Below are 56,387 nucleotides of genomic sequence, written 5' to 3'. Positions count from 1 at the left end.
TTGGACTGTGCCGGGATGGCTTTGAGTTCCCCACGACCTTGGCTGGCCAACGGCTTGGCTGCCGGCACCATGGCCTGGGCAGCGATCCGAGTGGACGCGATGAGGGCTTGTTCGCGGCTGACGTCCTGCCCCTGGGGAGCGGCGACGGCGGCGCTGGCGAAGCAAGCGAAGAGCGCAGTACCTACCAAGTGCTTGCGAAGGGTCTGGCTGATCATCGGGTCTCTCCTGCAATCCGTTGGCCCTAAGGCCGGCTTGCCAAGGAGATTGCAGACTGCGTGCCAGCTTTTCGAAAAGATATTTTTTATTATAAAACAATGACTTATGATTTCAGGTGAGGGCTATCGGACATGCACCTTGCAAGGTGCAACGCCCGACGCATTGCGTTTTGCATGATGGCCAATGGGGCTGGCGCCGTCTCTACGGACGGTCTCTGGTCAGCGCAGCGGCCGAAAACCCCTCGTCGCCCCCTCCTGCCCGGGCAAAAGCCACCTTTACCGGCGATTTCAGCGAGCGGATTGCGAACTGCACGATGCCGCCCCCCCCCCTTACCACCTCCCCCATCGATCCTGCGGATTGCAACTTGCACGATGTATGATGGACTAACTGCCAGCTCGGTCTTTTAGCGCGTTTCGGCCTTTCGGCCTGGAGTCTCTCCGTCATGGAACAAACCAGCGGTCGCATCCTGCTCGTGGACGACGAAGCCGCCATCCTGCGTACCTTTCGTTTCTGCCTGGAGGACGCCGGCTACAGCGTCGCCACGGCCAACAGTGCGGCCCAGGCCGAAGCCCTGCTGCTGCGGCAGGTCTACGACCTCTGCTTCCTGGATCTGCGCCTGGGCGCGGACAATGGCCTGGACGTGCTGCAGCAGATGCGCATCCAGGCGCCCTGGATGCGCGTGGTGATCGTTACCGCCCATTCGGCCATCGACACCGCGGTGGATGCCATGCAGGCCGGCGCCGCCGACTACCTGGTGAAACCCTGCAGTCCGGACCAGTTGCGCATGGCCGCCGCCAAGCAGCTGGAATTCCGCCAGCTCTCCGCGCGGCTGGAAGCCCTCGAAGGCGAGGTGCGCAAGTCCAGCGCCGGCCTCGATTCGCGCAGCCCGGCGATGATGGGCATCCTGGAAACCGCCCGGCAGGTCGCCACCACCGATGCCAACGTGCTGATCCTCGGTGAATCGGGCTCGGGCAAGGGCGAACTGGCGCGCGCCATCCATGCCTGGAGCCGCCGCGCCAAGAAGACCTTCGTCACCATCAACTGTCCGTCGCTGTCCGCCGACCTGATGGAAAGCGAGATGTTCGGCCATACCCGCGGCGCCTTCACCGGGGCCAGCGAGAGCACCCTCGGCCGGGTCAGCCAAGCTGATGGCGGTACCCTCTTCCTCGACGAGATCGGCGATTTCCCCCTGGCGCTGCAGCCCAAGCTGCTGAGATTCATCCAGGACAAGGAATACGAGCGCGTCGGCGATCCGGTGACCCGCCGCGCCGACGTGCGCATCCTCGCCGCCACCAACCGCAACCTGGAACAGATGGTGGCGGAAAACGAATTCCGCGAAGACCTGCTCTATCGCCTCAACGTCATCGTGCTCAACCTGCCGCCGCTGCGTGAACGCAAGGAAGACATCGTCGACCTGGCCGAGCGCTTCCTCGCCCGCTTCGTCAAGGACTACAACCGACCCGCCCACGGCTTCAGCGAGGCGGCGCTGGACGCCCTGCGCAGCTACGACTGGCCGGGCAACGTTCGCGAGCTGCGCAACGTCATCGAGCGCGCCAGCATCATCTGCGGCCAGGACCTGGTGGACGTCAATCACCTGGGCCTGGGCGATGGCCCGGCCACCGCCAGCGCCGCCAGCGCGCCGCGGGTCGGTGAGGCGCTGAGTCTGGAAGCCCTGGAGCGGGCGCACATCGCCGCGGTGATGGCCACCAGCGAGACCCTCGACCAGGCGGCCAAGACCCTGGGTATCGACGCCTCCACGCTCTATCGAAAACGCAAGCAGTACGGGCTATGAAACTGCCGATCAAGCTGCACACCCGCCTCTTCCTCAGCATCTCCGCCCTGATCGCCGTGGCCCTCATCGGGCTGCTGGTGGGGCTGGTGAGCGTCCTCCACCTCGCTCGCGAGCAGAGCGTCCAGACGCGTAGCAACCTCGACTTCATCAACCTGACGCTGAACATGCGCCAGGAGCTGAGCAACAGCCTGTTCCAGATGCTCGACGGCGCCCCGGATGCGCAGTCCCTGGCAGCGGCCCAGGAACGCTTCGAGCAGTATCTGCAGCGGGTCCAGGGCGAGATGCGCAAGCCCGAGCAACTGGCGGTGCTGGAAGACGTCAAGCGCCGCTACGAGCGCTTCGCCGAATACCTGCAGTCACCCCCGGCAGGCTATGCCCAGCTGCGCGCCGATCCGGGCTTCCAGGAAACCCTCAACGAGCTGCGCAACCGCATCTACGACCTGCAGAAAAGCTATGTGGTGACCCTGGAGCGCATGCAGGACGAGGCCCACGACCGCGCGGTGATCATCGCCCTGCTGCTGGCCATGATCGGCGTGGCCATCCTGGTCACCGGCGTGGTCACCGCCAACGGCATCGCCAAGCGCTTCACCGGCCCCATCGACGGCCTGGCCAAGGCCGCCGAACGCATCAGCCAGGGCAACTTCGACGTCCAGCTGCCCACCTCGCAGATCGCCGAATTCACCCTGCTCAGCCGCCGCTTCGGCAACATGGCCCAGGCCCTGCACCGCCTCAGCCAGACCAATGTGGAGGCCCTGGTGGCCGGCCAGCGGCGCCTGCAGGCGGTGCTCGACAGCATCGACTACGGCCTGGTGATCCTCGACCCCCAGGGCAACATCGAGCACGCCAATCCGGTGGCCTGCCGCCAGCTCGGCTGGAACGAGAACCACCTGGGCGAGTCCCTGATCGCCGCGCTGGAGCGACCGGAGATCGAGGCCAGCGTGCAGCGGGTGCTGGCCGGCGGCGCCTTGGATGCGGCGCCCGAAGACCTGGAGATCCGCGTCGACGACGAGATCCGCCTGCTGGCCTGGAGCCTGACGCCGGTGAACCACGCCGACGGTCGCAGCGTGGGTGCGCTTATGGTGCTGCGCGATGTCACCGAGCAGCGCGCCTTCGACCGGGTGCGCAACGAATTCGTCCTGCGCGCCTCCCACGAACTGCGTACCCCGGTCACCGGCATGCACATGGCCTTCGGTCTGCTGCGCGAGCGCCTGAAGGTGGCACCGGAGTCCCGCGAGGCCTATCTGCTGCAGACGGTGGACGAGGAAACCCATCGCCTGGTGCAACTGATCAACGACCTGCTGGACTATTCCCGCCACCAGAGCGGCCTGCAGCGCCCGGAAAAACTGCCCAGCGAGATCGGCGACCTGCTGGAAGAGGCGCGGGCCCGCCATGCCGACGAGGCCCGCGAGCGCGATGTCGAATTGAGCGTGGAGTTGCTGCACACGCCGCTGCCGCGGGTCAGCCTGGACCCCAAGCAATTGGCGCGGGTGTTCGACAACCTGCTGAGCAATGCCCTGCGTCACACCCCGGCGGGCGGCCGCATCGTCATCCAGGCCCTGCGCCAGAACGACCAGCTGCTGATGGCGGTGCAGGACAACGGCGAAGGCATCGCCTATGCCCAGCAGGGCCGGGTGTTCGAACCCTTCGTGCAGATCGGCAGCCAGAAGGGCGGCGCCGGCCTGGGCCTGGCGCTGTGCAAGGAAATCATCCGCCAGCACGGTGGCCGCATCGGCGTGGTATCGCGCCCCGGCCAGGGCACCCAGATCTTCATGACGTTGCCGACCTGAGCCAGACGCCACAGGGCCGCCGTAGGTTGGGCTGAGCGCCGCGAAGCCCAACGGTGCCTCAGCGTTGGGCTTCGAGGATAGAGCCGTCTCAACCCAAGCTACGGTCTAGCCCCCTCTCCCTCGGGGAGAGGGTTGGGGTGAGGGCAGCGCCTCGTCACGATGCTCCAGTGGAAAAGGCTGCGCCGTTTTCCACGCTACGTGGCCCGTAGGTTGGGCAGAGCGCAGCGAAGCCCAACGGTGCCCGGCTCGAATCCGCATTGTTGGGCTTCGGCGATGGAGCCGTCTCAACCCAACCTACGGTCTAGCCTCCTCTGCCTCGGGGAGAGGGATGGGGTGAGGGCGCGCCTCACCACGGTATCCCAGTGGAAAAGGCTGCGCCGTTTTCCACGCTACGCTGGCCCGTAGGTTGGGCTGAGCGCAGCGAAGCCCAACGGTGCCCGGATCGAATGCGCATCGTTGGGCTTCGACGATAAAGCCGTCTCAACCCAACCTACGGTCTAGCCCCCTCTCCCTCGGGAGAGGGTTGGGGTGAGGGCAGCACCTCGTCGCGATGCCCCATTGGAAAAGGCTGCGCCGTTTTCCACGCTACGCTGGCCCGTAGGTTGGGCTGAGCGCAGCGAAGCCCAACGGTGCCCAGATCGAATCCGCGTTGTTGGGCTTCGACGATAAAGCCGTCTCAACCCGACCTAGGGTCTTTACCGCAGCGTCCGCGCCAGCGCCTGTTGCCAGCCGGCATACAACTCCGGCACGGCATTGGCACGAGGCTCATAGCGGCGCCGCGGGCGTTCCAGATCGGCCAGGGCCGCGGCGTCCTGCCACCAGCCCAGGGCATGGCCGGCCAGATGGGCCGCGCCCAGCGCCGAGACCTCCGGCGACAGGCTGCAGATCACCGGGCGCTGCAACAGATCGGCCTGGAATTGCAGCAGCCATTCGTTGCGCGTGGCGCCGCCGTCCACCCAGAGTTCGTCCAGGGGCGTCGGGCTGTCCTGCTGCATGGCGTCGAAGACGTCGCGAATCTGGTAGGCGATGGCCTCCAGCGCCGCCCGCATCAGGTGCGCTCGGCCGCACGTCTCGCTGAGACCGCAAAACAGCCCCCGCGCCTCGGCGCGCCAGTGCGGCGCACCGAGCCCCCCGAGCGCCGGGACGAAGTAGACGCCGCCATTGTCCGGCAGTGCCGCGGCTTCGGCGGCCAGGGCCGTAAGCTCGCCGGCGCCGCCCAGCAGGCGCGCCGTCCAGCTTACGGCGGCGCCGGTGTGGACGATATTGCCTTCCAGGGCGTAGGTCGGGGTCTCGCCCAGGCGCCAGGCCAGGGTGGTGGCCAGGCCATGGGCGGAGACCACCGGCGCGGCGATGGGCGTCATCAGCGAGGAACCGGTACCCAGGGTGGCCTTGACCTTGCCGGGGACGAATCCGCCCTGGCCGAACAGCGCCGCATGGGAGTCGCCGATCATGGCGAGGATCGGCAGGCCCGCCGGCAGCGGACCCTGGGCCCGGGTCTCGCCGAAGCAGCCGGCGCTGGGGCGGATCTCCGGCAGCGCCGCCCGGGGGATGCCGAACAGATTCAGCAGTTGCGGATCCCAGTCGCCACCACGCAGGTCGAGCAACTGGGTACGGGCGGCGTTGGCCGCGTCGATGAGAAAGCTGGCACCGCCACTGAGTTGCCAGAGCAGCCAGCTGTCCACGGTACCCAGGCAGATCTCGCCGGCGGCGGCGCGGGCCATGCCCTCGGGGACCTGGTCGAGCAGCCAGCGCCACTTGCCAGCGGAAAACATCGGATCCAGCGCCAGGCCGCTGCGCTGCCGGATCAGCTCGCCATGGCCGGCGGCCTGCAGGGCCTCGCACTGGGGTTGGGATCTCTTGCACTGCCAGCTCACCAGCGGACCGAGCAACTGGCCGCTGGCGCGCTCCCAAGCCAGCGCGGATTCGCGCTGGTTGCTGATGGCGATGGCCGCCAGGGGCGCATTCGTCTGGGCCAGGCAGTCACCGATGGCGCCCTGCAAGGCCTGCCAGATGGCCAGGGGATCCTGCTCGGCATGGCCGGGGTGCGGATGCTCGACGGTGAGTGGCCGGGAGCCGCGGGCCACGACGCGGCCGGCGCGATCCACCAGGATCGCCTTGGCATTGGTGGTGCCCTCGTCGAGGGCGAGGATCAGCGGCTCGGCGGCCATGGCAGCTCCTTGTTGTTGTTCCGCTACCGCCCGGCTCAGCGCAGGCGCTGGACCGCAGCGACGATACCAGCGGCATCGATGCCGTGCTTGGCGCGGGTCGGCCCGCGGGCTCCGGCGGAGGCGTATTCACCGTCGGCGATGCCCAGGCGGATCAGCGGAATCCCCAGGGCCGCCTCGGCCATCACCTCGGCCACCAGGCTGCCCACGCCACCGTTGGCATTGTGCTCTTCCACCGTGACCACGCCACCGCGGGCGGCGCAGAGGGCCTTCAGCAAGACCTCGCGCTGCAACGGGCGGATCGACGACAGGTTGATCACCTGGGCGCTCACGCCCTGCTCGGCCAGTTGCCGGGCGGCGTCCACCGCCTCGTGCACCACCGAGCCCAAGGCCACCAGGCTGACGTCATGGCCCTGGCGCAGCACATCGACCTGGCCGGGCACGAAGCGATAGTCGGGACCGTGCAGATCGGGCAGCGCCTTGCCGTCCAGGCGGATGTAGACCGGGCCGTCGTGGGCCAGGGCATGCTCGACGATCTGCCGGCACTCGCTGCCGTCGGCCGGGGCATAGATTTCCACATTGCCGAAGCCGCGCATCACGGCGATGTCGTCGAGGCTGTGGTGAGTGCTGGCCAGGGGTCCGTAGCTGGTCCCGGCATTGAGGCCGAACATCTTGACGTTGGACCTGTTGTAGCAGACGTCCACCTTGACCTGCTCGTTGGCGCGGGAGATCAGGAAGGGCGCGGCATTGCAGGTCACCGCCACCTTGCCGGCGAGGCCCAGGCCGGCGGCCACCCCGACCAGGGTCTGCTCGGCGATGCCGACGTTGACCAGACGCTCGGGGAAGCGTTTGACGAAGGGGCCGATCTTGGCCGTGGAGGTGGAATCGCTCACCACCGGTACCAGGTCGACGCCGGCGTCCACCGCGGCGATGAAGGCCTCGACCATGACGCTGGCGAGATGGGCTTCGCCCGGGGTCTGGGTATCAGTGGCCATGGTCGAGCTCCTTCAGTGCAGCGGCGATCTCGTCGCCCTTGGGCACCCGGTGGTGCCATTCGGGTTTGCCCTCGATGAAGGAAACCCCCTTGCCTTTCACGGTGTTGGCGATCAACACCTGGGGTTGGCCACGGTGCTCGCGCAGGGCCTCCAGATTCTCCACCAGCTGGGCGACATCATTGCCGTCGCACTCGACCACGTGGAAGCCGAAGGCGCGCCACTTCTCGGCCAGGGGCTCCAGCGGCAGGATCTCGGCAGTCGGGCCGGCCAGTTGCAGGCGGTTGTGGTCGACGATCACCGTCAGGTTGTCCAGCCGGTACTTGGCGGCGGTCAGCGCCGACTCCCAGTTGGAGCCCTCACCCAGTTCGCCGTCGCCGGTCAGCACATAGACGCGCCGCGGACTGCCTTCGCGCTGGGCGGCCAGGGCGATGCCGGTGGCCACCGGCAGGCCGTGGCCGAGGGCGCCGGTGTTGAGTTCGATGCCGGGGGTCTTCTGCCGCACGGGATGGCCCGGCAGGTGGGAATCGAAGTGCTGGTAGCTGTCGAGCCATTCCGGCGGGAAGTAGCCGGCTTCGGCCAGGCAGCAGTAGAGCCCGCCCACGCCATGGCCCTTGCTCTGGATGTAGATGTCGCGTTGGGGATCGGCAAGGCGTTCCGGGGCGACGTCGAGCAGGCGGAAGTAGAGGGTGGCGAGGATGTCGGTCTCCGACAGGTCCGCCCCGGTGTGGCCGCCCGCGGGAGAGGCGGCGTTGAGCTGGATGACGCGCCGGCGGATCAGCCGGGCCTTTTCGCGAATCTGCGCGACGTCGTACTGGAACGGATTCATCAGGCGACCCCCTCGGGTATCCGAAGCTGCGATGGAACAGACGCCTGCCGAGGTTTCAGTGGGCGTCTTATGAATATTTATTCGTCACTGAAAATATATTTATCATTTAGACCCCAATCCGGGAGGTCGTCAATAGGCGAAAATGGCGTCCAGGGCTTTGCCGCCAGACGTGGATACCGGTCTGGCTGAGGTTTGCTGAGCGATAGGCATTCGGCAGCGCGGCAATGAAAAGGCGCTTGACTTCCCCCTGGAACAGGCGGAGTCTGAATTAAAAATCAGGCAAGCATAAATATTCAGGCGGCCTTACACAAGAACAATAACCCCAGGAGAAGCTCGTGGAAGCCAAAGCCCCGACTGCCTCGCCACCCGCCAAGCCCCTTGCCCGCCTCGCGCTGCGTCTGCCACGCAACGTCGGCGGTCCGCTGATCGGCCTGGCGCTGTTGATCGCCGTGTTCTCCTTCGCCTCGGAGTATTTCTTCTCCGTGCGCAACGCCCTCAACATCCTCGACCAGGTGACGGTGCTCGGCATCCTGGCCATCGGCATGACCCTGGTCATCGTCATCGGCGGCATCGATCTCTCGGTGGGCTCGGTACTGGCCTTCGCCATGATGCTGCTGGGCTGGCTCTACCAGGACATCGGCTGGCCACTGGGCCTGGCGATTCCGGCCGCCATCCTCGGCGGCCTGGTCTGTGGCCTGGTCTCGGGGCTGCTCATCGCCCGGGCGCGGCTACCCGCCTTCATCGCCACCCTGACCATGATGTCGGTGGCCCGCGGCCTGGCCAACATCCTCACCGACGGTCGCCAGATCGTCGGCTTCCCGGACTGGTTCACCAGCCTGGCCACGGTGCGGCACTTCGGCTTCCTGTCGGTGACCGTCGGCCTCTTCCTGCTGATGCTGCTGGTGGCCTGGGTGTTCCTGCGCTTCCGCGCCGGCGGCCGCAATCTCTACGCCATGGGTGGCAGCGCCGAGGTGGCACGGCTGTCGGGCATCAAGGTGCGCGCCATCACGATCTGGATCTACGCCCTGAGCGGCGCCCTGGCAGGCCTCGCCGCGGTGGCCATGGCGGCGCGCCTGGATTCGTCCCAGCCCAGCGCCGGCCTGTCCCTGGAGCTGGACGCCATCGCCGCGGTGGTGATCGGCGGGGCCAGCCTCAGCGGCGGCGTCGGCAGCGTCGGCGGCACCCTGGTGGGCGTGCTCATCATCGGCGTGCTGCGCAATGGCCTGAACCTGCTGGGGGTCTCGCCCTTCGTGCAGCAGGTGATCATCGGCATCGTCATCGCCCTGGCCGTCACCCTGGATACCCTGCGCCGCCGTAGCGGGCAGCGTTGAGTCAGAACCGCATCGACATCGACACCGCAGTACAACAATAACAACGGAGTGCTTTCCATGCTGACCCCCAAGAAGCTGTTGCTCGGTACCCTGTTCGCCGCCATGACCTGTGCCGGCGCGCTCAATGCCCAGGCCAAGGAACTCACCGTGGGCCTGGCGGTGGCCAACCTCCAGGCCGACTTCTTCAACCAGATCAAGCAGGCCGTCGAGGCCGAGGGCAAGGCCAAGGGCATCAAGGTGATCACGGTGGACGCCCAGGGCAACTCGGCGACCCAGGTCAACCAGATCCAGGACCTGATCACCCGCCAGGTCGACGCCCTGATCTACATCCCGGCTGGCGCCACCGCCGCCGGTGTCCCGGTCAAGGCGGCCAAGGCCGCCGGCATCCCGGTGGTGGCGGTGGACCGCAACGCCCCCGATGCGCCCGGCGACACCTTCATCGCCAGCGACAGCGTCGCCGCCGCCCGCACCCTGGCCGAATACGTCGGCAAGGTCACCGCGGGCAAGGGCCGCGTCGCCATCCTCCAGGGCCAGATCGGCACCACCCCGGAAAACGACCGCGCCAAGGGCTTCGCCGAAGGCCTGGCCAAGTTTCCTGAGCTGAAGGTGGTCGCCCAGCAGCCCGCCGAGTGGGCCCAGGACAAGGGCTTCGCCGTGGCTCAGGACATGCTCCAGCGCGACCCCAACATCAGCGTCTTCTTCGGCCGCGCCGACGCCATGGCCCTGGGCGCCGCCCAGGCGGTCAAGGTGGCCAACCTCGATCATCCGGTGACCATCGTCGGCTTCGACGGCGACGTGGCCGGCCTCAAGGCCGTGGCCGCCGGCACCCTGTCCGCCACCATCACCCAGCAGACCCGCAAGATGGGGCGCCTGGCGCTGGAATCGGCGGTGGCGCTCAAGGAAGGCAAGCAACTGCCCAAGGAGCAGCTGCAGGAGGCGATCCTGACCACCAAGGACAATGTCGCCCCCTTCATCGAGAACCACCCGTAACGGTTCGTCCGGCCAGCGGCGGGTAAGGCCCGCCGCCTCCAGCCCATGCCCCAGCTGCCTCCCCTGGGAGGCACGGCTTCAGCTCCCCCTTTCGGAGGCCCCATGTCCGCCGTCATGCCCCTGGAACAGCCCGCGGCCCTCAGCCTGAGAAACATCGGCAAGAAATACGCCGGCATCGAGGTGCTGAGCGGCGTGGACGTCGACATCCAGCCCGGCGAGGTCCTGGCCCTGCTCGGTGAGAACGGTGCCGGCAAGTCCACCCTGTCGTCGATCATCGCCGGCCTGGTACCGCCCGAGGCGGGGGGCCGGATGACCTGGCTCGGCCAGGACTACACGCCCGACTCCCCCGGCGCGGCCCTGGCCGCCGGCATCGGCCTGATCCACCAGGAAATCCGCCTGCTGCCGGAGCTGACCATCGCCGAGAACATGTTCGTCGGCCGCCTGCCCATGCGCGGCGGCCGCATCGACCGCGCCTTCATGGAAACCGAGGCGCAGCGCCAGCTGGATCGCCTCGGTCTCAAGGTGCCGGCCACCCGCACCGTGGCCGGCCTCAGCGTGGCGGCCCAGCAGTTGGTGGAGATCGCCAAGGCGCTGACCCTCAAGGCGCGCCTGCTGATCCTCGACGAGCCCACCGCGGCCCTCGGTGGCGAAGAGACCGAATTGCTGTTCGCCCAGGTCGAGCGGCTCAAGGCCGAGGGCGTCTCTTTCATCTATATCAGCCATCGCCTGGAAGAGATCGCGCGGATCGCCGACCGGGTGCTGGTCTTGCGGGATGGCCGCCAGATCGCCCTGCATGCCACCGCCCAGGTGCCGGTGCGGCAACTGGTGGAAGAAATGGTCGGCCGCAGCGTGGAGCGCATCTTCCCGGCCCTGGCCGCGCCCGGCACCCGCGAGGTACTGCGGGTGAAAGGCCTCAGCTGCCGCGAGATGCCGCTCAAGCACATCGATTTCGCCGTGCGCGCCGGCGAGGTGTTCGGCGTGGCGGGCGTGGTCGGCGCCGGGCGTACCGAGCTGGTGCGCGCCATCGCCGGCGCTGCCGAGCAGGTCACCGGCGAATTGCTGCTTGAGGGCCAGGCCTGCCGTTTCGCCAGCCCCTGCGAGGCCATCCAGGCCGGCATCGTGCTGGTGCCCGAGGATCGCAAGCAGCAGGGTGTGGTGGTCGACCACGCCATCGAGGAAAACCTCATCTATGGCAACACCGACCTGCTCGCCGCCGGTGGCTGGGTCTCCCCTGGCGGCCTGCGCGCCTTCGCCCGCAAGGCGGTGGCCCGCCTCGGCGTCAAGGGCCAGCCGGAGCAGGCGATCGCCGCTCTGTCCGGCGGCAACCAGCAGAAGGTGATCATCGCCAAGTGGCTGGCGCGTAACCCCAAGGTCTTCATCCTCGACGAACCCACCCGCGGCATCGACGTCGGCGCCCGCGCCGCCATCTACCAGGTGATCGCCGAACTGGCCGCCACCGGCATGGCGGTGATCGTGGTCAGCTCGGATCTCGACGAGGTCCTCGGCCTGTCGCACCGGGTCATGGTGATGAGCCGTGGCCAGCAGATGGGCATTCTCGAACGTGAACAGGCCACTCCGGTGGCCGTGATGGAATTGGCTACTGCCTGACTAGGAGTTCTTTCATGCGTCTCTTCGATCTTGGCGGCCAGACCGCCTTCGTCACCGGTGCCGGCAGCGGCATCGGCCAGGCCATCGCCGTCGGACTGGCCGAGGCCGGGGCCAACGTGGCCTGCTTCGACCTGCCCGGCAGTCGCGACCTGGCCGGCACCGTCGAACGCATCCAGGCCCATGGCCGGCGCGCCCTGGCGCTGGAAGGCTCGGTGACCAGCGCCGCCGACCTGGCCACCGCCGTGGCGCGTGCCGAAGCCGAGCTGGGCCCGCTGAGCCTCGCCGTCAACAGCGCCGGCATCGCCAACGCCCAGCCGGCCGAGGAGCTGGAACTGGAGCGCTGGCAGCGCATGCTCGACATCAACCTCACCGGGGTGATGCTCAGCTGCCAGGCCCAGGCGCAGGTCATGCTGCCACGCGGGCACGGCGCCATCGTCAACATCGCCTCCATGTCCGGCAGCATCGTCAACCGTGGCCTCCTGCAGGCCCACTACAACACCTCCAAGGCCGGGGTCATCCACCTGACCAAGAGCCTGGCCATGGAATGGGCCGAGCGCGGCCTCCGGGTCAACTGCATCAGCCCCGGCTACACCGCCACCCCCATGAACACCCGCCCCGAGGTGGCCGACCAGGTCAAGATCTTCGAGCAGACCACCCCCCTGGGCCGCATGGCCGAGGTGGAGGAAATGGTCGGCCCGGCGATCTTCCTCTGCAGCCCGGCGGCGTCCTTCTGCACCGGGGTGGATCTCATCGTCGATGGCGGATTCGTCTGCTGGTAACGCCTTTCACGATCTGCTGCGCGTCGGCCAACCTGCGTTGAATACCGCCTGGATCGCCAGCCCGGTCGGACTGCTCATTTACCACTCGTAAACTTGAGCGCAAGCCCGGTCCGCGTCCTCAGGGGTATTCGCCTTGTTTGGCTCTAGCTCGCTAGATCGTGGCCTATAGCCCTAGGAGGTTTCACGTGGAACGTCGCTTCGCAGGTCAAACCGTAGTCATCACTGGCGGCTGCCGCGGCATCGGCGAGGGGATCGCCGAGCGCTTCGGTCGCGAGGGTGCCAACCTGGTGCTGGTGTCCAACGCCGAGCGGGTGCACGAGACCGCCGCGCGCCTGGCTGCCGCGACCGGGGCCGAGATCCTGCCGCTGGTGGTGGATATCACCGACGAAGCGGCGGTGGCCGAACTCTATGCCCAGGCCGAGGCGCGCTTCGGCCGCGTCGACGTCTCGGTGCAGAACGCCGGGGTCATCACCATCGACGCCTTCGACCAGATGCCGCGCGCCGATTTCGACCGCATCCTGCAGGTCAACACCACCGGCGTCTGGCTGTGCTGCCGCGAAGCGGCCAAGCGCATGGTCGCCGCCGGGCGTGGCGGACGGCTGATCAACACCAGTTCCGGCCAGGGCCGCCAGGGCTTCATCTACACACCGCACTATGCGGCGAGCAAGATGGGCGTCATCGGCATCACCCAGAGCCTGGCCCACGAGTTGGCGCGTCATGGCATCACGGTCAATGCCTTCTGCCCGGGCATCATCGAGAGCGAGATGTGGGACTACAACGACCGGGTCTGGGGCGAGATCCTCTCCACCCCGGAGAAGCGCTACGGCCAGGGCGAACTGATGGCCGAGTGGGTCGGCAACATCCCCATGAAGCGTGCCGGTACCCCGGCCGACGTCGCCGGGCTGGTGGCCTTCCTCGCCTCGGCGGACGCGGCCTATATCACCGGCCAGGCGATCAACGTGGATGGCGGCCTGATCATGTCCTGATCGGCATTGCCGGCGCCAAGGGCGCAAAAGCCTTGGCGCTGAGGGGAAGGCTGAGCAAAAATAGCGGGAAAATGCGCCTTTCTAACAGGTACGTGCGTGCTTTTCGGTGGTTCGTCGCGGTCAGGCCGGCCGGGCGACCCTGGGCCCCACGTCTCCGCTGGTACCGGGAATCTGGATGAGTAACCTCGAAGAACAACGTCTGCTGACCAAGATTGCCTCGCTCTATTACGAGGAAGGGCTCAAGCAGTCGCAGATCTCCGCCCAGCTCGACCTGTCCCAATCCTTCGTCAGCCGCGCCCTGAGCCGCGCGCTCAAGGACGGCATCGTGCGCATCTCGGTGCAGCGGCCGCGCAACTTCCACCTGGAGCTGGAGCGCCAGCTCCAGCAGCGCTATGGCATCCGCCAGGCCATCGTGGTGGAGCCCACCGGCGATGACGAGGAAGCCATCAAGCAGGCCATCGGTTCGGCCGCCGCCCACTACCTGGAAACCAGCGTCACCGAGCGCGACCACATCGGTATCTCCTCCTGGAGCTCCACCATCCGCGCCATGGTCGGCCACATGCACCGCGGCAGCAGTCGCCAGGGGGCGACGGAAGTGGTGCAGCTGCTGGGCGGAGTCGGCAACAAGGGGGCCTTCGAAGCCACCCTGCTGACCCAGCAACTGGCCAACCTGCTCGGCTGCCCCGCCTACCTGCTGCCCTCCCAGAGCATCGAGCAATCGCCCGAGAGCCGCCAGCGCATCCTGCAGCTGGACGAGGTGCGCGAGGTCACCGAGCGCTTCGCCCGACTCACCGTGGCGCTGGTCGGCATCGGCGAGCTGGAACCCTCGCAACTGTTGCGCAACAGCGGTAACTACCATGGCGAAGCCATGCTCGAGGTGCTGGCCGCCCGCGGCGCCGTGGGCGATATCTGCCTGAGGTACTTCGACGCCCAGGGCCGCCCGGTACTGGACGAGAGCGAAGAGACCGTGGTCTCGGTGGACCTGCCGCAACTGCTCGAGATCGATCGTGTGGTCGGTCTCGCCGGTGGCCTGCGCAAGGTTAACGCCATCCGCGGCGCGCTGCAGGGCGGTTATCTCGACGTCCTGGTCGTCGATCTGCGCACGGCCCTGGCGCTGGTACCCTGATTGACGCAAGAAAACACTGCTCCAGACCGGCAAACACGCGATTGCTGCCAAGCAGAGCGGTACAAATGGACATTTTTGGCAACATTCGGTCATGAACGAGTCGTAAGCTGTAGGACGACCGTTCTCTGGATAGCGTCCCATGACCTCCGCGCTCTCGGCTTCGACCCCCTCCTCTGCCCTGCCCGCCGCTCAGCGAGCCGCCACCCTCTCGGCGCGCCTCGACCGCCTGCCCGCCACCCGCAGCCTGTGGCGCCTGGTGGCCCTGCTGTCCATCGGCGGCTTCTTCGAACTCTACGATCTCTTCCAGACCGCCTACATCAGTCCCGGACTGCTGCGCGACGGGCTGTTCCAGACCGGCGCGGCCGGCGTCTTCGGGGTTTCCGACCAGGCGGCCTTCGCCGCGGCCACCTTTCTCGGGCTGTTCGTCGGCGCCAGTGTGCTGAGTCCCTTCGCCGACCGTTTCGGTCGCCGGGCGGTGTTCACCTGGGCCCTGATCGGCTACACCCTGGCGACCCTGGCCATGGGCCTGCAGACCACCGCCCTGGGGCTGATCGTCCTGAGGTTCGTGGTGGGCATCGGCCTGGGGCTGGAGCTGGTCACCATCGATGCCTATCTGTCGGAACTGGTCCCCAAGGCCATGCGCACCTCGGCCTTCGCCTTCGCCTTCTTCATCCAGTTCCTCTCGGTACCGGCGGTGGCCTTGATGTCCTGGTGGCTGGTGCCCCAGGCGCCCCTGGGTGTCTCCGGCTGGCGCTGGGTGGTGCTGTCCAGCGCCGCCTTCGCCCTGTTCATCTGGTGGCTGCGCCAGCGCCTGCCCGAGTCGCCGCGCTGGCTGGCGCAACAGGGCCGGCTGGACGAAGCCGAGCGCGGCGTGGAGCGTCTGGAGGCGGCCTGCCGCGCCGACAGTGGCCAGCCGCTGCCCGCGCCCCAGGAGGCACCGCTGGAGCGCCCGCTGGCCGCCGGCTTCGCCGCGCTCTGGCAACCGCCCTACCGGCGACGGGTGCTGATGCTGATCGTCTTCAACCTGTTCCAGGCCATCGGCTTCTTCGGCTTCGGCAACTGGCTGCCGGCGCTGCTCTCCGGCCAGGGCGTGAGTCTGACCCACAGCCTGGGCTACGCCTTCGTCATCACCCTCGCCTATCCGCTGGGCCCGCTGTTGTTCGTGCGCGTGGCCAGCAGATTCGAGAACAAGTGGCAGATCGTCGGTTCCGCCCTGGGAACCGTGGCCTTCGGCAGCCTGTTCGCCCTGCAGCAGGGCGCCGTGGGGCTGATCCTCTGCGGCGTCGGCATCACCTTCTGCAACGCCTGGCTGACCTTCGCCTTCCATTCCTATCAGGCCGAGCTGTTTCCCACCGCCATCCGTGCCCGGGCAGTGGGCTTCTGCTATTCCTTCAGCCGGCTGTCCACGGTGTTCAGCAGCCTGCTGATCGGCGCCCTGCTGGAGCGCCTGGGCACCCCGGGCGTGCTGGCCTTCATCGTCGCCAGCATGCTGATCGTGGTGCTGACCATCGGCCTGTTCGGCCCGCGCACCCGTAACCGGGCGCTGGAGGACATCGCCCGCTAGCCCGGCCCCGGGGTCACAGTCGGAACTGCTGCACCGCGCCGTTCAGGTCACCGGCGAGGCGCGCCAGGTCGTTGCTGGCGGCGGCGGTCTGCTCGGCGCCCGCGGCGTTCTGGGTGGACAGGTCGCGGATGCTGGTGAGGTTGCGGTCCACCTCGCGGGCCACCTGGGCCTGCTCCTCGGTGGCGGCGGAAATGCTCAGGTTGCGCTCGGTGATCTGCACGATGTTGCGGCCGATCTCGGCCAGGGCCTCACCGGCGGCGGCGGCGACCTCCAGGCAGGCACTGGCCTGCTGGTTGCTGGTGGCCATGGCGTTCACCGCCTTGCCCGCCCCGCCCTGGATGGCGCCAATCATGTCCTCGATCTCGCCGGTGGACTGCTGGGTGCGCGCGGCCAGGGCGCGTACCTCGTCGGCGACCACGGCGAAGCCGCGTCCCGCCTCGCCGGCGCGGGCGGCTTCGATGGCGGCGTTGAGCGCCAGCAGGTTGGTCTGCTCGGCGATGCCGCGGATGACGTCGAGCACCCCGCTGATGCGCTGGACCTGGCCGGCCAGGCCGTCGATCTCGGTGCCGCTGGTGGCTACCGCGGCGTGCAGGGCATGGATGGTCTGCAGGGTCTCCTCGACCCGGTGCTGGCCAAGGTCGGCGGAGGTCCGGGAATCCTGGGCGGCGGCGCTGGCGGCGGCGGCGTTGCGCGCCACCTCCTCTACCGCCGCGGTCATCTGGTTGACCGCGGTGGCGGCCTGGGCCAGCTCGTCGTTCTGCCGCTGGATGCCGCGCAGACCGCTGGCGGTCACCGTCGACAACTCCTCGGAGGTGGACGCCAGGGTGTTGGAAGACAGGTTCAGCCGCTCCAGGGTGCCGCGCAGGTTGTCCTGCATGCGCGCCATCGCCGCCAGCAGGCGGCCAGGCTCGTCGCGGCCATCCTGCTCGACCGGACGGCTGAGGTCGTTGCTGGCGATGCGCTCGGCCACCGCCAGCGCCTTGGCCAGCGGCCCGGTGAGGCTGCGGGTGAAGCGCCAGGCCAGCAACAGGGTGCCGGCCAGGGCCGCCAGCATGGCTGCCACGGTGATGGCGATGGCGGTGCGGTAGCTGTCGGTGGACGCCGCGGCGAGGCGAACCACCTTGCCGTCGACCAGGCCGGCGAGCTGGGTGACGGTGGCGCTCAGGGCGTCGCCACTGCGGGCCATCTCGCCATCCTGCCCGGTGAGCTTGAGCAGCTCGGCATCGTTCTGGTCGTCCAGCGCCTTGAGATAGCGGGTCTGGTTGTTCAGGTAGGTGGCCAGCTGGCCGGTCATCCGGGTGTAGACCTCGCGTCCCTTGTCGGTGAGCAGCAGGGCGTCGAACTGGCGGACGTGCCGCTCCAGGGTGGCCTTGGCCTCTTCGATACCCTTGTGCACCGCCTGGGTCTCGGCGTTGGAGGAGGCCAGCATCAAGCCCTGGTTGTGCATGCGCAGGCTCAGCAGGTCGGCACGGATCTCGCCGATGATCTGCACGCTCGGTATGACGTTGCCGATGATCTGCTCTTCGCTCTCCTTGATGATGCGATTCTGGCCGAGGGAAAACAGGCCGAGCCCTATGACCAGCAGGGCGAAGAAGCCAAAGGCGACCAGCGCGCGGGGGGCGATGTTGAGAGAGCGTAGCTTCACCGGAGGACACCTCGAAAAGATGGATAGCCCCCTCATGATCGGCAGGACCGCGCCAGGCTTTAGAGCTGTTCCGACGACAGTCCTGAGATCTGTTGCCTCAGCTAGACACCTCCTCCGCCAGTCGCTCCTGCGCCAGCCGCTTCGCACCCGCCACGTCGGCCTTGCCGGTGCCCAGTTTCGGCAAGGCGTCCACCGCCAGCCAGGCCGAGGGCAACAGCAATCCGCCCACCCCCTGGGCCAGCAAGGTCTTCTCCACCACCGCACTGTCCAGGGCGCCGGTGTGCAGCACCACGATGCGCTCGCCCTTCCTGGCATCCGGCAGGTTGACCGCCAGCCACTCGATCTCCGGATCGGCCACCGCCCGCGCCAGGGCCTGCTCCACGGCGCCCAGGCTGACCATCTCGCCGCCGATCTTGGCGAAGCGCGAGTAGCGGTCGACGATGGTGAGGAAGCCGTCCTCGTCCAGCCGGCCCTGGTCGCCGGTCACGTACCAGCGCTCGCCGTCGATCTCGCGGATGGCCTTGGCGGTGCGCCCGGGATCGTTCAGGTAGCCCTGCATCAGCTGCGGCCCGCCGATCAGCACCATGCCCGCCTCGCCGCTGGGCAGTTCGGCGAAGGTCTGCGGATCGACGATCTTGAAGCCGGTCCCCGGCAATGGCATGCCCACGGTACCCAGCTTGCCGCCGCGCTGCACCTGCAGGTAGTTGATGTCCAGGGCGTCCGGCAGGTTGACCGAGGCCACCGGCGCGGTCTCGGTGGCGCCATAGCCCTCGTAGATGTCCTGGTTGAACTTGAGCTTGAAGGCCTCGCGTACCGCCGGGTCGAGGCGCTCGGCGCCGGCCACCACGATGCGTAGGCTTTCCAGCATCAGCGGATGCACCTTGGCGTTGCGCACGAACAGCCGCAGGAAGGTCGAGGTGCCACAGAGCACCGTGGCGCGATGGGTGGCGACGGCCTTGGCGATCCCGGCCACGTCGGTGGGATCGGCCTGGCAGGCCACCGGCAGGCCCTCGATCAGCGGCAGGAACTGGGTGACGGTGAGGCCGAAGGCGTGGAACAGCGGCAGCGACGCCATGAAGACGTCGTCGTCCTGGGTGTTGAGCACGTCCGAGGTCTGCTTGAGGTTGGCCATGATGTTGCGATGGCTGAGCATCACCCCCTTGGGCGTGCCCTCGCTGCCACTGGAGAAGAGGATGGCGGCCGTCGCCTCGGGATCGTGGGCGCGACTCACCAGCACCTGCAGCATGGCGGTGGGCAACAGCCGTACCGCCAACCAGGTGGTGACCAGCTCGGCCTTGCCGATGCCGGCGCGGAGTTCCTCCAGATCCACCACCTCGCGCCCGGCGAGCAACTCGTCCACCGGCAGGCCGCGCTTGCGCAGGCGGTCGAGAAAGCGCTTCGAGGTGTAGACGGTGCGGATACCCGCCTGGTCCAGGCCCGAGCGCAGCGCCTCGGGCGTGGCCGTGTAGTTGAGGTTGACCAGCGTCTTGCCGGCCAGCAGCACCGCCATGTTGGCCAGCATGCCGCCGCTGCTGGTGGGCAGCAGCAGGCCGAGGTTGGCCTCGGGACGCTTGCGCATCCGCCGCGCCAGGCAGGCGGCGCCGGTGAGTGCCTGGGCGGCCTTGAGCGGCGCGCCGAGGTCGTCCACCAGGGCCAGGCCACCGGGCCGGCGCTTGACGCTGGCGACCCAGGCGTCGGCCAGGGACGGCAGGCTCTGCATGTAGCGCTGCCAGGAGCGGATCGACAACTCGAAGATCCGGCGCTTGAGCACATCTGCCGGGGTGTCCTTGGCCAACGGCTTGCCGAAGGCCACCACCACTTCGCGGTGCAGCGGACTGTCGCGCAGCTCCTTGAGCTTGCTCGAGGAGCGCGAGAACTGGCTGCCCCAGAGCCCGCGCAGGTAGAAGGGCACGATTTGCACCTCCGGGCCGACCTGCTCGCAGGCCTTTTCGTAGCCGCGGCGGAATTCGCCGAGCTGGCCGGTGCGGCTGATCGCCCCTTCCGGGAACAGGCAGACCACCTCGCCGGCGCGCAGCAAGGCGGCCACCTGCTCCAGCGCCGCGCCGGCGCCGCTGCCCTGGGCGATGGGCAGGCAGCCCATCGCCTTGAGGAAGGGCTTCAGGTACCAGCGTTCGTAGATCGAGCGGAGCATCACGAAGCGCACCGGCCGCGGGCTGGCGATCTGCACCATGGCCCAGTCGACCCAACTGATGTGATTGCCCAGCAGCAGCACCCCGCCCTGGGCCGGCAGGTTCTGCAGGCCCTGGACCTGGATGCGGTAATGGCGGGTGACCATCAGCCCGAGCAGGAAACGCACCAGGCTCTGCGGCAGCTTCCACACCGTGTAGGCGCCACCGACCAGCGCCACGGCGGCGATCAGCAGCAGCAGCCAGCGACTGTCCAGGCCGAGCAGGGCGATCACCGCGGTGAGCACCAGGAAGCTCAGCATGGCGACGTTCTGCACCCAGTTGTTGGCGGCCAGCACGGTCCCCAGCTGGTCCTCGCGGGCATTGAACTGGATCAGCGCATTGAGCGGCACGATGAACAGGCCGCCCATCAGGCCGATGAAGATGAAATTGAGCGCGTGCACCCAGGCCGCGCTGGGCGCCGGCAGCCACCAGAGCCCGAGGGCGATGCCCAGCGCGCCCACCGGGATCAGCCCGGTCTCGATGCGTCCACGCGAAGCCCGGCTGGCCAGCGCCGAGCCGAGGGCGATGCCGATCCCGGCGCAGGCCAGGATGCCCTGCAGCAGCAGGACGTTGTCGATGCCCAGGTGGTCCTTGGCATAGGCCGGAAAGCTCGCCAGCAGCACCTGGCCCACCGACCAGAACACCGCGAGGCCGATGATCGACAGCCGGATCACCGGATTGGCGCCGATCACCGCCAGGTTGTCCCGGGCGCTGCGCAGCCGCACATAGGCCTGCCAGTCGAAGGGGACCTGCGGCCTGGGCTCCTCGAGCAGCGGCAGCCGATAGAGCAGCGCCACCTCGGCCAGGCTGCAGAGCACCAGCAGCCAGCCCAGCGGCGCCATGTCCTGCAGGATGGCGTGCGGCGTGGCCTGGCCCGCGCCCAGGTGCAATTGGAAGAAGGCGGTGAAGACCACGGTGCCGGCGAGGATGGCGATGATGGAGTTGGCCTGCACCAGGCCATTGCCCTCGGCCAGGCGCTGCTTGCCGAACAGCGCCTTGATGTAGCCGTACTTGGCCGGCGAGTAGAAGGTCGCCTGGATGGCCAGCAGCAGCGTCATGGCGAAGGCCAGCTCGAACCAGCCGGCGTAGTAGGCCAGCGTGATGCCGAGGGTGATGGCCACCGCCGCCCAGCCACCGAGGCGCAGCACCCGCACCTTGGCGAAGCGATCGGCGACATGGCCGGAAGGACTGAACAGCAGGATGAAGGGCAGCAGCATCAGGCCGTTGACCAGCGCGGTCAGCACCACCTGGGTGGTGCCGTCGTAGACCTTGAACACGGTGTTCTGGATGACGATCTTGTGGCCGAGATCGACGAAGGCGTTGAGAAACACGGCGATCAGGTAGGGCCAGGCCCCCTTGATCCGGTGCAGCTTGTCCATGCGGAGTCTCTTTCGAGCAGGGGAATCCGTAGCCTGAGTGAGACGCCCTGGCAGCGCAAGCTGTGGCCGCCGATCAGCAAATATGCAAATCAGGGCTATACAAGCGCGCGAAAGCGCGTATGGTGTAGGCACTGCTACTGCAATAGTTACTCGATACCTGCTTGATGTTGCTTCATTTTCATCTCCTGGCTCGTCTCACTCTCGCATTACAGTCCCGTTCGCGAATGTCTCGCTGACGTGGTTGTTCCCCCTACATCCTGGAGATACTCATGTCCAATCGTGAAAATGGCACCGTCAAGTGGTTCAACGATGAGAAAGGCTACGGCTTCATCACCCCGGAAAGCGGCGCCGACCTGTTCGTGCACTACCGCTCCATCGAAAGCGCCGGCTTCAAGAGCCTGAGCGAAGGCCAGAAGGTCACTTTCGTGGCTGTCAAAGGCCAGAAGGGTATGCAAGCTGACCAGGTTCAAGTCGTCTAACGACTGATCCGGTTGCAGAAAGGCCCCGCTTCGGCGGGGCTTTTTCGTTTCTGGGATTCGGGTTTTGCGGTATGGCCCGTTGCTCCGCCACGGAGATAATGGCTGCCGACACCATTCAAAGCCTCAGGCGCGCCAAACGCCCCTTCCAGCAGGGCGAACGCAATCGTTGCGTAAGGGGTCGAGCGGCAGGGATGCCGCGAGAGCCGCGAGGGCCAGGGAGGGCCCTTCGCGGCGGGCCCCTGGAGCGACGATGGAGGGAGCGGACCCCGGCGCAGCCGGGGCCGGATGGCGGGGCAAGCGTTTTTGCTTACTTTTTTGGCGATTGAAAAAAGTGAGTCGCCCGGCGGGGCGAAACAGCAGTTTCCCCAAAAGCACGATAACGAGCTGAGCAATCGCTTTTACCGAAGGCCGGGCTTCACTCAACCCTTGTCATACGCCCGCTCCAACGCCTCATTGAGTGTCCGCAACACCTTCACCCGCGCGAATCTCTTGTCGTTGGCCTCCACCAGCGTCCAGGGCGCGATGGCGGTGCTGGTCTGCACCACCATGTCGTTCACCGCCCGGCTGTAGAGCTCCCACTTGTCGCGGTTGCGCCAGTCGTCCTCGGTGATCTTGAATCTCTTGAAGGGCGTTTCCTCGCGGGCCTTGAAGCGCTCCAGCTGGGTGTCCTGGTCGATGGCCAGCCAGAACTTGGCCAGCACGATGCCGGCGTCGCTGAGCTGCTCCTCGAATTCGTTGATCTCGCCGTAGGCGCGTTGCCAGTCGGCCACCGGCGTCAGTTCCTCCACCCGCTCCACCAGCACCCGGCCGTACCAGGAGCGGTCGAAGAGGGTGAAGTCGCCCTGCCGCGGGATATGCCGCCAGAAGCGCCAGAGATAGGGCTGGGCCAGCTCTTCGTCGCTCGGCGCGGCGACCGGGACGATGCGGTACTGCCGCGGGTCCAGGGCACCGGTGACGCGGCGGATGGCGCTGCCCTTGCCGGCGGCGTCATTGCCCTCGAAGGCCGCCACCAGGGCATGGCGGCGATACTTCTTGTCGCGCAGCAGGCGGGCCAGGCGCGCCTGTTCGCGGAGCAACTGGTCCTCGTAGTCGTCCTTGTCCAGGCGCTGGCCCAGGTCCAGGGCTTCCAGCACGCCCCGGCCATCCACCGGCGACGAGAGGACGGCGGCGGCCTTGCGCTGCTTGCGCGGCTTGCTGGCCAGGGCGCGTTGCAGCGCCTTGAGCAGCACGGTACCCACGGTCAGGCTGCGAAAGCGCTCGTCAAAGCCGGGTACCACGTGCCAGGGGGCATAGTCGTGATGGGTCCGCCGCAGCACCCGCTCGCCCTGCTTGACGAAGCGGTCGTAGACCTTGGCCTGGCGCCAGTCCAGCGGACTGAGTTGCCAACCCAGGCGCGGATCGTTCTTGAGGTGCTTCAGGCGCTGCTTGAGCTGGTCCTTGGACAGGTGGAACCAGAACTTGAGGATCAGCGCGCCCTCGTCGGCGAGCATGCGCTCGAAGCGCTCGGCCTGGTCGATGGCGACGTCCAGTTCGACCCGGGAGAGTTCCTTGTTGACCCTTGCGTGCAGCATCTGGCTGTACCAGTTGCCGAAGAAGACCCCGATCCGGCCCTTGCCCGGCAGGCGTTGCCAGTAGCGCCAGGCGGGCGGATGCAGACGTTCCTCGGCGGTGGGCTGCAGGAAGGTCTCGACGCGGATGAGGCGCGGGTCCATCCATTCGTTGAGCAGCTTCACCGTCTCGCCCTTGCCGGCACCCTCGATGCCATTGATCAGCACGATCACCGGGAAACGGCCCTGCGCCTTGAGTTCGTACTGGGCGGCCAGCAAGGCCTCGCGCAACCTGGGCAGCTTGGCGTCGTAGGTGGCCTCGTCGAGCAGGTGTTCGTTCTCGGCGGCTTCGAACATCCGAATCTCCTCATGCGGGGGGTCGGGCCACTATAGCCCTTCTGACCGGCCGAGCGGCAGGCGGTGCCTGGCGCGGATTTCCATGACGGCAATATGACGATTAAATGAAATTTGGCATCAACGGCTGTTGTAGCGGTCTTCCCACCGTTACGCTCCCGCGCAACGCGGGTCTGCAGTCCACCTATTGAGGAGAGTTCGATGGCCTTTCGTTTCGATGCGCGGCAACCGGCTGACGAAGAAGTCCGCCGAGTGGTGACGGATCGTCTGGTTCAGGCTGAAGCGTCCCTGGCGAGTGGTACCCCCAAGGGCGTGCACGAGACGCGCAAGCGCCTCAAGGAGTTGCGCGCCCTGCTGCGGCTGCTGCACGGTGCGCTCGGCAAGCGTGCCTTCGCCAGTCGCAACCGGCGCCTACGCGACCTCGGCCGCGAGCTGTCCTCGCTGCGCGACAGCGCCGCCCTGGTGGAGAGCTGGGACAAGCTGGGCGAATCCGACCGCAAGAGATTTGCCTCGCCGGCCATGAAGCGCGTGCGCCAGCGGCTGCAGGAGCGCGCCGATCAGCAGACCGCCGCGGCCAGTGGCCATCCCGAACTGCTCGAGGAGCTGGCCAGCCTGCGCGCGGACGCCGCCGGCTGGAAACTCGCCGGGCAGGGCTTCGCCCTCTTCGCCCGCGGCCTGGAAGACAACTACAAGGCCGGGCGCCAGGCGCTCAAGACCGCCCGCGACAAGCCCACCGACGATACCCTGCACGACTGGCGCAAGCGGGTGAAAGACCACTGGTATCACACCCAGCTGCTGGCCGCGGCCTGGCCGGCGGAATTCAAGCAGCGCCAGAAGAGCCTCAAGCGCCTGGCGGAATACCTGGGCGACGATCACGACCTGGCGGTGATGCAGCAGCTGCTGGCGGACGAGCCGGCGCTGTTCGGCGCCAGCAATACCCGCCTGGCCATCGGCGAAAGCCTGGCCCAGCAGCGTGAGCGCCTGCAGCTGAAGGCCTTCGCCCTGGGCCTGCGCCTCTACCTCGACAAGCCCACCGCCCTCGCCGAACGCTGGCGTGATCTCTGGCGCCTAGCCAGCCGACCCTATGTGCCGCGCAAGCCCAAGGCCAAGGGCAAGCCGGCGCCCGCCGGGCTGCTGCCCCACCTGGTCGAGGACACGCCGGCCTGACACCCGGACGATGCGGGATTTGTCGCGCGTGGTGGTGGTCCAACCCAGGACCCACCACCACGCCGAGGTCTCGCGATGAAAGCCACCCTGCTCGCTTCCCTGTTTGCCGGTTCCATCCTAGCCAGCACCGCCGCCCTGGCCGACCAGCCCGGCGCCGACTGGATGCCGATGAACGACGTCAAGACCAAGCTCATGGAGCAGGGCTATACCTCCATCAGCAAGATCGAAGCCGATGACGGCCAGTGGGAAGGCGAAGGCCTGAAGAAGGACGGCATGAAGTACGACTTCCATGCCGACGCCAAGACCGGCAAGATCACCAAAGAAAAGATGGACATGTGATCATCAGCCGACCACGCCGTCCCGGCGGGTCGCTGCGCTCATCCTCCCTCCCTGTCAGCCCCTCCGTCAGGTCGGCCCGCTCTGGGCCGACCTCGCCGTCATCTAGGAAGCCCCATGTACAGTACCGCCCTGGTCGAGCTGCTGCGTACCCACGAGCGGCCGTTGCTCGACGCCTGGATCGGCGCCCAGCGCGCCGCCGGCATGCGCATCGACCTGCTCGACGAAACCACCATCCTGGCCAATTCCGCCGAATTGCTGCGGCGGATCACCGTGGCCATCGCCCAGGGCCTGGGCGACCTGCACGAGCCGCACTGGCAGCCGGTGCGGGCGCTGCTGGAGCGCTTTTCCTTCGAGCAGAGCCGCGTGGGCCTGACGCCTTCGCAGACCGCGACCTTCGTCTTCTCGCTCAAGGAGCCGCTGTTCAACCTGATCCAGAACGAATGCGACGACCCCCTCGCCGAGATCTGGGCCGCGACCCGGCTGATCGACGGCCTGGGCCTGTACAGCATGGAAAGCTACATGAACGGCCGCGAGACGGTGATCCGCGAGCAGCAGGAAAGCATGCTGGAACTCTCCACCCCGGTAGTGGAGCTGTGGGACGGCATCCTCGCCATCCCGCTGATCGGCGCGCTGGACAGCAACCGCACCCAGGTGGTGATGGAGTCGCTGCTGGAGAAGATCGTCCAGACCGAGTCGGACATCGCCATCATCGACATCACCGGCGTGCCCACCGTGGACACCATGGTCGCCCAGCACCTGCTCAAGACGGTGACCGCCGCGCGGCTCATGGGGGCCCAGTGCATCATCAGCGGCATCCGTCCGCAGATCGCCGCCACCATCGTCCACCTGGGCGTGGAACTCGGCGACGTCATCACCAAGGCCTCCCTGGCCGACGCCTTCCGCCTGGCACTGCGCGAGCAGGGTGTGCGCCTGGCCGCTCCGGCCAAGCGCTGAGGAGGCCGCCATGATCGACCGGATTCCGATCCTCAAGCTGGGCCCCTTCCTGCTGCTGAGCATCCAGGTGGACATGCACGACCAGCTGGCGCTGGACCTGCAGGAAGACCTCACCGAGCAGATCGTCCGCCACAAGGCCAAGGGCGTGCTCATCGACATCTCGGCGCTGGAGATCGTCGACTCCTTCATCGGCCGGATGCTGTCCCACATCGCCCAGGTCTCGCGCATCCTCGATGCCAAGGTGATCGTGGTCGGCATGCAGCCGGCGGTGGCCATCACCCTGGTGGAGCTGGGGCTGTCACTGGAGGGCATCGCCACGGCGCTGAACATGGAAAAGGGCATGCGCCGGCTCGAAGCCATGGTCGCCGCCGACGAATCGCTGGAGGAGTCAGAGGGTGCCGAAGACACAGACGCTTCCCCTCCGCCAGGAGACTGACATCGTGCTGATCCGCCAGCAGGTGCGCAAGGTCGCCGAAGCCATTCGCCTGGGCCTGATCTCCCAGACCAAGATCGTCACCGCGGCCAGCGAGATCGCGCGCAACGGCCTGGTCTACGGCCTGGGCGGCGAATGCCTGATCGAGGAGACGCTACGCGCCGGCAAGCCGGCGATTCGCCTGGTGATCCGCGACAACGGCCCGGGGATCGCCGATCTCGAGCGCGCCATGGTCGACGGCTACACCTCGGGCAAGGGCCTGGGGCTGGGGCTGTCCGGCTCGCGGCGGCTGGTGGACGACTTCCACATCGACAGCCGGCCCGGCCAGGGCACCACCGTCGAGCTGTGGAAGTGGCGATGAGCGAGCAGCCGTGCAGCCTGGTGCTGCCGGTCACCAGCAGTGTCCATGTCGACGCCGCCCGGCGCGCCCTGGTCCGGCTGGCGGGCACCGTCAGCACCGATGAAACCCTGCTCGGGCGCCTGACCATCGTCGCCCAGGAGCTGGGCCATAATCTGGTCCGCCATGCCGGCCATGGCGAACTCCTGGCCACCCTGGGCAACGACGGCGTGCTCGATGTCCTGGCCGTGGATCGCGGTCCCGGGATGCACGACGTCGCCCGCTGCCTGACCGATCACTACAGCACCGCCGCCACCCTGGGCGCGGGCCTGGGGGCCATCCGCCGGCAATCCGATGTGTTCGACATCCATTCGCGCCCCGGCCAGGGCACCGTGGTCCTGGCGCGCTTTCACCTCGCCGGCGCGCCGACCACCCGGCTGCAGCATGGCGCCCTCTGCACCCCGCATCCCGAGGAGCAGGTCTGCGGCGACACCTGGGCGGTCAGCGGTCGGCGGCTGCTGGTGTGCGACGGCCTCGGCCACGGCCAGCAGGCCGCCGCCGCCAGTCGTCGCGCCCGCGAGTTGTTCCTGCACCTTGGGGCGCACCTGCCGCTGCAACGGCTGATGGAGAACCTGCACCAGGCGCTGATGGAAACCCGCGGCGCCGCCCTGGCCCTGGCCGAGCTGGACCCCGACCAAGGCCAGGTGAGCTTTTGCGGCATCGGCAACATCGCCGGTCGGTTGCTCGGCACCAGCGCGCGCAGCCTGGTGTCCAACAACGGCACCCTGGGCTATCGGATCGGCCGGATCCAGACCTTCACCTACCCCTGGACGCCAGGCTCTCTGCTGGTGCTGAACTCCGATGGCTTGACGTCCAAGGTCGGGCTGGGCGAGCACAGCGGGCTGGGCGCGCGCCACCCGGCGCTCATCGCAGCGCTGCTGCATCGTGATTTCCGGCGTCCCTCCGACGATGCCACCGTCCTGGTACTCAAGCATGTTTGACGTCTTGCCCCTGCTGACCCTCGCCCTGCGCAGCGAGCAGGACATCGTGCATTGCCGCCAGGCGGCCAAACGCCTGGCGGCGGCCCTGGAGTGGCCGGCACTGGAACAGATCCGCCTGGCCACCGCGGTATCGGAACTGGCGCGCAACATCCACCAGTACGCCGGCAGTGGCCACTTCGACTTCGCCCTGCTGACCGATCCCGATCGGCGGCTGCGCGGCCTGCAGGTCCGCGCCCTGGACCAGGGCCCGGGCATCGCCGAGCTGGATGCCATCCGCGGCGGCAGCTATCGCTCCAGCACCGGCATGGGCATCGGCCTGCGCGGCGCCCAGCGGCTGTTCGACGACTTCGATCTGCAGACTTCCCCGGCCGGTACCCGGATCACCGCCTGCAAGTACCAGGCGCCGCGGCCACTGCCCGCGCAGGACCAGCTGGCCCCGCTGATTGCCGAGCTGCAGGGCGGCGCCGCGCCCGATCCCTACCAGCAGATCCAGTTGCAGAGCGAGGAGCTGCTGCTGACCAACACCGAGCTGCAGCTGCGCCAATCGGAGCTGGAGGTCACCAACAAGGAACTGGAGAACACCAACCAGGGCGTGGTGGCGCTCTACTCGGAACTGGAAAAGGCCACCCAGGAACTCAAGGAGGCGAGCGAGGCGAAGACCCGCTTCTTCTCCAACATGACCCACGAGTTCCGCACCCCGATCAACATCATCGAGAACGTCGCCAAGCTGCTCGCCAGCGGGGTGGACGGCGCGCTCAATACCGAACAGCAGCGCCAGGTACGCTTCATCAGCGATGCGGCGCTGGAACTGGCCAACCTGGTCAGCGAGCTGCTGGCGCTGGCCGAGGTGCAGTCCGGCCGCCTGACCATCGTGCCCCAGCCGTTTCCGCTCGCGCCCTTCATCGAGCGCCTCAATCAATTCGCCACGGCCCTGGCGCCGCGCTATCCGCAGGTCACCTTCAGCGTCGCCCCGGGGCCCGGCGAGGTGCTGCTGGACACCGACGAGATCCGGCTATTCCAGGTGCTGCGCAACCTGATCGCCAATGCCTTCAAGTACACCCCCCAGGGCCATGTGCGCATCCAGGTGTTCCAGCCCGATGACGCGACCCTGGAATTCCTGGTGGAGGACAACGGCATCGGTATCGCCGCCGAGGACCAGCAGAAGATCTTCGAGGAATTCGAGCGTATCCGTTCGCCGCACCTGACCCACATCGAGGGCACCGGCCTGGGCCTGCCGCTGGCGCAGCGCCTGGCCGTGCTGCTCAGGGGCGAACTGACCCTCGACAGCGAAGTCGGCCGCGGCAGTCGCTTCACCCTGCGCCTGCCCCGCCACTACGCCAGCCAGGCGGACAGCGGGCAGGAACTCGACCTCAGCGGCCTCACCGTGCTGGTGATCGAGGACAACGAAGGCGATCGCTACCTGGTCCGGCGCACCCTCGAACGGCTCAACCCGGTCCTGCTGGAAGCCGACAGCGCCCGCAGCAGCCTGGATCGCCTCAACGCGGTGCGCCCGGACATCATCATCCTCGACCTCGACCTGCCCGACATCAATGGCGAGGACCTGCTCGCCAGCATGGACTGGAGCATGCATCGCCGGGTGCTGATCAACACCGCCCAGCCGCTCGACGCGACCAGCCAGCAGCGCCTGCAGGACTACTGCCACGCCATCCTGTTCAAGCACGCCCCCGACCACGCCGAGCGGCTGCTCGCCGCGGTCTGCACCCTGGCGCGGAGCCTGACCGATGACTGACGCCCTGCGCCGCATCGTCATCATCGACGACACCGAGGCCAATCGCTACGTCTTGCGCAAGATCCTGGCGACCCAGCCCCACTACCAGGTGCTCGAAGCGGCCAGCGGCGCCAGTGGCTTGCTGTTGATCGACGATGACGTCGAGCTGGTGATCATCGACGTCAACCTGCCGGACACCACCGGCTTCGAGCTGATCCAGGCCATCGAAGGCAAGCGTGGCTGGGGTCGGCTGCCGGCCATCATCAACATCTCGGCCACCTTCGTCTCGGGCAAGGACAAGGCCCAGGGCTTCAACACCGGCGCCCAGGCCTACCTGACCCATCCGATCAACCCGGAAGAGGTACTGGCCACCGTCGGTGCCCTGCTCAAGGCCAGTTCCCGGGTCGGCCACATGGAACAGCAGCGCAATTCGGCCATCGCCCGTAGCGAAGACCTGCAGGCGGAAAAGGTCATGCTCGAGCGCTTCATGAGATCCCTCAACCACGACCTGCGCTCGCCACTCACCGCCGCCACCATGGTGGTCAACCTGATGCAGCGCAACCCGGCGCGGCGCACCGACGACCTGCTGCAGACCCTGCACGACAACCTGCAGCGCATGAACCAGATGATCACCGATGTTCTCGACATCAGCCACATGAGCCTGGGCGGCGGCGTACGCCTGAGCGGCGATCCGCTGGTGCTGGGTCCGTTGCTGGAAGAGGCCGCGGCCAACCTGCGGCTGCAATTCGGCAACCCGCTCGACCTGCAGCTGGAGACCCCGGGGCTGGAGGTGCTGTGGGACAGGTACGCCTTCCTGCGCATCCTCGACAACCTGGTGCTCAACGCCGCCAAGCATGGCCAGGCGGGCACACCGATCCAGGTCCGTCAGCGGCTGGTCGATGAGCGGGTGGTGCTGGAGTTGCGCAACCTCGGCCAGTTTCCGGACGAGGTCCTGGCCAACCTGGCGACGCCCTATTTCATCTCCACCCGCAGCGACAAGCGCGGCTGGGGCCTGGGCCTGCCCATCGTCAAGGCGCTTAGCGAGAGCTTCGGCGGCGAGGCGCGCTTCGCCAATGGCGCAGGTGAGGTGGTCATCACCCTGCTTCTGCCGACGCAGATCGCCTAGCGCAGCGTCGCGCCATAGGTTGGTTGAGACAGCTCCATCGTCGAAGCTCAACCGCGTGAAATTGATTCTGGCGGTGTTGGGCTTCGCTAGGCTCAGCGCCAACCTACGGGGAGTCTCGTCATAGGCTGGGTTGAGGCAGCTCCACCGCCGAAGCCCAACCGCGTGAAATTGATTCTGGCGGTGTTGGGCTTCGCTAGGCTCAGCGCCAACCTACGGGGAGTCTCGTCATAGGCTGGGTTGAGGCAGCTCCACCGCCGAAGCCCAACAGCGTGAAATTGATTTTGGCAGTGTTGGGCTTCGCTATGCTCAGCGCCAACCTACGGGGAGTCTCGTCGTAGGTTGGGTTGAGGCAGCTCCACCGCCGAAGCCCAACGATACGGGGTTGATCTGGGCAGCGTTGGGCTTCGACGATGAAACCGTCTCAGCCCAACCGACGTCACTCCATCAGAACTCGATCTGCACATCCCCTTGCGGGATGCTGCAACAGGAGAGGATGTAGCCTTCGGCTTCGTCTTCCTCGGTGATGCCACCGTTGTGGTCCATGACCACCTCGCCGCTCTTCTTGAGCACCTTGCAGGTGCCGCAGATGCCCATGCCGCAGGCCTTGGGAATGTGCAGGCCGAGCTTGGCGGCCGCGCCGTGGACGGTCTCGCCAGGGCCGATGCTGACGCTCTTGCCACTCTCGGTGAAGGAGATCAGGCACTGGGCCTCGAGCGGGATCGGTGGCAGGTCCGCCGCGGCCTCGGCCTGCTCCGCCGCCTCGACCTTGGCTTCCGGTGGCGTCGCGCCGAAGGACTCCTCATGGTAGCGGGCCATGTCGAAGCCCAGCTCGCGAAGCATGGCCTTGACCGCGTTCATGTAGGGGGTGGGGCCGCAACAGAAGATCTCGCGCTCGCGGAAGTCCGGCGCCATCAGCTCCAGCATGCGGCGATCGAAATAGCCCCGGTAGCCGGCCCAGGACTCGCCGTGCTCGGTGCGCTCGCACACCAGGTTGAGCACGAAGTTGTCGATCCGCGCCGCCATGTGCTCCAGCTCGTGCCGGTAGATGATGTCGCGCGGGGTGCGGGCGCTGTGCACGAAGACCATGTCGACGTTGGCGTTGGTGTCGTAGAACCAGCGCGCCATCGACATCACCGGGGTGATGCCCACCCCGCCGGAGAGATAGAGCACCTTGTCGGCGGGGAAGTCGATGGCGTTGAACAGCCCCACCGGGCCGTGCACCGCCAGGGTGTCATTGACCCTCAGGTGGTCGTGCAGCCAGTTGGAGACCTGGCCGCCCGGCACGCGCTTGACGGTGATGGAGAAGCTGTAGGGCACCGAGGGCGAGCTGGAGATGGTGTAGGAGCGCATCACCTGGCGGCCGCCGATCTCCAGTTCCAGGGTGACGAACTGCCCCGGCTTGAAGAAGTACATCAGCGGGATTTCGGCGGTGAAGCAGAAGGTGCGCACGTCCCAGGTTTCCTGGATGACCTTGACGCAGCGCACGGGGTGGCGGCCATTGGTCCAGGTCTGGGTGGTTACGGGGTTAATGAAGGTATTCATGGCGCACCTCGACTGCCGCTGGGGGCTATTGGCGGCGATTCTGGGAGCGCCCCACGACCGTCACTTTCCCAATCGCGACATCCACATGCCGATGGCGACCGACCCAGCAATGGCGAGGCCTGCGGCGTCGTGAACAGCGTTGGCCATGTCGCCCATGAGCAAGGCCCCCTCCCGGCTCCGGCCCCACACTCCGCCCCAAGCCGAACCCGAAACAGCGCACGACGGGCAACTCTCAGGGTCATTCGGCGGCCCCGCCCCGTCGGCCGACACGCCTTGCAATACCGTGACCAACCACTTTTCGCCACCCGCCGGGTGGCCACGAGGATGTACGATGGACGTCAGCACCTTGAGTTTGGGCGACCCTCTCGATCCGGCCCGCAAGGCCACGGCCGAGATGCTGCGCACCCGCGAGCGCACCTATTCCCTGCCCCAGCCCTTCTACAACGACGAGCGCCTGTTCCAGATCGACATGCAGGAGATCTTCGGCAAGGAATGGCTGATCGCCGGCATGACCTGCGAGATCCCCACCAAGGGCAACTACATCACCCTGCAGATCGGCGACAACCCCATCCTGGTGGTGCGCGGCACCGAGGGCAAGATCCACGCCTTCCACAACGTTTGCCGCCACCGCGGCTCGCGCCTGTGCGTGAGCGACAAGGGCAAGGTCGCCAAGCTGGTCTGCCATTACCATCAATGGACCTACGAGCTGGACGGCCGCCTGCTGTTCGCCGGCAGCGAGATGGGCGCCGACTTCAACATGGCCGACTTCAACCTCAAGCCGGTCCACGTCAAGACCGCCGGCGGCTACATCTTCATCTCCCTGGCCGACGAACCGCCGGCCATCGACGACTTCCTGCGTACGCTCGAGCACTACATGGAGCCGTACGACATGGAGAACACCAAGGTCGCGGTGCGCACCGACCTGGTCGAGCAGGCCAACTGGAAGCTGGTGATCGAGAACAACCGCGAGTGCTACCACTGCAGCGGCTCCCACCCCGAGTTGCTGAACACCCTGCTGGAATGGGACGACGTCACCGATCCGCGCGCCTCCCAGGCGTTCAAGGACCAGGTCGCCGCCTGCACCACCCGCTGGGACGCCGACAAGATCCCCTACGCCCACGCCAGCTTCGGCCTGCGCAACCGCATCGTGCGCATGCCGCTGCTCGCCGGTACCGTGTCCATGACCATGGACGGCAAGCCGGGCTGCAAGAAGCTCATGGGGCGGATCACCGACCCGGACCTCGGCTCCATGCGCATCCTGCACCTGCCGCACTCCTGGAACCACTGCATGGGCGATCACATCATCGTCTTCACCGTCTGGCCGCTGGGTCCGACCCAGAGCGTGGTGACCACCAAGTGGCTGGTGCACAAGGATGCCGTGGAAGGCGTCGACTACGACCCGGAGAACCTGCGCAAGGTGTGGGATGCCACCAACGACCAGGACCGTCGCCTGGCCGAGGAAAATCAGCGCGGCATCAACTCCACGGCCTACCAGCCCGGCCCCTACTCCAAGACCTATGAGTTCGGCGTGATCAATTTCATCGACTGGTACAGCGAGCGCCTGCTCGACAACCTGGGCGAGGAGCAACCGGCCTCGCACCTGCGCCAGGTCAGCGGCGACTGACCGCGGCTTCGTCACTCCGCCGCACCTGGAGCCGCAGGGGCTCCAGGTGAGGCTGCCAAAGCCCATCTTTTCCTCGCTGCACGCTTTTGCCACAGCTGTCCTAGAGCCTTTTCATCAAATCTTCACCAACCGTCGTGACGCTTGCTGGCATTCTGCCATCTTTTTTCTGCAGGCCGTCATGACCCTACGCTCGCTGTCCATCGCCACCCGCAATCTGCTGTGCTTCGGCATCCTCGCGACCCTCGTCGCGGCCCTGGGCCTGTTCGGCTGGTTCCAGCTGGCGCAGATCCGCGCGCTGGGGCACCAGGTGGAACAGCGCCATATCCCCACGCTGATCGAAACCAATACCCTGAGCCTGCTGCTGGCGCGCACCCGTATCGAGACCCTGCGCCTGCTGGCCATGCCCGACGCCGATACCCTGGCCAGCACGCGCACGCGGCTAGAGGGCCTGGATACCCAGGTCCAGGCCGTGTTCGAACACTACCAGCAGGGGGTGTTGTCGCCGCAGAGTCGCCAGGCGCTGAACGAGCTGCGCCAGGTGCAGCGGCAATACATGCAGGGCGTGCAGCGTATGGCTACCCTGGTCGGTGCCGGCCAGCTCGTCGAGGCGCGCCAGGTGGTCCAGCAGAGCATGGCCGCGCTGGGCAGCCAGATGAATACCGGCATCGACACGCTGGGCAATGCCGTCCAGCAGGATATCCGCACGGCCAGCACCACGGCTGACGCCGCCTATACCCGTTCCACCACCGTGACCTGGCTGGCGATCCTCCTGGCGCTGGTGCTCACCGCCCTGCTCGCCTGGCGCCTGACCCGCAGCCTCGCCGGTCCCATCGCCCAGGCCGTGGCGGCGGCGCGCACCATCGCCGCCGGCGACCTGACCCAGGCGCTGGACAGCCGCGGCCGTGACGAGGCCGCTCAGTTGCTGCAGGCCATGCAGCAGATGCAGGGCCAGCTGCGCGAGACCCTCGGGCAGATCGGCGATTCGGCCGGCCAACTGGCCGCCGCCGCCGCGGAGATGACCTCGGTGATGCAGGAAAGCGCCCAAGGCCTGCAACAGCAGCACCAGGAGATCGAACAGGCGGCCACCGCCGTGACCGAGATGAGCCAGGCGGTCGAGGAGGTCGCCGGCAATGCCGGGTCCACCTCCACCGAATCGCGGCAGGCGGCGCAGACCGCCGTCCAGGGGCAACGCCAGCTGGGCGACACCCTGGGCGCCATCGAGGCCCTCACCGAGCAGGTGCTGGGCGCCAGCCAGCAGGCCCGGGACCTGGAGACCCAGACCCGCGACATCAGCCAGGTGCTCGACGTCATCCATTCGGTCGCCGAACAGACCAACCTGCTGGCGCTCAACGCCGCCATCGAGGCCGCTCGCGCGGGCGAGGCGGGTCGTGGCTTCGCGGTGGTGGCCGACGAGGTGCGCGCCCTGGCCCAGCGTACCGGCGACTCGACCCGCGAGATCGAGAAGATGATCAGCAGCATCCAGCAGGGCACCGGCCAGACCGTCGACGCCTTGCTCACCAGCGCCGACCAGGCACGCCAGACCCGCGAGCAGGCCCAGGCGGCCAACGCGGGGCTCGCCGCCATCGCCGGGGCGGTCTCCGGCATCGACGAGCGCAACCTGCTGATCGCCAGCGCCGCCGAGCAGCAGGCCCAGGTGGCCCGCGAGGTGGATCGCAACCTGGTGCGCATCCGCGACCTCTCGGTGCAGACCGCCGCGGGCGCCGAGCAGACCCGTGGCGCCAGCCAGCAGCTGACGGACCTGGCGGCGACCCTCAGCGGTCAGATGCGCCGCTTCCAGTTCTGAGGCCCAGTGAAGGCCGCGGTGCGGGTAGCCCGCGCGGCATCCCGGTAGCCGATCGGCCGGGCCAGAGCACTAGTCATATTTTATGACGAATGACCTTAAAGTCGCGGCACGCCTAGCCGTTACAGCGGGCCTCCAATCTCCATCGGGGCTGCCGCCGTGACTTTTCGTTCCTTCTCCCTCGCCATCCGTAGTGTGTTGTGCTTCGGCCTGCTGGCCATCCTCGTGGCCAGCCTGGGTCTGTTCGGGCTGCTGCAACTGTCGCAGCTCCGCACCCAGAGCCAGGTGATCGAAACCAACAACGTGCCCAGCATCGTCGAAGCCGACAACCTCGCCCTGCAGCTGGCCCGTACCCGGGTCGAGGTGCTGCGCCTGCTGGCGATCCCTGACGCGGCCACCGTCGCCGCGACGCGCAAGAAGATCGACAGCATAGGGGCCGACATCGACGCCGGTTTCGGCCGCTACGAGCGCCTGCTCAATGGCGATCGCGAGCGCCAGGCCTTCGATGCCCTGCGCCAGATCCATCGCGACTATGGCCGCTACATCGGCCAGCTCGCCGACCTCATCGGTGCCGGCAAGCTCGAGGAGGCGCGCAGCCTGATCCAGACCAACATGGCCCAGCTCGGCGTGCAGATGAACGAGCGCACCGAAGCCCTGCGCAAGATCAACCAGGAAGACATCACCGCCGCGTCCCAGCGATCGGGGGCTACCTACGCCCAGGCCAAATCCATCACCTGGATCGCCATCGCCCTGGCCCTGGGCCTGACCGTGCTGCTGGCCTGGCGCCTGACCCTGAGCATGACCCGCCCCATCGCCGAGGCGGTGCTTGCCGCCCGGACCATCGCCAGCGGTGACCTGACCCAGAGCCTGGATACCCGCGGCCACGACGAAGCCGCCCAGCTGCTGCAGGCCATGCAGCAGATGCAGACCAACCTGCGCGACACCCTGGGGCACCTGGGCCATTCCGCCACCCAGCTGGCCTCGGCCGCCGAGGAAATGACCGCGGTCATGCAGGAAAGCGCCCACGGCCTGCAACAGCAGAACAGCGAGATCGAGATGGCCGCCACCGCCGTCACCGAGATGAGCCAGGCGGTGGACGAGGTGGCCGGCAACGCCACCTCGACCTCCACCGAATCGCGCCAGGCCGCCGATACCGCGCGCCAGGGCCAGCGCCAGCTGGGCGATACCCTGGGCGCCATCGAGGTGCTCACCGAGAACGTGCTGGGCGCCAGCGAGCAGGCTCGCCAGCTGGCCGAGCAGACCCGCGACATCAGCCAGGTGCTGGACGTCATCCGTTCGGTCGCCGAGCAGACCAACCTGCTGGCGCTCAACGCCGCCATCGAAGCCGCCCGCGCCGGCGATGCCGGTCGTGGCTTCGCCGTGGTCGCCGACGAGGTCCGCGCACTCGCCCACCGCACCGGCGAATCCACGCGCGAGATCGAAGGCATGATCGGCAGCATCCAGCAGGGCACCGGCCAGACCGTCGATGCCTTGCTGACCAGTGCCGACCAGGCGCGTCAGACCCGCGAGCAGGCGCAGTCGGCCAACGCCGCCCTGGCCGCCATCGCCCAATCGGTGTCGGGCATCGACGAGCGCAACCTGGTGATCGCCAGCGCCGCCGAAGAGCAGGCCCAGGTGGCCCGCGAGGTGGATCGCAACCTGGTGCGCATCCGCGACCTGTCGGTGCAGACCGCCGCCGGCGCCGAGCAGACCCGCGCCGCCAGCCAGCAGCTCTCCGAGCTGGCCGTGGAACTGAACGGCCAGATCCGCCGCTTCCGCGTGTGACCTGTCCGGCAGGGCCGCGGTGGCAAAACCGGGAGGCGCCCGCTACGCTGGCGCCTTCGCCGGCCGCGTCTTCCCTGCATGAGCTACCGCTACGTCATCTTCGACTTCGACGGCACCCTCGCGGACAGCCTGCCCTTTCTGCTGAGCTGTCTCGGCGAGCTGGCGCGAACCCATGGCTTTCGCCAGCCCGCGCCCGAGGAATGGCCGCGCTTGCGCGCCGGCTCCCTGTCCAGCCTGCTCGACAGCCTGGGCATCCGCCTGTGGCAGGTACCGCGCATCGCCCGCCACTATCGGCGGCTGCTGGCCCAGCGCGGTGGCCAGGTCACGCCCTTCGCCGAGATTCCCGCGGCCCTCGAGCAGTTGCAGGCCAGCGGGCTGGCCCTGGGCCTGGCGACGTCCAACTCCGCCGCCGCCGTCCACCAGGTGCTGCCCCAGGCCGGGCGGCTGTTCGGCGCCGGCGAATTCGATATCCCCCTGCTGGGCAAGGCGCGCCGCCTGGCACGCCTGGTCCGGTGCCAGGGAATCGCGCCGGCCGACGCCCTCTATGTCGGCGACGAGCTGCGCGATCTCCAGGCCGCGCGCCACGCCGGGCTGGACTGCGCTGCGGTGGCCTGGGGCTATGGCTGCCCGGCGACCCTGCGCGCGCAGCACCCCGATCTCTTCTTCGAACAGCCGGCCGAGCTGCTGCGGCTGACGCCTCCCTCTTGCTGAAGGAATGCCCATGAAGTCTCTGTTGCTGGTATCCGGTCTCTGTCTGAGTGGTCTGCTGCACGCCGCCGAGTTGCGGGTGCGGGTGGAGACGGTCGACGCCTCCGGGGGCCAGCTGCTACTGGCCGTGTTCGCCAACGAAGAGGCCTGGAAGGAGCACCGGGCACCGGTCGCCCAGGCCCACCTCGCCGCCCAGGCGGGTGCCCAGGAGCAACGCTTCGATCTGCCGCCCGGGCGCTATGCCGTGTCGGTCATCCACGACAGCAATGGCAACAACACGCTGGACACCAATTTCATCGGCATGCCCACCGAGCAATACGGCTACAGCAACAATCCCCCCTTGCGCATGCGCATGGCCACCTTCGAGGAGTGTGCCTTCGGCCTGCCGGCGGAAGGACTGCGACAACAGGTGACCTTGCGTTAGCGACAGGCTTAGTACACAGGCTTCCCAACAGAAAATCAACAGAGTTATCCACAAGCTCACTTGGCATCGATCTCTGCGCCATGCGCTGAGCAAGAGTGGATAACTCCCTGGTGCCACACGAGAAAGTCCTTGACTCGATGATCCGGCCGTAGATTGATCATTATTTGATCAATTTTCTGGAAGCCGCGTCATTGCTGGGCTTCAGCACTGAACGAACATCCTATCCACAGGCCTATGCAGCTCTATTGTGGGTTGTGGAAAACCGCTCATTCAAGATTGATCATTTTTTGTACGATCCTCCGAAAGCCTTGCCAAGCCTGGCCTACAGGTCGGGTCCCACATCTTTTCCACAGGCGCGCACACAGTAGATGTGGGAAAACCAGAGGGTGATGTCCCCTTGCGGCCTATAGGAGTGCTCCGCCAAATCTGCTCAATTTTTGAGCAATTTCACGCTGATCATCATCTCGGAGGTTGCTGACACCTTGCCCAAGGCTTATCCACAGCCTTTACGTTCCAGGCAAGGACGAGAAGGTCTCCCGTCGTCCGTCTTCTGACCCTGCGTCCTCCCCTCGCGGATTCGATCAACAAGCGCCTGGCTCGGGCGAGCCCTGCCAGGGCCGGCCTTCGCACGAGAAGCGAACAGACTGCTCACAGGGTTATGCACAGGCTGGAAAGCATCCGCGCATGAAAAAGGACCGCCTGGGCTAAGGCTGGTCAATTAAAGACTGATCACGGTCCACGCGAGCTTCGCGCTACCCTGGCAAGCACAAAAACGCCGCGTGCTCTTCACAAGAACGCGGCGTTTTCAACTGATCGGCATTGGGTCAGGGTGACTGTTCAATGGGTCGCTACCTGGACCTCGGATCGCCGTGGCTTTATCGCGGCCATGGGCCGCTCCTACACAGGCATCCTGTACCTGTAGGAGCGGCCGCATCGGCGGACCGCCATGGCCGCGATGAGGCAGTTGCTCCTACCGTCAGAGCATCCCTGTAGACGCGGTCGCGATGGCATGACTAAAGCCAGATCCAAGCTCCCCGCGTCAGCAAACGGCCATCAACCTCTTTCCAACACCTTAGACGAAGGCTCGACTGATCGGCATTACCGCCTGGGCGGTCCTTTTCAGCCTTTAGCCTGGGCTCAGCGCGCGGTACGGACGCTATCCGACAACTGCTTGCACAGACCGAGCACGCCGTCGATGGCCGCGCCCGCGGAAGCGGCCTTGGCGATCTGGTCGACGAAGGCCGAGCCCACCACCACGCCATCGGCGAGCCGGGCGATGACGCGCGCCTGCTCCGGGGTGCGGATGCCGAAGCCTACCGCCAGGGGCAGATCGGTGAAGCGGCGCAGGCGGGCCACGGCGGCTTCGACGTGCTCGGTGGTAGCCGAGCCAGCCCCGGTCACGCCGGCGACGGAGACGTAGTAGACGAAACCCGAGCTGGTGTTGAGCACCCGCGGCAGGCGGACGTCGTCGGTGGTCGGGGTGGTCAGGCGGATGAAGTCGATGCCGGCGGCCTGGGCCGGCAGCGCCAGCTCGGCGTCATGCTCGGGCGGCAGGTCGACCACGATCAGGCCATCCACTCCGGCTTCGGCCGCTTCGGCCAGGAAGCGCTCCACGCCATAGCGATGGATGGGGTTGTAGTAGCCCATCAGCACCAGCGGCGTTTCCTGCTCGCCGCGGCGGAAATCACGCACCATCTCCAGGGTCTTGGCCAGATTCTGGCCCCCCTGCAGGGCACGCAGCGCGGCCGCCTGGATGGCCGGGCCGTCGGCCATGGGATCGGTGAAGGGCATGCCCAGCTCGATGACGTCGGCACCGGCCGCCGGCAAGCCCTTGAGGATGGCCAGGGCGGTGGCGTAGTCCGGATCGCCGGCGGTGGTGTAGGTGACCAGGGCCGCGCGGCCCTCGGCCTTCAGCGCGGCGAAGCGGGTTTCCAGGCGGCTCATAGGGCGTCTCCCAGGTGGCTCATCACAGTCTGCATGTCCTTGTCGCCGCGGCCCGAGAGGCAGATCACCATGAGGTGGTCCTTGGGCAGGTGCGGAGCGCGCTTATAGGCCTCGGCCAGGGCGTGGGCGGTTTCCAGCGCCGGGATGATGCCTTCCAGGCGGCAGGTCTGGTGGAAGGCCTTGAGTGCCTCGTCGTCGTTGATCGGCACGTACTCCACCCGCTTCACGTCGTGCAGGTGGGCGTGCTCCGGGCCGATGCCGGGATAGTCCAGGCCGGCGGAGATCGAGTGGGCGTCGATGATCTGGCCATCGTCGTCCTGCAACAGGAAGGTGCGGTTGCCGTGCAGCACCCCGGGCACCCCGCCGTTCAGGCTGGAGGCGTGCTTGTCGGTATCCACGCCGTGGCCACCGGCTTCGACGCCGATGATGGCCACCTCGGTGTCGTCGAGGAACTCGTGGAACAGGCCCATGGCGTTGGAGCCGCCACCGACGCAGGCGATCAGGCTGTCGGGCAGGCGCCCTTCCTTCTCCAGGATCTGGGCGCGGGTCTCGCGGCCGATCACTGCCTGGAAGTCACGGACCATGGCCGGATAGGGATGCGGACCGGCCACGGTACCGATCAGGTAGAAGGTATCGGCGACGTTGGTCACCCAGTCGCGCAGCGCCTCGTTCATGGCGTCCTTGAGGGTGCCGGTACCGGACGTGACCGGAATCACCTGGGCACCCAGCAGCTTCATGCGGAAGACGTTGGCCTGCTGGCGGTCGATGTCGGTGCTGCCCATGTAGATGACGCAGGGCAGGCCGAAGCGCGCGGCGACGGTGGCGGTGGCCACGCCGTGCATGCCGGCACCGGTCTCGGCGATGATGCGGGTCTTGCCCATGCGCTTGGCCAGCAGGATCTGGCCGATGCAGTTGTTGATCTTGTGCGCGCCGGTGTGGTTCAGCTCCTCGCGCTTCAGATAGATCTTGGCACCCCCGAAGTGCTCGGTCAGGCGCTCGGCGAAGTACAGCGGGTTGGGCCGCCCCACGTAGTCGCGCTGGAAATAGGCCAGTTGGTCGAGGAACGCCGGATCCTGCATGGCGGTTTCGTATTCGTGCTGCAGATCGAGGATCAGCGGCATCAGGGTTTCGGCGACATAGCGGCCGCCGAACTGGCCGAACATGCCCTGGGCGTCGGGGCCTTGGCGATAAGCGGTCTGGGTCATGGGATTCTCCTGCGAAGATGGATCTACCTTACCGCCTTGAGCGCCGGTGATAAATCGATAAGATCGCACTGACCCGTCAGGAAAACTCACAGATGAGCGATCTCCACGATTTGCCCCCGCTGAACGCCTTGCGCGCCTTCGAGGCCACAGCTCGCCTGGGCGGCATGAGCCGCGCCGGCGATGAGCTACACGTCACCCATGGCGCCGTGAGTCGACAGATACGTGCGCTGGAGGAACAGCTTGGCGTGGCGCTGTTTCGCCGCGAAGGCCGTGGCCTGGCCTTGACCGAGGCCGGCCTGCGGCTACGCGACGTGAGTGCCGAGACCTTCGCCCGACTGCGCGAGGTCTGTGCCGAGCTCAAGGCCGGCAGTCGCCAGGGTCCGTTCGTGCTGGGTTGCCCGGGTAGCCTGGTGGCGCGCTGGTTCATCCCGCGACTGGACCGCCTCAACCGGGATCTACCGGAGCTGCGCCTGCATCTCTCGACCCGTACCGACGATACGCCGCTGGCCGCCGCCGGCCTGGATGCCAGCCTGCTGTTCACCGAGACCGCGCCGCCGCTGGACGTCACGCCCTACCACCTAGCACCCGAGCTCATCGGCCCGGTGCTGAGCCCCTATTGTCCCGCCTACCTGCGCCTCAAGGACGGTGAGCTGGCGGCGCTGCTGGCGGAGCCGTTGTTGCACACCCTGTCGCGGCCCCAGGCCTGGCCGCAGTGGTTCGCCACCCAGGGGCTGGAACACCCGGCGCTGGCCTACGGGCAGGGCTTCGAGCACCTCTACTACCTGCTGGAGGCGGCGCTGTCGGGATTGGGCGTGGCGATCGCGCCGGAGCCCTTGGTGGCGGCGGACCTGAAGGCGGGGCGACTGGTGGCACCCTGGGGATTCGCGGCGACCGGTGCGGAGCTGGCGCTGTGGGCGCCGGGTCGACTGGCGGATGAACGGGTGGAGCGGTTGGCGGCCTGGCTCAGGCGCGAGCTGGCCGGTACCTGATGCCAAAGGCATCCCGCAGGATGCCTTTGCCGACTGCTATCAGTGGTCGCCGCGCAGCAGCGCCCAGCCGACCAGGATGGTCACGCCAGCAGCGATGCCAACGGTGGCCCAGGGATGTTCGCGGGCCACGCCGCTGGCGGCACGACCGTACTGACGGGTCAGCCGGCGCACATCGTCATAGACCTCTTCCAGCGAATCGCCCGAGTTGTGGAAGGCTTCGCGAGCGGTGCTCTTGAGGGAACTCAGGCCACTGCGGGATTCGCGCGCAGCGTTCTTCTTCAGGGATGCCAGCGAGTCGAGCAGGCTGTTGATTTCGTTCTCGATGCTGGCGATGGACGCCTGGTAATCGGTGTTACGGGCCATGACAACCTCCTGGATGGACGGATTCAGGGAATGTGACTACCGAGCCGGTGGAAAGTGCAGCAAAGCCTTGCCCGAGAGCCTGGCCAGTGAACTTATCGGGGCATTCCGCGGCCTGAAATGTCAGTAGCACCCTTTCCGGCGAGTCGACCGCGACACCGGTCAACGCGTTGCCGGCCACCGGCTGTAACGCTCGTCATTGCTGACTCAGGAGATAGTTCATGTCCGATCATCACACCTACAAGAAGCTGGAAATCGTCGGCTCCTCCACCACCAGCGTCGAGGACGCCATCAACAACGCCCTGGCCGAGACCGCCAAGTCGGTGAAGAACCTCGAATGGTTCGAGGTGGGCGAGATCCGCGGTCATATCCAGGATGCCAAGGTAGCCCACTACCAGGTCACCCTGAAGATCGGCTTCCGTATCGAAGCCAGCTGAGTAGATACTCCAGACTTCACCCTTTCGCAAAAGGACAGGCAAGATGCGTAGAGTCGTGATCACCCTCGGTTTGTTGGCCCTGAGCGGCGGCGCCTTCGCCGCTGGTACCTCCTGCGACACGGTCAAGGCCGATATCGATGCCAAGCTGCAGGCCAAGCAGGTCGCGCACTACAGCCTGGAGGTGGTGGACAAGGGCAGCGCCAGCGCCTCCGCCAAGGTGGTGGGCAGCTGCGAAGGTGGTAGCAAGGACATCGTCTACCAGCGTCGCTGAGAGGTGTCCCGCGGCCGTCCGGCCGCGGGCCTTGCTGCACTAGAGATCCGCCGCGGGTCCGAAGAACTCGTGGCGGATCTGTCTTTCCGGTACGCCCAAGTCCAGCAGATCGCGACGCACCTGCGCCATGAAGGGCTGCGGGCCGAGCACATAGGCGTCCAGGTCGCGTGCCTTGGGTAACCAGCGCTGCAGGCGCACGCGATCCAGCCGCGAGGCATAGGCTTCCTCGACCCGCGGCTCGCTGTAGCAGAAGTACAGCTGCAGTTGCGGACGATGGGCGGCCTGCTCCTCCAGCCAATGTCCAAAGGCCTGAACCCCGGCGTGCCGGGTGCAATGGATGAGCTGGATCGGCCGCCCGCTGGGCAAGGCGGCCGAGACCATCGGCAATAACGGCGTGATGCCGACGCCACCGGCGATCAGCAGCAACGGCTTGGTCGACGCCTGCAGGACGAAGTCGCCCGCTGGCGCGAACACCTGGAGCACCAGGCCCTCGTGGGCATCGGCGTGCAGGAAGCGCGAGACCACCCCACCCGGCTGCTGCTTGACGCTGATGCGATAGCCATGCCCGCGGCTGGCCGCCGAGATCGAATAGTTGCGGCGGTATTCGATGCCCTCCAGGGTCAGGCTCAACCCCAGGTACTGGCCAGGCTGGGCGATACTGGTGGGCAGGCCGTCCACCGGCTCCAGGTAGAAGGAGCTGATCTCGTCGCTTTCCGGCTCGATCCGGGCGATCCGAAAGGGCCGTGCACCGCGCCAGCCACCCGGCGCCTCGGCCTGGGCCGCATAGCGCCGTTCCTCGGCGCCGATCAGCAGGTTGGCCAGCTGGCCGTAGGCGGCGGCCCAGGCAGCGATCACCGCATCGGTCGCCACCTCCGCTCCCAGTACCTCGCGAATGCTCTGCAGCAGGGCGATGCCCACCAGCGGATAATGATCTGCCTGGACCTGCAGCGAGACGTGCTTGTTGACGATCTGCTCCACCAGCGGCCCCAGGCTCTCCAGGTGGTCGATATGGCGGGCGTACATCAGCACCGCCCGCGCCAGTGCCCGCGCCTGGGCGCCACTGGCCTGGTGGGCGCCATTGAACAGCGGACGGATCTCGGGGTGGTCACCCAGCAGCTTGTCGTAGAAGTGGCGCGTCAGGGCTTCACCGCCGGTCTCCAGCAGGGGGATGGTGGCCTTGATGATGGCTCTTTGCTCGGGTGACGGCATGCAGACTGCTCCAAATAGGACTGTGCTGGCCGTATCACGAGTCGTGCCAGGCAAGAAACTGCCCTAGATCAAGCTTTTACCGGCGCTACTGGTCATAATGACCAGGTCCGAATGACTCGCCGAGGTCAAATTGACTATCCCTACGCTGCTCGAGGTGATGGTACCGCTGGTGGCTGACCTGGCCCGGGATCTCCCGGATCAGCAACGCTATGCCAACCTCCTCGCCGCCCTGGGCAAGCTGCTGCCCTTCGATGCCGTGGCGCTGTTGCGCCTGGAGGGCGAGGTGCTGGTGCCCCTGGCGGTCCGTGGCCTCAATGCCGACACCCTCGGTCGGCGCTTCAAGGTGGCCGAGCACCCGCGCCTGGCGCTGTTGCTGGCCAGTCGCGCCCCTACCCGCTTCGCCGCCGATTGCGACCTGCCCGATCCCTACGACGGCCTGGTGGAAGGCGTGCACGGGCACCTGGAAGTCCACGACTGCCTGGGCTGCCCGCTCTATGTGCAGGATCAGCTCTGGGGCCTGCTGACCCTGGATTCGCTGCGGGCGCAGGATGCCCGCGCCAAGGATCTCACCACCCTCGCCGCCTTCGCCGGCCTGGCCGCCGCCACCGTGGCCGCCGCCGAGCGCATCCGCCAGCTCTCGGCGCGCATCGTCAGCGAGCACGAGCTGACCGTCGCCTACCAGCAATCGGTGGGTCACCAGCGGCCGCGCGAACTCATCGGCCAGAGCCCGGCCAGCCTGAAGCTGCGCCGGGAGATCGAGACCGTGGCGGCCAGCGACCTCACCGTGCTCATCACCGGCGAGACCGGCGTTGGCAAGGAGCTGGTGGCAGAAGCGGTGCATGGACGCTCTCTGCGTCAGCAGCGGCCGCTGATCAGCCTCAACTGTGCGGCGTTGCCCGAGGCGCTGGTGGAAAGCGAGTTGTTCGGTCACGTGCGGGGCGCCTTTTCCGGCGCGGTCAGCGAGCGCCGTGGGCGCTTCGAACTGGCCGACGGCGGCACCCTGTTCCTCGACGAGGTCGGTGAGCTGCCCTTGACGGTACAGGCCAAGCTGTTGCGCGTACTGCAGAGCGGTCAGCTGCAGCGGCTGGGCTCGGATCGCGACCTCACCGTCGATGTGCGCATCCTCGCGGCCACCAATCGCGACCTGGCCGAGGCGGTGCGCGCCGGGCGTTTTCGCGCCGATCTCTATCACCGCCTGAGCGTCTATCCCCTGGCGGTGCCCGCCCTGCGCGAGCGCGAGCGCGATGTCCTGCTGCTGGCCGGCTTCTACCTCGAGCAAAACCGCGCCCGGCTGGGCCTGCGCGGGCTGCGGCTGACTCCCGCGGCGCAGCGGACCCTGCTGGCCTACGACTGGCCAGGCAACGTGCGCGAACTCTCCCACCTGATCAGCCGGGCGGCGCTCAAGGCCCATGCCAACAGTCAGGAACGCGGCGGCATCCTGACCCTGGACAGCGATCAGCTCGGCCTGCCCCTCGATACCCCGCCCCTGCCCGCTGACCAGCCCGCGGTGCTCGCGCCCTCGCTGCGCGAGGCCACCGACGCCTTCCAGCGCCAGACCATCGCTCTGGCCCTGGAACAGCACGGCCAGAACTGGACGCTGGCGGCCGCCACCCTCGGCCTGGATCGCGCCAACCTCGCTCGCCTGGCCCGCCGGCTCGGACTCAGGTAGCCATCAGAGCGCCTGCTGCACCGCCGGCAAGGCGGGCTGGCCCGCGCGGGTGGTCACCCCCTGCAGCCAGGGCTCCAGGACCTGGGGATGGGCCTTGAGCCAGGCCTTGGCGGCGCTGTCGTAGCTACCGCCCTTGTCCCGGGCGGCGCTCATGACGGCGTTTTCCATGTCCAGCGTGAACTTCAGGTTGCTCAGCAGCCGGGCGGGATTGGGACACTGCTCGGCATAGCCCTTTCGCGTCAGGGTGTTCACCGTACCGGCGGTGCCGAAGTACTTGTCACCCCCGCTGAGGTACTTGATCGGGTAGTCGACGTTCATGGGATGGGGCGTCCAGCCGAGGAAAACCACCCATTTGTCGCGCTTCACCGCCCGCCCGACCTGGGACAGCATGGCCTGCTCGCTGGACTCCACCAGTTGCCAGCCACCCAGGCCGAATTCGTTGCCCTGGATGATCTTCTGCAACGACTGGTTGGCCGGCGCGCCGGCGCCGATGCCATAGATCTTCTTGTCGAACTGCTCGGCATGCTTCGCCAGATCGGCGAAGCTCTTCACCCCGCCGTCCCAGACATAGGTGGGGACCGCCAGGGTGAATTCGGTCCCGGTCAGGTTCTGCGCCAGCTCGGTGACCTGGCCGCTCTTCACGAACTGGTCGTAGTGCGCCTGCTGCGCCGGCATCCAATTGCCGAGGAAGGCGTCCACCTGCCCGTCGCGCAGGCCACCGTAGATGATGGGCACAGCCAGGGTCTCGACCTTGCTCTGGTAGCCGAGCGCGCTCAGGATCGCGCCGGTGAGCGCATTGGTGGCGGCGATGTCGCTCCAGCCTGGGTCGGCCAGGCGAACCGTACCGCAGGCCTGCTCCTCGGCCTGGGCCGACAGGCTGACCAGGGCCAGCGTGAACGTAGCGAAGATTCCAGGTTTCATGGCCGTTTTCCTTGGTTCAGGGTTGAGGGTAGCGGGCGCGGCGTTCCAGGTCGTCGAGGTCGATATGGTTGCGCATGTACTGCTGGCTGGCGTCGACGAAGGGCTGGTGATCCCAGCTGGTCCGCTCGCCCTGCGCCAGCGCCGCCGCGACGAAGCGCCGCCGCCGCTGGCTGGCCAGCACCTCGCCGTGCAGGCGCGGCAGGTCCCAGCGCTGGCGGACCTCGGCCTGGAAGGCGGCGAGCAGCTCGGCATAGTCGGCGCTGGCGGCCAGGTTCTCACGTTCCAGCGGATCGTTCTGCACATCGAACAGCAGCGGCGGATCCAGTTCGCAGTGGATGTACTTGTAGGGGCCGCGACGGATCATCAGCAGCGGGCTGACGGTGCCCTCGGCCAGGTATTCGCCGATGACCTCGTCGTGCCCCTGCCGTCCCTCCAGGTGCGCCAGCAGCGAACGCCCGTCCAGCGGCAGCGCCGCGGGCAGGCTGCCGCCGGCCAGCTCGACGAAGGTCGGCAGCAAATCCAGGGTCGACACCGAGGCCTTGACCCGCGCCGGGGCGAAGCGCGCGGGCGCGTGGATCAGCAGCGGGACCCGGGCGGCCATCTCGAACCAGTGCATCTTGTACCAGAGTCCGCGCTCGCCGAGCATGTCGCCGTGGTCGCCGGAGAAGACGATCACCGTGTCCTCGGCGAGGCCGCACTCCTCCAGGGTCTTGAGCAGCTGGCCGATCTGGGCGTCGACGTAGCTGCAGGCGCCGTAGTAGGCCTGACGGGCATCGCGGATCTTGGCCTCGGGGAGTGGCTTGTCCCACAGGTCCATCACCTTGAGCAGCCGCTGGCTGTGGGGATCCTGCTCGGCCTGAGGGATGGGGTCACCCGGCAAGGGGATGTCGGTCTCGTTGTACAGGTCCCAGAATTCCCGGGGGATGGTGTAGGGATCGTGGGGATGGGTCAGGGAAACGGTCAGGCAGAAGGGCTGGGCGTCGCCACGCCGCACATGGTCGTAGAGGTACTGGCGCGCCTTGAAGACCACCTCCTCGTCGAAGTCCAGCTGGTTGGTACGCACGCAAGGCCCGGCCTGCAGCACCGAGGACATGTTGTGGTACCAGCTCGGCCGCACCTCGGGTTCATCCCAGTTCACCGCCCAGCCGTAGTCGGCCGGATAGATGTCGCTGGTCAGGCGCTCTTCGTAGCCATGCAGCTGGTCCGGGCCACAGAAGTGCATCTTGCCCGACAGCGCCGTGCGATAGCCGAGGCGGCGCAGATGATGGGCATAGGTAGGGATGTCGGCGGCGAAATCGGCGGCGTTGTCGTAGGCACCGATCTTCGACGGCAGCTGGCCACTCACCAGGGTGAAGCGCGAAGGCGCGCACAGCGGGCTGTTGCAGTAGGCCGAGTCGAACACCACGGCGCCTTCGGCCAGGCGCTGCAGGTTCGGCAGCTTGATCGGCGAGGCGGCGTCGTACAGCGGCAGGATGGGCGCCGCCATCTGGTCGGCCATGAGGAAGAGAATGTTGGGCTGCTGCACGAAGGTCTCCTGCCGGGATCAAGTTGACTTATGGGTCCCATGATCGGCAGGAGCTACAGCGCGGTAAAGGTCAGCCAGACTGATGCCTCGGATAAGCTTGGCTTATTCGAGGCAGGCACTCACAATTGGAAGCGGGCGACCAGCTGGTTGAAGGAGGTGGCCAGGCGCGACAGGTCCTGACTGGACGCGTTGGTCTGGTTGGCACCGGCGGCGGTCTGGGTGGAGAGGTCCTGGATGTTGCTCAGGTTACGATCCACCTCGCGGGCCACCTGGGCCTGTTCTTCCGCGGCGCTGGCGATCACCAGGTTGCGTTCGTTGATGCTGGCCACCGCCTCGGTGATGCGGGCCAGCGCCTGATCGGCGGCCTGGGCACGCTCCTGGGTGGCCTGGGCCCGGCCCTGGCTGCTGTCCATGGCGCGCACCGCCTGGTCGGCGGTGTGCTGCACGGTGCCGATGATGCCTTCGATTTCGCCAGTGGAGGTCTGGGTCCGGGCGGCCAGGGCGCGGACCTCGTCGGCCACCACGGCGAAGCCACGGCCCTGCTCGCCGGCGCGGGCCGCTTCGATGGCCGCGTTGAGCGCCAGCAGGTTGGTCTGCTCGGCGATGCTGCGGATCACGTCGACCACCTTGCTGATGTCCCTCACCTGCTCGGCCAGCTGCTGCACGGTCTGGCTGGAGCTACCCAGTTCCGTGGTCATCGCATCGATGGCACCCACCGCCTGTTGCACCTCGCGGCGGCCGGCTTCGGCTTGCTCGGTAGTGGCGTGGGAGGCCGCGGAGGTGGAGGCAGCATTGCGCGCCACTTCCTCGACGGCACTGGTCATCTGGTTCACCGCGGTGGCCGCCTGCTGGATCTCGTCGTTCTGCCGCACCAGGCCGCGCGAACTCTCATCTGTCACCGCGGTGAGCTCTTCGGCCGCCGAGGCGAGCTGATCGGAGGCACCGGCGATTTCCTGCAGGGTATCCTTAAGGTTGCGTTGCATGCCCGCCAGGGCGTCGAGCAGTTGGCCCGGTTCGTCGCGGCGCTGATTGACCAGGGTCTGGGTCAGGTCGCCCGCGGCGATGCGGCGGGCGCTGGCCACGGCCTGGCCGATGGGACCGGTGATGGAGCGAGTGATGAGGATGCCCAGGGCGATGGCCACCACGAAGGCGACCACGATGCCGGAATAGAGCATGAAGTTGGCCTGGTAGGCACTGACATCGGCCGCCTGGGCGCCTTCGCTGATCTGGCGGTTGTTGGAATCCACCATGATCTTGAGTTCGTCCAGAACCCGCTGGTAGTTGGTTTGGATCTCTCCGTTGAGCAGGTCGCGGACCTTGTCCATGTCGCCCTGCTGCAAGAGGGTCAGGGCGCGCTCGACGCTCGCCTGGTACGTCGGCCAATCCTTGTCCATCTGGTCGCCGGCCAGCCGCTCGTCGTCTTCCAGCGGTGTGGCACGATAGATGGCGAAGGCCTTTTCGCTGGCCTGCTGGTTGGCCTTCATGCGCTCGCGCACCTGCGCCTGCTGGTTGGCATCGGCACCGACCACCGCCAGGGAAACCAGGCGATAGAGGTCACGGTTCTGGGCCACCGCATAGGTGGTGGCGGCATTGGTATTGCTCACCGAGACCAGGTTGTTGGAAAAGGTCAGCTTCAGGCTGTCGGCCAAGCTGGAAACGCCCTGGATACCGAGGAAGCCAACGATCAGGGTGATGCAAGCGCAGGCGACGAAAGCGGTCAGCAACTTGACCGCCAGACTGGCATTGGCGAATGCATTCATAGCAAGCTCCAGGAAGGGATATAGATGAAGTGAAGAGGGTCAGCGGAAGATCCTAGAGCGCTTTTATGTGAACTGGTTCACTCTTTTTTGTAACATCTATAGATGCACGATCGCCTCGATTACCTTTTTCTATCGGCTGCTGTCGACGAAAATTTAGGCTTCCCATGAACATCCCTTCGCTGGATAGCCTCCGCGTCTTCGCGACCGTGGCCCGCCACCTGAGCTTCACCCTCGCCGCCGCGGAACTGGGAACCACCCAGCCGGCGGTGAGCCAGCAGATCAAACGGCTGGAAGCCCAGCTGGAGACGCGGCTGTTCGACCGTATCCACCGCGGCATCGCCTTGACCGCGGCCGGCCAGTTGCTCCAGCAGCATGTCGAAGCGGGGCTAGCCAGCATCGACGAGGGCTTGCGCGCCATCACCGCCCAGCCCGCCCACGAGGTGCTGCAGGTCGCCACCGACTTTGCCTTCGCCGCCTATTGGCTGCTGCCGCGGCTGCCGCGCTTCCATGCGCGCCATCCCCAGCTCGATGTCAGCCTGATCACCAGCGATCGGCTACCGGTACTGGGCGCGGAGGTGGATGTGGCCCTGACCTTCGGTGATGGCCGCTTCAAGCACGGCGAAGCCTGGCCGTTGTTTCGCGAGGAAGTCTTTCCGGTGTGCAGCCCGCGGCTGCTGGCGGATCCTAGGATACCCCTGAGCCACGCCCAGCTGTCGCACTGGCCGTTGCTGCACCTGAAGGCCGCGCCCAACAGTCGCTGGTACGACTGGCCAGCCCTGCTGGCGGCACTCGACTGCCCCTCGCCGGCCAGCAACCAGAACGGCGCCGTGCTCAGTTTCGACAACTACACCCTGGTGATCCAGGCGGCCATCGCCGGCCAGGGCGTGGCCATCGGCTGGCGGCACCTGGTCGACGATCTGCTGGCCCAGGACCTGCTGTGCCGGCCCTGCCCGGGCTCGGCGACCTCGGGCTACGGCTATTACGCGGTATTGCCGCAGCGCAAGCGCCGGCAGCGGCTGCTGCAGCCCTTTCTCGACTGGCTGCTGGAAGAGCTGGAAGCGCCGCGCGAGTCCCTGGCTGGGGTCCGGCTGGCGACCTGAGCGCGGCGCTCAGCGCTCGTAGACTTCCAGCGGCAGGTCGTCGGGATCGGCGAAGAAGGTGAATCTCTTGCCGGTCAGCTCATCGGTGCGGATCGGCTCGGTGACCACCCCATGCCCCTGCAGGTGAGCGACGCAGGCGTCCAGATCGGCCACGGCGAAGGCCAGGTGGCGCAAGCCCTGGGCCTCCGGGCGTGACGGCCGTGGCGGCGCGTCGGGGAAGGAAAACAGCTCCAGCTGGGCGTGCTCGCCCACCGCCAGGTCCAGCTTCCAGGAGCGCCGGGCTTCGCGGTAGGTCTCGGCGATCACCGGCAGGCCGAGGATCTCGGTGTAGAAGTGCCGGGAGCGTTCATAGTCAGCGCAGATCAGCGCCACGTGGTGCAGACGGTCGAAGAGGGTCATGGGAAGCGGTTAGCGATCTCGCGAGCTGAAGCCGAACAAGGCCTGGGGGCCCCGCAAACACACCTGAGAAAGCGTGGTTCACGAGCGCTAACTGTGCCTGACGACCGGCCCGCCGATCCAGGGCGTTATTAGCGCCGGTTGGCCGACGCGCAGCAGATCGTGAACCGCTTCTCAGGGTACCGCGACGAACTTGAGGTCCGCCGGAGCGCCCACGTCCAGGCTCTGCAGTTCGTCGCCGAGCTTGCCGCTGTCGGGATCCCGGGCGAAGACCTTGAGCTGGTTGGATTTCTGGTTGGCCACCAGCAGGAAGCGGCCGGACGGATCGATGGCGAACTCCCGCGGCGACAGGCCATTCACCGGATGCCGCTCGACGAAGGTCAGGGTGCCGTCGGCGTTCACCGCGAACACCGCCAGCTGGTTGTCGGTGCCACGGCTGGCGACGTAGAGGAAACGGCCGTCACCGGACAGGTGCAGGGCGCCGGCGTCGCGCTCGCCGGTGAACTCCTGGGGCGTCAGGCTGTAGCTCTGCAACTGGCGCAGCATGCCGTCCTGGTGGGCGAAGGCCATCACCTGGCCGACCAGTTCCAGGGTCAGGTAGGCATAGCGGCCATCGGCGCTGAACACCAGATGGCGCGGGCCGCTGCCTTCCGGCACCGGGACGAAGGGCGTCTCGGCCGCCACCAGCGGGCGCTCCGGCTGCTGCGGCAGATAACGATAGACGAACACCTTGTCGGCACCCAGATCCGGGGCGAAGACGAAGCGCCCATCCGGGGTAGTTACCGCAGCGTGCACATGGCTCGACTGCTGGCGGGCGTGCTGTTCGCTGGGCTGGTGGAATTCGATCTGCGCCACCGGGCTGAGCACCCCGCCGTCCTGGATCGGCAGCACCGCCAGGGAGCCTTCCGGCAGGCTGGAGTAGTTGGCCACGAACAGGTACTTGCCGTCGGTGCTCAGGCTGGAATGGGTCGGCTCGTCGCCCAGGCTCTTCACCTGGCTGATCTGCTGCAACCGGCCATTGCCCGGCTCGAAGCGATAGGAGGTGACGCGGCCGATGGTGTCGCCCGTCGAGCCCCGCCCGTTCTCGTTGACCGCGAACAGGGTGCGGCCATCCCGCGACAGGGTCAGGAAGGACGGGTTGGAGGCCTTGAGGATGCGCAACGGGCCGTCGATCTGGCCATTGCGGCTGTTGAAGCGATAGACGTACAGCCCCTGGCTGCTGCCCGAGGTGTAGCTGCCGACCAGCAGATTGAACAGACCGGGTTCGGCACGGGCGGCGGCGCCATACCCCAGGAGCAGGGCGAACAGGGCCAGCGGCAGCAGACGGGGCAGAGCTCTCATGGAAAATCCTTGGCGAGCGATTGGCGTTGAGACCGATGGAAGGCGGTCCGGTTTCGTGTCCGCCGGGGAGCACGGCGGGACGCGCGCGGTCGCTATTCTACTGAAAACTGGACTGGCACTGTGCCAGGGAGGTTGCCATGCGTGTCTACATCCTGTCCCGCCCCACCGGCCCCGCTGGGCTCGTGCAGGTCGAACGGCCCATTCCAGAGCCTGCCCGCGGCCAGGTGCTGGTGCGCATGAAGGCGGCCTCGCTCAACTACCGCGATCTGCTGGTCGCCGAGGGGCGCTATGGTCGCGGTGAGCTGCCGCGGGACCTAGTACCGCTCTCCGATGGTGCCGGCGAGGTGGTCGCGGTCGGCGAGGCGGTGACCCGGGTGGCGGTCGGTGACCGGGTCGCCGGTCTCTTCATGCAGGGCTGGCTGGCCGGGGCCCTGGCGCCGGAATACGCCGGGACCGCCCTGGGCGGAGTACTGGATGGCGTGCTGGCCGACTACGTGCTGTTCGATCAGCAGGGCCTGGTGCGGCTGCCCGAGCATCTGAGCTACGTCCAGGGCGCCACCCTGCCGTGCGCCGCCGTCACCGCCTGGCATGCACTCTTCGCCAGCGCGCGGCCGCTCACCGCTGGCCAGCAGGTACTGCTGCTGGGGACCGGCGGGGTGTCCATGTTCGCCCTGCAGTTCGCTCGCGCCGCCGGCGCCCAGGTGATCCTCACCTCGTCCAGCGATGCCAAGCTGGCCCGAGCGCAAGCCCTGGGCGCCCATGCGACGATCAACTACCGCACCCATCCCGAGTGGCAGGACGAGGTGCTCAGGCTGACCGGTGGGCTGGGGGTCGATCATGTGGTCGAGGTCGGCGGCGCCGGTACCCTACAACGCTCAGTGCGCGCCACCCGGCCAGGGGGCGCGGTACACCTGATCGGCGTGCTCAGCGCCGGCGACTTCAACCCCATCGCCGTGATGCAGCGCGGCCTGGTGCTGGATGGCATCTTCGTCGGCTCGCGGGAAATGTTCGAGGCGATGAATCGTCTGCTCGCCGCGCAGCGCCTCGAACCCCTCGTCGATCGCATCTTCGCCTTCGACGAGGCCGCCGCGGCCTATCGCTATCTCGCCACCCAGCAACACCTCGGCAAGGTGGTGATCAGCCTGGAAGACTAGTCCAGCACGCCCTGCAGGATGGCGTAGACCAAGCCCGTGCCAACGGCGATCAGCACCACGTCGGTGCCCAGCTGTTGCCACTGGTAGCCGGGATACTCCGGCAATTGCCGGACGATACCGGGCGGCAGGGGCCGGCCGTAGCCCGGTGGCAGCGGGCGTCCGCGCTCCAGGCGCAGCCCCGGCGGCAGGGCTTCACCGCGGCCGAGCTGGCCACGCAGGGCCTGGAAGCGCTCGCGAGCCGGACCCAGATCCGGCGGACCACCCGCACCCGGCCGAGCATCCGGCCGACCGGGCCCACGCGGGTCGTGACCGGGACCCTGGCCCTGGGGACCACCCGGGCCCTGCCAAGCCGGTCCACGCGGGCCATGATCTTCGGGACCGCCAGGGCCCGGGTCCGGCGGCGCGGCCAGGGCCAGGTTGCCGATCAGACAAAGCGCCACAGCGAAGGAGCGGGTACGCATGAGGGTGTTCCTCGTGATGGACGTGAGGGCGATTCTTCTCCTTGGAGTGCGGGCAGGGAGAAAAACTTCCAGCTGACGGGAAGGTACAGCCTGTGGATAAATCCGGGATAAAAGCGGTATAAATCAGCAGAAAACTACCAGGCCCCTTCAGGCACTAAATAAAAGTCCTTTATTTTCAATGGATTGAAAAGATGATCGGCTGGCTATCGAATCCAATTTTTGTGGATAACACTTCAGACCCCCCGTTCCGCCGGTGCTTTTCAGCCGCCCATCGACGGCAACCTTTACCTTCCCATGACAAAGCGCCCGCGCCCGGTGGATAACCGGCGCGGGCGCTTGGGCGACCGCCTATTCCTGGTCTGGCTTCTTCAGCTTGGGATTGGGAAAGAACTGCACCGCCTGGACCTTGGGATCGGGCTTCTTGGGTTTCAGCGCACTGATGTTGACCCGCGTCGGCAGTTCCTTGGGGACCGAATTGCCGCGTTCATCCAGGGTATCGCTGTAACCGCAAGACACGCACTCGCGATGGGGCGTGCCCTCCTCGGTCCACATCTTCAGGGTGTCCTGCGCCTGGCACGCCGGGCAGACCGCCCCGGCGATGAACCTCTTGCGGATCGGCTCGCTCACGCCGCCTCCTCGCTCAGCCCGGAATGGCGGAGCAGGGCGTCGATGCTGGGCTCGCGCCCGCGGAAGTCGACGAACAGCACCATCGGCGCCTGGGAACCGCCGCGGGCCAGAATGGCTTCCCGGAAAGCCCGTCCGGTCTCGGCGTTGAAGACGCCTTCTTCCTCGAACTTGGCGAAGGCGTCGGCAGACAGCACCTCGGCCCACTTGTAGCTGTAGTAGCCCGCCGCATAGCCGCCGGCGAAGATGTGGGCGAAGCTGTTGGGGAAGCGGTTGTAGGCCGGCGGACGCAC

General features: G+C 67.1%; 48 protein-coding genes and 3 pseudogenes (2 of these 51 only partly in view). 30 read left to right on the top strand and 21 right to left on the bottom strand.

Annotated features, from left to right (window positions below; all coding sequences use genetic code 11):
* On the bottom strand, positions 1-215 hold the 5' portion of the coding sequence (locus FSV73_RS13145; RefSeq protein ID WP_007160204.1) for a hypothetical protein. Its footprint begins 40 nt before the window's first position; 215 of the gene's 255 nt are visible here — the first part of the coding sequence; the start codon lies at positions 213-215; its stop codon lies beyond the left edge, outside the window.
* A gap of 443 nt (positions 216-658) precedes the next feature.
* On the opposite strand from FSV73_RS13145, the gene algB reads away from it, so the two are divergent.
* A complete protein-coding gene (gene algB / locus FSV73_RS13140; RefSeq protein WP_145008303.1) occupies positions 659-2,008 on the top strand; it encodes a sigma-54-dependent response regulator transcription factor AlgB in 1,350 nt (449 codons plus the stop codon).
* A complete protein-coding gene (locus tag FSV73_RS13135; protein WP_145008302.1) occupies positions 2,005-3,795 on the top strand; it encodes an ATP-binding protein in 1,791 nt (596 codons plus the stop codon). Before algB ends, FSV73_RS13135 begins: the two co-directional genes overlap by 4 nt.
* 695 nt (positions 3,796-4,490) lie before the next feature.
* On the opposite strand, the gene FSV73_RS13130 is transcribed toward FSV73_RS13135, so the two are convergent.
* The 3 genes from FSV73_RS13130 to FSV73_RS13120 are packed head-to-tail and all read right to left on the bottom strand — an operon-like array spanning position 4,491 to position 7,781.
* Positions 4,491-5,963, bottom strand: coding sequence for an FGGY family carbohydrate kinase (locus FSV73_RS13130; RefSeq protein WP_145008301.1), 1,473 nt, complete (start codon positions 5,961-5,963; stop codon positions 4,491-4,493).
* Between the two features lie 35 nt (positions 5,964-5,998).
* Positions 5,999-6,955, bottom strand: a complete 957-nt coding sequence (locus FSV73_RS13125) for a transketolase family protein (protein ID WP_145008300.1) — start codon at positions 6,953-6,955, stop codon at positions 5,999-6,001.
* Positions 6,945-7,781 carry a transketolase gene (locus FSV73_RS13120; RefSeq protein ID WP_145008299.1) on the bottom strand — a complete coding sequence of 279 codons (837 nt, stop codon included), beginning with the start codon at positions 7,779-7,781 and terminating at the stop codon, positions 6,945-6,947. The genes FSV73_RS13125 and FSV73_RS13120 overlap by 11 nt, the downstream gene beginning before the upstream one ends.
* Positions 7,782-8,116: 335 nt before the next feature.
* On the opposite strand from FSV73_RS13120, the gene FSV73_RS13115 reads away from it, so the two are divergent.
* From FSV73_RS13115 to FSV73_RS13085, 7 genes are all read left to right on the top strand, one after another.
* Positions 8,117-9,112 (top strand): ABC transporter permease, encoded by a 996-nt coding sequence (locus FSV73_RS13115; protein WP_145008298.1) that lies wholly within the window; start codon positions 8,117-8,119, stop codon positions 9,110-9,112.
* Between the two features lie 57 nt (positions 9,113-9,169).
* Positions 9,170-10,102 carry a sugar ABC transporter substrate-binding protein gene (locus FSV73_RS13110; protein ID WP_145008297.1) on the top strand — a complete coding sequence of 311 codons (933 nt, stop codon included), beginning with the start codon at positions 9,170-9,172 and terminating at the stop codon, positions 10,100-10,102.
* Between the two features lie 102 nt (positions 10,103-10,204).
* Positions 10,205-11,710 (top strand): sugar ABC transporter ATP-binding protein, encoded by a 1,506-nt coding sequence (locus FSV73_RS13105; protein ID WP_145008296.1) that lies wholly within the window; start codon positions 10,205-10,207, stop codon positions 11,708-11,710.
* A 14-nt stretch (positions 11,711-11,724) separates the two neighbouring features.
* Positions 11,725-12,489, top strand: a complete 765-nt coding sequence (locus tag FSV73_RS13100; RefSeq protein WP_145008295.1) for an SDR family oxidoreductase — start codon at positions 11,725-11,727, stop codon at positions 12,487-12,489.
* Positions 12,490-12,674: 185 nt separating this feature from the next.
* On the top strand, positions 12,675-13,475 hold the full coding sequence (locus tag FSV73_RS13095; protein WP_145008294.1) for an SDR family oxidoreductase: 801 nt from the start codon (positions 12,675-12,677) through the stop codon (positions 13,473-13,475).
* A gap of 175 nt (positions 13,476-13,650) precedes the next feature.
* Positions 13,651-14,601, top strand: a complete 951-nt coding sequence (locus tag FSV73_RS13090) for a sugar-binding transcriptional regulator (protein WP_145008293.1) — start codon at positions 13,651-13,653, stop codon at positions 14,599-14,601.
* Between the two features lie 139 nt (positions 14,602-14,740).
* Positions 14,741-16,165 carry an MFS transporter gene (locus FSV73_RS13085; protein WP_145008292.1) on the top strand — a complete coding sequence of 475 codons (1,425 nt, stop codon included), beginning with the start codon at positions 14,741-14,743 and terminating at the stop codon, positions 16,163-16,165.
* Between the two features lie 13 nt (positions 16,166-16,178).
* Here FSV73_RS13085 and FSV73_RS26140 read toward each other — a convergent pair.
* The 3 genes and pseudogenes from FSV73_RS26140 to FSV73_RS13075 all read right to left on the bottom strand — a co-directional run.
* A pseudogene (locus tag FSV73_RS26140) lies at positions 16,179-16,775 on the bottom strand (methyl-accepting chemotaxis protein); the annotation flags it as partial.
* Positions 16,776-17,084: 309 nt separating this feature from the next.
* Positions 17,085-17,846 (bottom strand): annotated as a pseudogene (locus FSV73_RS26135) (MCP four helix bundle domain-containing protein); the annotation flags it as partial.
* A 61-nt stretch (positions 17,847-17,907) separates the two neighbouring features.
* On the bottom strand, positions 17,908-21,378 hold the full coding sequence (locus tag FSV73_RS13075; protein ID WP_145008290.1) for an acyl-[ACP]--phospholipid O-acyltransferase: 3,471 nt from the start codon (positions 21,376-21,378) through the stop codon (positions 17,908-17,910).
* A 269-nt stretch (positions 21,379-21,647) separates the two neighbouring features.
* Between FSV73_RS13075 and FSV73_RS13070 the strand changes: the two genes are divergently transcribed.
* A complete protein-coding gene (locus FSV73_RS13070) occupies positions 21,648-21,857 on the top strand; it encodes a cold-shock protein (protein ID WP_007160189.1) in 210 nt (69 codons plus the stop codon).
* A gap of 419 nt (positions 21,858-22,276) precedes the next feature.
* Here FSV73_RS13070 and pap read toward each other — a convergent pair whose 3' ends face one another.
* Positions 22,277-23,761, bottom strand: coding sequence for a polyphosphate:AMP phosphotransferase (gene pap, locus FSV73_RS13065; protein ID WP_145008289.1), 1,485 nt, complete (start codon positions 23,759-23,761; stop codon positions 22,277-22,279).
* Between the two features lie 198 nt (positions 23,762-23,959).
* Between pap and FSV73_RS13060 the strand changes: the two genes are divergently transcribed.
* From FSV73_RS13060 to FSV73_RS13025, 8 genes are all read left to right on the top strand, one after another.
* Positions 23,960-24,925, top strand: coding sequence for a CHAD domain-containing protein (locus FSV73_RS13060; protein ID WP_145008288.1), 966 nt, complete (start codon positions 23,960-23,962; stop codon positions 24,923-24,925).
* A 75-nt stretch (positions 24,926-25,000) separates the two neighbouring features.
* Positions 25,001-25,264 (top strand): PepSY domain-containing protein, encoded by a 264-nt coding sequence (locus tag FSV73_RS13055; protein ID WP_145008287.1) that lies wholly within the window; start codon positions 25,001-25,003, stop codon positions 25,262-25,264.
* Between the two features lie 114 nt (positions 25,265-25,378).
* Positions 25,379-26,218, top strand: coding sequence for an STAS domain-containing protein (locus FSV73_RS13050; RefSeq protein WP_145008286.1), 840 nt, complete (start codon positions 25,379-25,381; stop codon positions 26,216-26,218).
* A 13-nt stretch (positions 26,219-26,231) separates the two neighbouring features.
* Positions 26,232-26,654: an STAS domain-containing protein gene (locus tag FSV73_RS13045; RefSeq protein WP_145008415.1), complete on the top strand. Its 423-nt coding sequence runs from the start codon at positions 26,232-26,234 to the stop codon at positions 26,652-26,654.
* Between the two features lie 4 nt (positions 26,655-26,658).
* Positions 26,659-27,012 carry an ATP-binding protein gene (locus FSV73_RS13040; protein ID WP_145008285.1) on the top strand — a complete coding sequence of 118 codons (354 nt, stop codon included), beginning with the start codon at positions 26,659-26,661 and terminating at the stop codon, positions 27,010-27,012.
* A complete protein-coding gene (locus tag FSV73_RS13035) occupies positions 27,009-27,989 on the top strand; it encodes a SpoIIE family protein phosphatase (protein WP_145008284.1) in 981 nt (326 codons plus the stop codon). Before FSV73_RS13040 ends, FSV73_RS13035 begins: the two co-directional genes overlap by 4 nt.
* The gene (locus FSV73_RS13030) at positions 27,982-29,739 is read left to right on the top strand and encodes an ATP-binding protein (RefSeq protein WP_145008283.1); all 1,758 of its coding nucleotides are present in this window, start codon (positions 27,982-27,984) and stop codon (positions 29,737-29,739) included. The genes FSV73_RS13035 and FSV73_RS13030 overlap by 8 nt, the downstream gene beginning before the upstream one ends.
* Positions 29,732-30,844 carry a hybrid sensor histidine kinase/response regulator gene (locus FSV73_RS13025; protein WP_145008282.1) on the top strand — a complete coding sequence of 371 codons (1,113 nt, stop codon included), beginning with the start codon at positions 29,732-29,734 and terminating at the stop codon, positions 30,842-30,844. The genes FSV73_RS13030 and FSV73_RS13025 overlap by 8 nt, the downstream gene beginning before the upstream one ends.
* A 444-nt stretch (positions 30,845-31,288) precedes the next feature.
* On the opposite strand, the gene FSV73_RS13020 is transcribed toward FSV73_RS13025, so the two are convergent.
* Positions 31,289-32,386 (bottom strand): hybrid-cluster NAD(P)-dependent oxidoreductase, encoded by a 1,098-nt coding sequence (locus FSV73_RS13020; RefSeq protein ID WP_145008281.1) that lies wholly within the window; start codon positions 32,384-32,386, stop codon positions 31,289-31,291.
* Positions 32,387-32,717: 331 nt separating this feature from the next.
* Between FSV73_RS13020 and gbcA the strand changes: the two genes are divergently transcribed.
* The 6 genes and pseudogenes from gbcA to FSV73_RS12995 all read left to right on the top strand — a co-directional run bounded on the left by gbcA (position 32,718) and on the right by FSV73_RS12995 (position 38,728).
* Complete coding sequence (gene gbcA, locus FSV73_RS13015) at positions 32,718-34,010, top strand: glycine-betaine demethylase subunit GbcA (protein WP_145008280.1); 1,293 nt, start codon at positions 32,718-32,720, stop codon at positions 34,008-34,010.
* A gap of 178 nt (positions 34,011-34,188) precedes the next feature.
* Positions 34,189-34,677 (top strand): annotated as a pseudogene (locus tag FSV73_RS26130) (MCP four helix bundle domain-containing protein); the annotation flags it as partial.
* Complete coding sequence (locus FSV73_RS13010; protein ID WP_437179285.1) at positions 34,663-35,814, top strand: methyl-accepting chemotaxis protein; 1,152 nt, start codon at positions 34,663-34,665, stop codon at positions 35,812-35,814. The pseudogene FSV73_RS26130 and the gene FSV73_RS13010, both read left to right, overlap by 15 nt.
* Before the next feature lie 156 nt (positions 35,815-35,970).
* Positions 35,971-37,596, top strand: a complete 1,626-nt coding sequence (locus FSV73_RS13005; RefSeq protein WP_145008278.1) for a methyl-accepting chemotaxis protein — start codon at positions 35,971-35,973, stop codon at positions 37,594-37,596.
* 78 nt (positions 37,597-37,674) lie between these two features.
* Positions 37,675-38,307, top strand: coding sequence for an HAD-IA family hydrolase (locus FSV73_RS13000; RefSeq protein ID WP_145008277.1), 633 nt, complete (start codon positions 37,675-37,677; stop codon positions 38,305-38,307).
* Positions 38,308-38,317: 10 nt separating this feature from the next.
* Positions 38,318-38,728 carry a DUF2141 domain-containing protein gene (locus FSV73_RS12995; protein ID WP_145008276.1) on the top strand — a complete coding sequence of 137 codons (411 nt, stop codon included), beginning with the start codon at positions 38,318-38,320 and terminating at the stop codon, positions 38,726-38,728.
* A 1,137-nt stretch (positions 38,729-39,865) separates the two neighbouring features.
* On the opposite strand, the gene trpA is transcribed toward FSV73_RS12995, so the two are convergent.
* Both trpA and trpB read right to left on the bottom strand, forming a co-directional pair.
* Positions 39,866-40,672: a tryptophan synthase subunit alpha gene (trpA, locus tag FSV73_RS12990; RefSeq protein ID WP_145008275.1), complete on the bottom strand. Its 807-nt coding sequence runs from the start codon at positions 40,670-40,672 to the stop codon at positions 39,866-39,868.
* The gene (gene trpB / locus FSV73_RS12985; protein WP_145008274.1) at positions 40,669-41,877 is read right to left on the bottom strand and encodes a tryptophan synthase subunit beta; all 1,209 of its coding nucleotides are present in this window, start codon (positions 41,875-41,877) and stop codon (positions 40,669-40,671) included. Before trpB ends, trpA begins: the two co-directional genes overlap by 4 nt.
* 92 nt (positions 41,878-41,969) lie before the next feature.
* On the opposite strand from trpB, the gene FSV73_RS12980 reads away from it, so the two are divergent.
* On the top strand, positions 41,970-42,866 hold the full coding sequence (locus FSV73_RS12980; protein ID WP_145008273.1) for a LysR family transcriptional regulator: 897 nt from the start codon (positions 41,970-41,972) through the stop codon (positions 42,864-42,866).
* A gap of 39 nt (positions 42,867-42,905) precedes the next feature.
* Here FSV73_RS12980 and FSV73_RS12975 read toward each other — a convergent pair whose 3' ends face one another.
* Positions 42,906-43,229, bottom strand: coding sequence for a DUF883 family protein (locus tag FSV73_RS12975; protein ID WP_145008272.1), 324 nt, complete (start codon positions 43,227-43,229; stop codon positions 42,906-42,908).
* Between the two features lie 218 nt (positions 43,230-43,447).
* Here FSV73_RS12975 and FSV73_RS12970 point away from each other — a divergent pair, with 218 nt between their 5' ends.
* Together FSV73_RS12970 and FSV73_RS12965 are read left to right on the top strand one after the other, a co-directional pair.
* Positions 43,448-43,663, top strand: coding sequence for a dodecin (locus FSV73_RS12970; protein WP_007160169.1), 216 nt, complete (start codon positions 43,448-43,450; stop codon positions 43,661-43,663).
* Between the two features lie 43 nt (positions 43,664-43,706).
* The gene (locus FSV73_RS12965) at positions 43,707-43,934 is read left to right on the top strand and encodes a DUF1161 domain-containing protein (RefSeq protein ID WP_145008271.1); all 228 of its coding nucleotides are present in this window, start codon (positions 43,707-43,709) and stop codon (positions 43,932-43,934) included.
* 39 nt (positions 43,935-43,973) lie between these two features.
* Here FSV73_RS12965 and hmpA read toward each other — a convergent pair whose 3' ends face one another.
* Positions 43,974-45,143, bottom strand: coding sequence for an NO-inducible flavohemoprotein (gene hmpA, locus FSV73_RS12960; RefSeq protein WP_145008270.1), 1,170 nt, complete (start codon positions 45,141-45,143; stop codon positions 43,974-43,976).
* Positions 45,144-45,273: 130 nt separating this feature from the next.
* On the opposite strand from hmpA, the gene norR reads away from it, so the two are divergent.
* Entirely contained in the window at positions 45,274-46,812 is a 1,539-nt protein-coding gene (gene norR, locus FSV73_RS12955) for a nitric oxide reductase transcriptional regulator NorR (protein WP_145008269.1), read from the top strand.
* Positions 46,813-46,815: 3 nt separating this feature from the next.
* On the opposite strand, the gene FSV73_RS12950 is transcribed toward norR, so the two are convergent.
* The 3 genes from FSV73_RS12950 to FSV73_RS12940 form a co-directional block, all read right to left on the bottom strand.
* A complete protein-coding gene (locus tag FSV73_RS12950) occupies positions 46,816-47,733 on the bottom strand; it encodes a choline ABC transporter substrate-binding protein (protein ID WP_145008268.1) in 918 nt (305 codons plus the stop codon).
* Positions 47,734-47,749: 16 nt separating this feature from the next.
* Positions 47,750-49,258: a choline-sulfatase gene (betC, locus tag FSV73_RS12945; protein ID WP_145008267.1), complete on the bottom strand. Its 1,509-nt coding sequence runs from the start codon at positions 49,256-49,258 to the stop codon at positions 47,750-47,752.
* 119 nt (positions 49,259-49,377) lie between these two features.
* Positions 49,378-51,018: a methyl-accepting chemotaxis protein gene (locus FSV73_RS12940; protein ID WP_145008266.1), complete on the bottom strand. Its 1,641-nt coding sequence runs from the start codon at positions 51,016-51,018 to the stop codon at positions 49,378-49,380.
* A gap of 164 nt (positions 51,019-51,182) precedes the next feature.
* On the opposite strand from FSV73_RS12940, the gene FSV73_RS12935 reads away from it, so the two are divergent.
* Positions 51,183-52,118 carry a choline sulfate utilization transcriptional regulator gene (locus FSV73_RS12935; RefSeq protein WP_145008265.1) on the top strand — a complete coding sequence of 312 codons (936 nt, stop codon included), beginning with the start codon at positions 51,183-51,185 and terminating at the stop codon, positions 52,116-52,118.
* Between the two features lie 9 nt (positions 52,119-52,127).
* Here the strand turns inward: FSV73_RS12935 and gloA2 are convergent, their stop codons facing one another.
* Together gloA2 and FSV73_RS12925 are read right to left on the bottom strand one after the other, a co-directional pair.
* Complete coding sequence (gene gloA2 / locus FSV73_RS12930) at positions 52,128-52,517, bottom strand: SMU1112c/YaeR family gloxylase I-like metalloprotein (RefSeq protein ID WP_145008264.1); 390 nt, start codon at positions 52,515-52,517, stop codon at positions 52,128-52,130.
* Between the two features lie 171 nt (positions 52,518-52,688).
* A complete protein-coding gene (locus FSV73_RS12925; protein ID WP_145008263.1) occupies positions 52,689-53,855 on the bottom strand; it encodes a lactonase family protein in 1,167 nt (388 codons plus the stop codon).
* Between the two features lie 137 nt (positions 53,856-53,992).
* Between FSV73_RS12925 and FSV73_RS12920 the strand changes: the two genes are divergently transcribed.
* Complete coding sequence (locus tag FSV73_RS12920; protein WP_145008262.1) at positions 53,993-55,009, top strand: zinc-dependent alcohol dehydrogenase family protein; 1,017 nt, start codon at positions 53,993-53,995, stop codon at positions 55,007-55,009.
* Here the strand turns inward: FSV73_RS12920 and FSV73_RS12915 are convergent.
* From FSV73_RS12915 to prlC, 3 genes are all read right to left on the bottom strand, one after another.
* The gene (locus tag FSV73_RS12915) at positions 55,006-55,470 is read right to left on the bottom strand and encodes an anti-virulence regulator CigR family protein (RefSeq protein ID WP_145008261.1); all 465 of its coding nucleotides are present in this window, start codon (positions 55,468-55,470) and stop codon (positions 55,006-55,008) included. The two genes, FSV73_RS12920 and FSV73_RS12915, sit on opposite strands and share 4 nt — an antisense overlap.
* A gap of 348 nt (positions 55,471-55,818) precedes the next feature.
* A complete protein-coding gene (locus FSV73_RS12910) occupies positions 55,819-56,097 on the bottom strand; it encodes a YheV family putative zinc ribbon protein (protein WP_145008260.1) in 279 nt (92 codons plus the stop codon).
* On the bottom strand, positions 56,094-56,387 hold the end of the coding sequence (prlC, locus tag FSV73_RS12905) for an oligopeptidase A (protein ID WP_186309223.1). Its footprint extends 1,803 nt past the window's final position; only the last 294 of its 2,097 coding nucleotides appear in the window; its start codon lies off the right edge, out of view; its stop codon occupies positions 56,094-56,096. The genes FSV73_RS12910 and prlC overlap by 4 nt, the downstream gene beginning before the upstream one ends.

This window comes from Pseudomonas oryzihabitans (assembly GCF_007665395.1).
Lineage (GTDB): Bacteria > Pseudomonadota > Gammaproteobacteria > Pseudomonadales > Pseudomonadaceae > Chryseomonas > Chryseomonas psychrotolerans_C.
This window is presented reverse-complemented; position numbering and strand designations above follow the sequence as displayed.

Excerpts from the sequence above, each read along its gene's own strand:
- algB (WP_145008303.1), top strand. The coding sequence starts at position 659 with ATGGAACAAACCAGCGGTCGCATCCTGCTCGTGGACGACGAAGCCGCC.
- FSV73_RS13135 (WP_145008302.1), top strand. The coding sequence starts at position 2,005 with ATGAAACTGCCGATCAAGCTGCACACCCGCCTCTTCCTCAGCATCTCC.
- FSV73_RS13130 (WP_145008301.1), bottom strand. The coding sequence starts at position 5,963 with ATGGCCGCCGAGCCGCTGATCCTCGCCCTCGACGAGGGCACCACCAAT.
- FSV73_RS13125 (WP_145008300.1), bottom strand. The coding sequence starts at position 6,955 with ATGGCCACTGATACCCAGACCCCGGGCGAAGCCCATCTCGCCAGCGTC.
- FSV73_RS13120 (WP_145008299.1), bottom strand. The coding sequence starts at position 7,781 with ATGAATCCGTTCCAGTACGACGTCGCGCAGATTCGCGAAAAGGCCCGG.
- FSV73_RS13110 (WP_145008297.1), top strand. The coding sequence starts at position 9,170 with ATGCTGACCCCCAAGAAGCTGTTGCTCGGTACCCTGTTCGCCGCCATG.
- FSV73_RS13105 (WP_145008296.1), top strand. The coding sequence starts at position 10,205 with ATGTCCGCCGTCATGCCCCTGGAACAGCCCGCGGCCCTCAGCCTGAGA.
- FSV73_RS13100 (WP_145008295.1), top strand. The coding sequence starts at position 11,725 with ATGCGTCTCTTCGATCTTGGCGGCCAGACCGCCTTCGTCACCGGTGCC.
- FSV73_RS13090 (WP_145008293.1), top strand. The coding sequence starts at position 13,651 with ATGAGTAACCTCGAAGAACAACGTCTGCTGACCAAGATTGCCTCGCTC.
- FSV73_RS13085 (WP_145008292.1), top strand. The coding sequence starts at position 14,741 with ATGACCTCCGCGCTCTCGGCTTCGACCCCCTCCTCTGCCCTGCCCGCC.
- FSV73_RS13075 (WP_145008290.1), bottom strand. The coding sequence starts at position 21,378 with ATGGACAAGCTGCACCGGATCAAGGGGGCCTGGCCCTACCTGATCGCC.
- FSV73_RS13070 (WP_007160189.1), top strand. The coding sequence starts at position 21,648 with ATGTCCAATCGTGAAAATGGCACCGTCAAGTGGTTCAACGATGAGAAA.
- pap (WP_145008289.1), bottom strand. The coding sequence starts at position 23,761 with ATGTTCGAAGCCGCCGAGAACGAACACCTGCTCGACGAGGCCACCTAC.
- FSV73_RS13060 (WP_145008288.1), top strand. The coding sequence starts at position 23,960 with ATGGCCTTTCGTTTCGATGCGCGGCAACCGGCTGACGAAGAAGTCCGC.
- FSV73_RS13055 (WP_145008287.1), top strand. The coding sequence starts at position 25,001 with ATGAAAGCCACCCTGCTCGCTTCCCTGTTTGCCGGTTCCATCCTAGCC.
- FSV73_RS13050 (WP_145008286.1), top strand. The coding sequence starts at position 25,379 with ATGTACAGTACCGCCCTGGTCGAGCTGCTGCGTACCCACGAGCGGCCG.
- FSV73_RS13035 (WP_145008284.1), top strand. The coding sequence starts at position 27,009 with ATGAGCGAGCAGCCGTGCAGCCTGGTGCTGCCGGTCACCAGCAGTGTC.
- FSV73_RS13030 (WP_145008283.1), top strand. The coding sequence starts at position 27,982 with ATGTTTGACGTCTTGCCCCTGCTGACCCTCGCCCTGCGCAGCGAGCAG.
- FSV73_RS13025 (WP_145008282.1), top strand. The coding sequence starts at position 29,732 with ATGACTGACGCCCTGCGCCGCATCGTCATCATCGACGACACCGAGGCC.
- FSV73_RS13020 (WP_145008281.1), bottom strand. The coding sequence starts at position 32,386 with ATGAATACCTTCATTAACCCCGTAACCACCCAGACCTGGACCAATGGC.
- gbcA (WP_145008280.1), top strand. The coding sequence starts at position 32,718 with ATGGACGTCAGCACCTTGAGTTTGGGCGACCCTCTCGATCCGGCCCGC.
- FSV73_RS13010 (WP_437179285.1), top strand. The coding sequence starts at position 34,663 with ATGAATACCGGCATCGACACGCTGGGCAATGCCGTCCAGCAGGATATC.
- FSV73_RS13000 (WP_145008277.1), top strand. The coding sequence starts at position 37,675 with ATGAGCTACCGCTACGTCATCTTCGACTTCGACGGCACCCTCGCGGAC.
- FSV73_RS12995 (WP_145008276.1), top strand. The coding sequence starts at position 38,318 with ATGAAGTCTCTGTTGCTGGTATCCGGTCTCTGTCTGAGTGGTCTGCTG.
- trpA (WP_145008275.1), bottom strand. The coding sequence starts at position 40,672 with ATGAGCCGCCTGGAAACCCGCTTCGCCGCGCTGAAGGCCGAGGGCCGC.
- trpB (WP_145008274.1), bottom strand. The coding sequence starts at position 41,877 with ATGACCCAGACCGCTTATCGCCAAGGCCCCGACGCCCAGGGCATGTTC.
- FSV73_RS12980 (WP_145008273.1), top strand. The coding sequence starts at position 41,970 with ATGAGCGATCTCCACGATTTGCCCCCGCTGAACGCCTTGCGCGCCTTC.
- FSV73_RS12975 (WP_145008272.1), bottom strand. The coding sequence starts at position 43,229 with ATGGCCCGTAACACCGATTACCAGGCGTCCATCGCCAGCATCGAGAAC.
- FSV73_RS12970 (WP_007160169.1), top strand. The coding sequence starts at position 43,448 with ATGTCCGATCATCACACCTACAAGAAGCTGGAAATCGTCGGCTCCTCC.
- FSV73_RS12965 (WP_145008271.1), top strand. The coding sequence starts at position 43,707 with ATGCGTAGAGTCGTGATCACCCTCGGTTTGTTGGCCCTGAGCGGCGGC.
- hmpA (WP_145008270.1), bottom strand. The coding sequence starts at position 45,143 with ATGCCGTCACCCGAGCAAAGAGCCATCATCAAGGCCACCATCCCCCTG.
- FSV73_RS12950 (WP_145008268.1), bottom strand. The coding sequence starts at position 47,733 with ATGAAACCTGGAATCTTCGCTACGTTCACGCTGGCCCTGGTCAGCCTG.
- FSV73_RS12940 (WP_145008266.1), bottom strand. The coding sequence starts at position 51,018 with ATGAATGCATTCGCCAATGCCAGTCTGGCGGTCAAGTTGCTGACCGCT.
- FSV73_RS12935 (WP_145008265.1), top strand. The coding sequence starts at position 51,183 with ATGAACATCCCTTCGCTGGATAGCCTCCGCGTCTTCGCGACCGTGGCC.
- gloA2 (WP_145008264.1), bottom strand. The coding sequence starts at position 52,517 with ATGACCCTCTTCGACCGTCTGCACCACGTGGCGCTGATCTGCGCTGAC.
- FSV73_RS12925 (WP_145008263.1), bottom strand. The coding sequence starts at position 53,855 with ATGAGAGCTCTGCCCCGTCTGCTGCCGCTGGCCCTGTTCGCCCTGCTC.
- FSV73_RS12920 (WP_145008262.1), top strand. The coding sequence starts at position 53,993 with ATGCGTGTCTACATCCTGTCCCGCCCCACCGGCCCCGCTGGGCTCGTG.
- FSV73_RS12915 (WP_145008261.1), bottom strand. The coding sequence starts at position 55,470 with ATGCGTACCCGCTCCTTCGCTGTGGCGCTTTGTCTGATCGGCAACCTG.